We start from the raw sequence: 57,671 nt of genomic DNA on the forward strand, positions 1-57,671 counted from the left end.
AATGGCCGCCGCTCGCCCCGATCACCCATCATGTCGCCGGGCAGGAGCACTCCCAGCATCTGGCGGCGGCCGTCGGGTAGGATGCGCGGACGACAAGCCCAGCCGCCGACGATCAGGCGGGGGTGTGGGCTACCGTCCTCGCGGGGACAGATGCTGGTTCCCGCCGCATGGCTCTTGGGCGGTTCGGCCAGTGACAGAACCAGTTCCACCTCATGGGCGGCAAGGGTGGCGAAACTGCGCAGGCGATGCAGCAACAATTCGCTGGTGATCGCACGCGGGGCGGGCGCGGGCCGATGGCTGCTCAAAGCAAGACTGCCCATGATCAATTCGCATAATAGGTGTTGTAGGACCCCATGAACTGCGCCGGATCGCCATAGCCGGAACGGGCGAGCGCATGAAGATCGACCCGGCTGAGCGCCACGCCGGTCATCTTGACGCCCAGTGTCTGGAGCAGGTGGATCGCCATCTCGACCGCCGCGTCGGGGGTCTTGCGCCAGCGGACCAGTAGCACGGTCGAATCCGCCTTCTTGGCGACCAGCCGCCCGTCGACCACCGGCAGCACCGGCGAGGCGTCGAAGATCACGACATCGAACCGCGCCTTCAAATCCTCGATCAGCGCGTCGAAGCCCGCGCCGCCCAACGCCGCCGCACCGCCCAGTCCGGCGCGAACCATGGGCAGGATGGTCAGCGGCGAATCGAGATCGCGGAGCAGTGCCTCATCCAGCCGCGCCTCGCCCTCCAGCACCTGTTGCAAGCCGACCGCCGGACGCAGGCCCAGGGCATTGGCGATGCTCGGCCGGCGCATATCGGCATCGACCAGCACCACGCTGACCCCGCTCATCGCGACGATCCGCGCCAGCCCGATCGCGGCGGTGGTCTTGCCCTCATTGGGTAGCGCAGAGGTCAGCGCGATCGTCCGCACCGTTCCGGCCGCCGCCGATTGCAGGACCGAGGCGGCCAGGTTGCGATACCCCTCCGCATAGGCCGAGCCGCTATGGTCGACCAGCGCACTGATCGGGTCGCTGCCGCCGATATGGCGCACCGCCGAGTTCAGCGTCGGCAGCCCCGCCAGATAGGGAAGCTGCAACCGTCCCTCGACATCTTCCAGCGTACGGATGCCGCGATCGGTCCCCTGCCGCATGAAGACCACGCCCAGCCCGATTGCGATCGCCAGCAGCGCGCCGACGAGCATGTTGATCGGCCGGTTGGGCGAACTGGGATGCGTGGGCAACGCGGCGAGACTGGCGATGCGTGCGTCCGACCGGGTGGAGGCGGCCTGCGCGCCGATCTCGTTCAGTCGGGTCAGCAACAGTGCATAGCTTTGATGCGCGGTGTCCGAACGGAGTTGAAGCCCGCCCAGCGCGATTGAAGCGACATTGTTGTTCACCACCTGCGATCGCGCACCCGACGCGCTGCCCGCCAGCGAGGCGGTCCGCCGAGCGGCGACATCGCGCTGCGCCTCCAGATTGGAGATGGTGCGCTTGATCTCGCCTTCGATCTGCGCGTCGATATCGGCGACCTGGCGCTGTGCGGCCGCAAGCGGGGGATATTTGGGTCCGTACTTGCCGCCCAGATCGGCGGCCTGCGCGCTGACCGTCGCGCGCTGGCTGCGCAGTTGCTGGATCACCGGCGAGCCCAGCGCCTCGCCCAGATCGTCGCCCTTGGAACCGCGGGCGAGCTGCTGGCGGGCGGTCTGAAGGCGGGCGGTCGCTTCCGCCTCTCCGGCGCGGGCGAGTGCGACCTGGCCGTCGAGCGAGGATAGCTGCTGCTCGGCGATGGTGCCCCCCTGCACGCTCATCAGATTGTGCGCGACCTTGTAGCGGCCCAGATCGCCGTCCGCCTCCTCGACCTCGCGGCGCGCCTCGTCGAGCTGGCCGCGCAGCAACGCGGCGGCGGCGTCCGCGCCTTCGCGCTTCACCGCGCCCGATTGAGCGACGAATTCCTGCGCATAGCTGTTGACGATCGCGGTCGCGAGCTCGCGGTCGGGATGCTCGAAGGACAGGCTGAGCATGAAGGTCTGCGCATTGCGATGCACCTCGATGCCACTTGCCAGCCGATCGATCGCCGCATCACGCCGGGCCGAGGCCGGCAGGGGCGTGGGTGGGCGCTCCAATCCAGGAATCCGCTCGAGGATCGAGGGGTTGTGGACCAGCGCCTGGAACCGCGCTTCCTCGGCCAATCCCAGCCGGTCGACGACCAGCCCCGCGAGCGTCCGGCTCTTCAGCAATTCGACCTGCGTATCGACACTGGAATCGGCGGCCGGATCACTGAGGGCACTGGTTCGCTCCGCCCCGATCTGCGCGGGCTGGGGCGCGATGACCAGCGTGGCGGTCGCCGTATAGCGCGGGGTCTGCAGCCAGCTATAGGCCGCGACCAGCGCCAGGATGCCGCCCGCGACCGCCAGGAACAGCGTGAGATGGCGGCGATAGGCCTTGATCAGGTCCATGACCCCGTTTTGAGGCAGCGGGCCCCGTTCGACATAGGCGGGTGATGAACGAGCGCCTTCGAAAGTAGCGCTATCGTAACGAATCGGCAGGCTGGCCATCGTCGATTCTCCCGTTTCTATCGTTGAAGGGTCAGCGTCAGTGAGACGCGATGATCGTCGAAATTGGTGACGCCGGACCCGCAGGTGCAATCCCGCGCGAGATAGCGATAGCCGAGCCGCGCATTCCAATGGTTGCGCGACAGATAGGTCAGGCCCGCATCGGCATAGGGAAGCGAATCCCGCCGAGGGATGCCGCGATAGGTGTCGCGGTAATAGCCCCCCTCGACCGAGGCGATGAGGTAACGGCGAAGCTCGTGATCCGAGCGCAACGATCCGCCGCGATGCAAGAAGCCGCCGGTTCCCGGCACGCCGCTGTCCTGAATACTGCTCTCGGCGGTCGCGGTTAGCGTCCACAACCGGGTCGGGAAATAGACGAGCTTGCCCAGCGCCCCGAGACCTGAAAGCGGACGAATACCGGCCCGATCGAAGTCCTGGCGAATATAGCCGACGCGGACATCGCCGCGCATCAGATCGGTAACCTGGAAGCTCGACCCGAGATAGACGCCATAGCCCTTGGAATCGCGCGTACCACCAGGTGCGAGGCGGAAATCGACCTTGTTCAGGCTGGCGGCGCCATAAATCGAAACGGCGGGACTCAGTGCGCGCTCGACCCGCACCAGTGCCTGATAGCGGGTCCGGTCGCGGTCGCGGGTGAACAGCGTGCCGCCGTCCCGCGCAGGCGTATCGCGAAAGCGCAGGTCGATGACATCGGCGCGCAAAATGATGCGGGTGTTCGCCTGCTCGATCGTCGCACCCGCATAGCCGTTGAGCGCATTATATTCGAGCGGCTTGGCCGCCTCGATCGGCGAGTCCGGCGCGAAACGCGGATTGACGAAGCTGCCATAGCTGGCCCCCGCCGCGAGGCTGCTGAGCGCGCCGACCGCAATGCTGCCTTCCAGCCCCGCCATGCCCTCCTCGGTATTTTCACTGGCATAGGTGGCGAAGCGGCGTAGGTCGGCGCGGCCATAGGCGGTCAGGCGATAGGGGCCGCCGCTGGTGCGCACCGTCACCTCCGGCCGGACAACCAGAGCGACATCGCTGCGCCGGTCCTCATTGTTGGCGAACAGGTTGGAGGTAAACAGCCCCCCGACCGACACCGCCGGAAACACATCGAACGCACCGACCGTGACCCCTTGCGCGGTGAAGGCCGGCAATGTCCGGTCGGCGACACCCGTGTCGCGTTCGCGAGCGAAGACCGAGCGTGCATCGGTCAGCGGCGGCTCGGGCGGCACCTGGACGGTCGGTACATCCTGCAACAGCTGAGCGCCCAGCGGCGCGGTACAGGCGCCGGCGATCATCAGCGACGCCAGGCGCGACAGCCGCCGAGGCGCGCCGCACAGGATCAAAACCAGCGTTCCTTGATCCGGATGGTGTCGCCCGGCGCCACCAGCGTCGTCGCGGTGACGGGTTCCGCGACCTCCGCATCCTGGCCGGCATGTTTGATGAAGACCTGCTTGGTCTTGGCGCGATAGGTATAGCCGCCCGCCTGCGCCACAGCGCCCAGCACGGTCAATCCGTTGGCAAAGGGATATTGGCCGGGTTTGTTGACCTCGCCCAAGATGTAGAAAGGGCGGGTCGACAATACTTCGACCGCGACGCGCGGGTCCTTGATATAACCATCGGCCAGCCGTGCAACGATGCGGTCCTGCAACTGGGTGGAGGTCAGGCCGCGCACATCGACCTCGCCGATCAGCGGCATCGCGATCATCCCCGACCCGGCGATGGTGAACTCGCCACCCAGCGCCGGATCGCCGAACACCACGACCCGCACCCGGTCGCCGCCCGACAGCACATAATTATAGATGGGAAGCTGCGCCGAAGCGCCGTTCGTGGTCGTGGCGACCTCCTGCCCCGGAGCTACCGCCGGCAGTGCGGTGGCCAGGAACAGCGTCATCAGACGGGTCGCAGAATTTCGCGATACGCCACTGGGCATAGGTCCTCCCTTGGCAGTTTCCTGCTGTTTTTATTCCCGACAATCGGTCTTTCGACTGTACATTTCCGCCAGCTTACCGGGCGGCTTCCCGTCATTCTCTAGTTACAACCGATGGCCCGGCTGCAATCGTCTTCATGGTGACGAATCGTTAACCATAATGGACTGGGGAATGGTGCACTGCACTAACCTGATATACACTCTCATTAAAAGATTATGATCGTATTTGTCTTTTGATGTATTTCGATCGATCAATGCGACCCTGCCGACATGAAGTCATCAAATGATCGGCGGATAAGTCCGTCCGGTTCGTTGCCGCGCTCATTCCCAGAGCGAGGTGCCATCATGACCGTTTCCTATATATCCCCCGCGCCCCCATCCCTCTCACGCCCCGGGCTGTTGCAGACGGCGGACGTGATTCTGGCGCTTATCCTGTTGGTCCTGCTGTCCCCGCTGATGCTGGCCGTGGCGGCGCTGATCGCGCTGGAGAGCGGCGGCGGCACACCCATCTATGGCCATCGCCGTTACGGCAAAGATGGGCGGACCTTCCTATGCTACAAATTCCGCTCGATGGCGCTGGATGCCGATGCGCGGCTGGCCCGGCTGGTGGCGCATGATCCTGCCGCACGCGCCGAATGGGCGCGCGACCACAAGCTGCGTCATGATCCGCGCGTCACCCGGATCGGCCGCTTCATCCGCCGCACCAGCCTCGACGAACTGCCGCAGCTGTTCAATATCCTGCGCGGCGAAATGAGCCTGGTCGGCCCGCGCCCGATCGTGGCGGCCGAAGTGCGGCGCTATGGCCGCCATTTCGTCGATTATTGCTCGGTGCGGCCCGGGATGACCGGCATCTGGCAGATCAGCGGGCGCAACGACATCGGCTATCGGCGGCGGGTCGCGATGGACTGCCTGATGGCGCGGCGCATGTCGCCCCGACTCTATGCCGAGGTGCTGATCGGCACTGCGCGCTGCGTTGTGACCCGCCAAGGTGCCTATTGAAGTGGGCGCCTATTGAAGAAGCTGAGCGTAAACTTGCGCGAAGGCCCGCGCCACCGCCTCGGGCGTGGTGCGGGCGACTACCCGCGCCCGGCCCTTGGGCGGGCCGGGGCGCCCTATCTCCAGCAGCGCGCGCATCCGGGCCGCCAGCGCCGCCTCATCGCCCGGCGGCACCAGCCAAGCGTCATCGGCGATGATCTCGGCAATCCCGCCGCTGCGCGCGCCGATGACGGGTACCTGCGCCTGATAGGCCTCGAGCACGGTCCGCCCGAGCGGCTCGGCCCACAAGGACGGCGCGACGAGGCAGTCGATCTGGTCGAATAGCACCTTGGGACGCTGAAAGCCGATGAATTCGACCGGAAGCCCTTCGGCAAGCGCGTGATAGGGCGCCGGATCGCCCAGCGCCGCGCCGGCGATCAGCAACCGCCAGCCGTTAGGCGGCAACAGCCGTGCGGCCTTGAGCAGCGTATCGACCCCCTTTTCCGGGCTGATCCGCCCCAGATAGCCGAAGGTGATGGGACCGGTGAGCACGGGCTTGGTATAGTCCGCCTCCACCCCCTCGACCGCCGCCGTGTTCCAGATGACGCGTCGCCGGTCGGCCGGCACATGACCAAAAAAGCCATAGCGCAAATGCCGCGAAAGCACTTCCTCCCCCACCGCCGTCACCGACGCGACGAGACGCTGGTCGAGCTGCTTGGCGAAGGTCAGCACCCGGCATTTCAGATGCCGTCCCACACAAGGTCCCGTCTCCCGGTACATGGAACTGGCGGCGCACAGCAGGTCGAAGTCGCGCAACGTGTGGACGATCGGAATCCCGCGCGCGCGCGCCGCGTGCCAGACCCGGGTCGAGATATCGACCATCGAATGGGTGTGGACGACATTAGGGCGAAATCGGTCGAGCACCTCGCCAAAGCGGCGTTCGATCGCGAAATTGGCCTGTTGCTTGAACTTGGCCCATTCACGCTGGCGCTGGCTATGCGCCGCCCAGTCCTCCAGCCAGAAGTCGTTGCCGTGCGGCATGCGGAAGACGGTGACGCCGTGCCGCTCCTCTTCCACCGCTTCGCTGGGAGTCAGGCAGGCGGCGGCGACATTCCAACCCTCGGCCGCCTGCGCCTCCGCCAGCATCGACACCGATCGCTCCGCGCCGCCGACGATATGTGGCGGATAGAGGCTGGAGAGATGCAGGATGCGGGGCTTCACGCCAGCACCTCCGCATAGAGGACGTCATAGGCGTCGAGCATCCGCTGCGGCGTCACCACCGACAGCACACCGTCAAAGGCGGGGGGCGCGGGCAAGGCCGACCGCCCGTCGTGTATCGCCGCCAGCATCCGCGCGGCCAACGCCGCCGGGTCGCCCGGTGGCACCAGCCATTCCTCGCCCACCGCACCGACCAGATCGCCGATCGCGCCAAGCCGTGACCCGATCACGGGCACGCCTTGGGCAAAGGCCTCGACGACGGTCAGCCCGAACGGCTCACGCCAGATGGACGGCACGACGAGCAGGTCTATGCCGCGCAGAAACGCCTGCGGATCGGTGAAGCCCAGAAATTCGACCGGCATCCCCTCGGCCAAGGCACGGTACGCGGCATCGCCTTCTTGTGCACGGCCCGCTACCTGCAACTGCCAGCCGGTCTCGGGTAGGAGACGACAGGCGGCGAGCAGTGTCTCAATTCCCTTTTCGGGGACAAGCCGTCCGAGAAAGCCGAAGATAAAGTCCCCTGTCCGGTCGGAGCGCTGCCGCGCTGGCGGCACCTCCACCCCGTTCCAGATCACCTTCGCGCGCGTGTCCTGAAACAGGCCGAAGCGGCGATGTTCGTCGAGCACCGGCTGCGACACCGCCGCGACTGCATCGATCCGCTTGGCGAAGCGTGCCTTCCACGCACCGGTGATCCGGCAGGACGCGTGGCGCTCGACACAGGAGCGCCCGTCGCGGAACATCGACGCGCGCGAGCAGATCAAGTCGTAATCGTGCAGCGTATGGACGCTGCGCGCGCCGCTGTCGGCGATCGCCGACCAGATCATCGGCGGCAGCTCGACCATCGAATGGGTGTGGACGATGTCGGGGCGGAACTGCGCGACCGCACGCGCGACATCGGCGGCCCCGCGATAATTGACCATCTGCCCCAATTTGTTGGCGGTCCGCATCGCGCGCGGGGCGGCGAACACCTCCTCCATCCAGACTAGGTTGCGGCTGCGCTGCGGCAGGACGGTGACGCCGTGTCGCTCGCCCGCCTCTTGCGCCTTGCGCGACAGATAGGCCGCGCCCACCTGATGTCCGCGCTGCACCTGCGCCTCGGCGAGCATGGCGACGACCTTCTCCGCGCCACCGACGACGTGCGGGGGATAGACCGAGCTGACATGAAGGATGCGCATCCCGCTCAATGCCCCATGAACCGGCGTGCGGCTTGCGCCGTCAGGGTCAGATAGCGGTCGCCCTGTTCGGTGGACGGTTCGATCTCGGACCCCTCATGCCATTCGTTGAAACTGGTCACGAGCACCCAATCGGCGTCGTGGCGGATCGCGGCGTCCCACAGCGTGCGATAGGTCGCGCCGTCATAGCGCGCGACCGTCGGGCGCGGCGCCGGGCGGCCGGGGACTTTGCTGTCGTCGAAGCCGGGGATGACGGTGGCGCAGAACAGCTTGCTCCCCGCCATGCGCCGCCAGACCGGGTAGGTGCGGTCCGCCCAGGCCTTCATCTGGGGCGGCGTCATGCCCTTCAGATAGGGAGCGAGCACATAGACATGGATGCCGTCCATGAACGGCGCCCAGGCGGCGAAATCGCGCGTCTCGCGCGGGGAAACGTCACCCACCATGAACGCTCCCTCCGCCGCTTTGCGCCAGTCGCGTGCGGGCAGATCGCGCAAGGCTTGCAGATAGAGGAACAGCACCGGACGCTTGTCCACCCCCAGCCAGGCGGGATGCGCGCCATAGGTCCGGGTGAGATAGGCGATATCGCGCGCCGCGCCCGCCGCCCCGTCCTTCTGCTGTTCGAGATAGACGGTGACATGTAGGCCCGCCGCCCGTGCGGCCTCAAGGATCATCGGCAGCGCCTTGTCCTCAAACGAATTCGGTCCCCACCAGCTGACGATGAGCGCCGTGATCCCCGCCGCCTTGGCCTGGGCGACATGGGTGCGGATCACGCCCGCATCATGGCTGTCGTAGAGACCGAGCACCGGATAGTTGAGCGTCGGGCTCTGCCGGGGGGCTTCGCCATGCGGACCCTGCCAATGAAGCCAACGCCCGCTGGTCGTCGGATTGCCATACCAGGGATAATAGAAGGCCAGCACCTGACGCGGGTAACGCCGGGGGCCCGCCGAGATCGGTGCTGCCGCCAGCGCCAACCCGGCACCGACGACGCTGCGCCGCGACCAGCTCACGCGGTACGCCTCGCGGCGAAGATCGCCGCGCGGGCGCGGTCCCAGCCGACCCGGATCTGCGCGCGGTTGATCGCCAGCAGGATGATCTCGATCGTGACGAACAACAGCAGGCGGTTGATCTGCCCCGGCGCGGCGATGCTCCAGAGCGAAGCCTGCTGTGCCGAGAAATAGACCTGAAGGAAGGTCCACACCGCGAAGAACAGGCTCAACGGGAAGGCGGATTCGAAGGCGCGACGCAGATAGAGCGCGGCAAAGGCGACCAATACCCCCAGCACCACCATGACGACGGCCACGCCGACATAGCCGAACATGACGAGCGCCATCGCCTCGGTGCCCATGGTCAGCTGCACCCAGCCGCCATTCTTGCGGAAACTGTCCGCCAGCGCGGCAGGGGCGTAGCGCTGGATGAAATAATAGGTCTCGACCCCGTTGGCGAAGGCGGTGGCGGGCGGCGACTTGTCGCCCAGCGTGTCGAGGTTGCGCGCAACCAGATGCGCGTCCCAATGCGTGACCCGGCGCGCATCGCGGCTGGCGACGAACCACAATTCGCCCTGCCCGGCGATCCGCTCTCCGACCAGGGTCACGGTGCGGTCGAGCGGTAACCGTCCATAGCCCGAATAGATATAGAGGGTGGCCCCCAGCGCCGCGCACAGCAACGCCGCGACCGGCACCGCGAGCCGCAGCATCGTCCCCGCCAGCCGCCCCTGCCGCACGAGCAGCAAGGGCATGGCGAAGAAGGCGACTTCGGCCAGGATGGTGAAGAACTTGTCGCCGAACAGGAAATAGAGTGCGGTGAGGGCAAGGAAGGTCAGGATCGCCGCCGTCTTGAGCAGCGGCTGGTACCGCGGTGCGAAGGCGATGGCCCCCAGCATCGCGGCGAACAGGAACTTGTTGTCGAGCAGGATCAGGACCAAGCCGCTGCTATATTCCCGCCGATAGAGGAACCGGTCGACACCCGCGAGCAGCGGAAACCCGCTCTGCATCCCATGCAGAAAGGCAAGTGCCCCCAACGCCGTGCACAGGCCCACCACCGGCCAGCCGAGCCACGCCACGACCTGATCGAGCAGGGGCGAGCGGGCATAGGCGAGGAACCAGCGCTCGCATCGGCGAAAGACCAGCGCGAAGATGAGGAAGAAGATCGCGGTGAAGGCGACAAAGGACGCGCTCGCATCGCCCGGCACACCCTGCTGATTGACCTCGGGCATATAGGCCCCGGCCTCGATCACCAGCAGCGACACCAATGTAGCGCCGCGCGTGATGACCAGCGGGAGCAGCAGGATCAGCCCCGCCGCACTGATCCGCCCGACCAGCAACAGCAAGGCACCGAACAGGAGGAGCGAGGATAGGGAGAAGGCCGTGCTGGGCCATGCCGCCGCCAACGCCCAGTGGAGCGCAAGCGCGGCGGTCAGCGCGATGATCGCCCCCCAAGGCAATGGTCGCGGCAACCGGCGCGCCGCCGGCCCATCGCGATCGGTCGGCCCATCCGCGCCCCTGTGTATCGAGATGCCCATGTCATCGAGCTAGCCGCACCGCTCGCCCCCGGATGCGTCAAATGAGGCATGACGCAGTGCACCATCATGGTCAGGCAAAGCGACTCTCGGAGACCGCGATGCTTGCCAGGAACATGCTCTCGATGTCGGGGCTCAGCCTCTATCGCAACGCCGTCCAGTTCGGGATGAACGTCGCCATCGCCGCCTTTGTGCTGCCCGGCGATTATGGGCTGATCGTCTTCACCACGCCCTTTCTGGTGTTGATCGCGATGCTGACCGATTTGGGCATGACCAGCGCGATCACCCGTGCGCCGACCCTGTCGCGCGACGAGGCGGGGGCGGCGATGGGGGCGATGATGATCGGAGGCGCGGTCTGCGCCGTGCTGCTGGTCGCAGGCGCCTGGCCCCTGGAGCGCGCGATCGGCATGGCGGGGCTGGCCCCCGTGATGGCGGCGATGGCGGGGGTCGTGCTGTTGTCGATCGCCGCCGCCACCCCGCGCGCCTTGATGGAGCGCGAATTGCGCTATGCCGGGATCGCCCGGATCGAGGCGATCGCCATCGCCCTGGCCGCGATCGCGGGGCTCGCGGCTGCGTGGAGCGGGGCCGGGGTCTGGTCGCTCGTCCTCTACAATATCCTGGTCCAGGCGATGCGGCTCGGCGCGTTCGGCTGGACGATGCGCGGCGTGCTGCGGCCCAATGCCCGGTTCGGCCAGTTGAAAGGCTTGCTCTCCTTCGGTGGCTGGGTGCTGGCGAACAACATCCTCAACTTTCTGGCGCGCAACAGCGACAATCTGCTGATCGGCGCCTGGCTGGGTGCGGCGGCGGTCGGGGTGTACGGCCTGGCCTATCAGTTCATGCTCGCCCCATTGATGGCGATCACCTGGCCGACCAGCGGCATATTGCTGTCCACATTGCGCGGCGAAGACCCGCATGGGCCGCGCGCGCAGGCGACGGTGGAGGGCGTGCTGTCCGCCACCGCGCTGATCGTCACGCCCGCGATGATCTACCTCACCTTCGGCCTCGCCTTTCCGGTGGACAGCCTGTTGTCGGGGCATTGGGCGGCGGTGCCCGCAATCGTCGCCTGGCTGGCCCCGGCGGGCGCGCTTCAAGCGATCGCCTCCTATAATGGCGCGCTGCTGATGGTCGCGGGGCGTGTGAAGGCGCAGTTCCTGCTCAGCGTCGCCAATACGGCCGTGCTGGTCGCGACCTTTGTGCTGGCGCTACCGCATGGGCTGATGGCGTTGGTCCAGGCCTATACGGCGGCGATTTCGGTGATGAGCCTCGCCTTTCTGGCGATGACGGTCATGCTGACGGGCTTGCGCGTCGAGCGGCTCGCCCGCGCGCTGGCCCCCGCGCTGCTCGCCACCGGGGCAGGCGTCGTGGGGGTGGCCGTCACCACGGGCCTGCATCCGGCAAGCTGGACGGGGTGGATCGCCGCGACGGCCATGTACGGCGCGGGGGTGCTGGCCTGCTACGCCGCGCTGCACCTGCATGTCCGGCGCACGCTGGCGGCACTTCTCACACGCGGGGCACCGGATGCGGCGATTACAGGAAGGTAGCGGGCAGGAAGCGGCCGCCCGCAAACACCACCTGGGTCTTGGCCGCGCGCACCACGCCGACGCCGTAATCGACCCCGTCGGCCTGAAGCCGCGCATGGATCGCCCCCACCGTATCCTGTTCGCCATCGCGCTCGGCATCGTCGAGGATCAGCGCGAAGTCGCGCGGCAAATCCTCGAGCATCGCCAGCACCCCGCCCCGCGAATGGAAAGGCGTGCCGCGCGGCCCGTCGCACAGGATCACGTCGAAGCGCCGCCCGGCCCGCACCGCCGCCCAGTCATAGGTCGTCACCGCACGCTTGCCCACTTGGCGGACCGCCAGCGGCGTTACCAGCACCTCATGCATCACCTGCGCCGCGATCCGCTCGCCCCATTCGGGGTCGTTCTCCAGCGTCAGCACTTCGCCGACCAGCCCGCGCCGTTGCAGCATCGCCCATAACAGGCTGCTCTGTCCTGCCCCGATATCGAGCACGGAGGCTGGGCCGAACTCCACCCCGATGCGCAGGATCAGATAGAGCAGGCTGTAATTGGCCGCGCCGCCTGTGGGGAAGAACCGGTCTTCCTCTCCGAGCAGCTTTAACTCGCGCAGGAACAGGTCGCGATAGATCGCCTCCAGCCCCGGTTCGGGGGCGAAGGCGTCGGCCCGTCCGGTCCAATGCCGCAAACGGTGGCGCAGGCTGTGCATCATTCACTCTCCAGAATGCGCCGCGACGGCACGCGGCTGGGTTGGGGTCGCGAGTTGCGCGGTCAGGGGTCGCTCGATCCAGCGATGGACCGCGAAGGCGAGGATCAGCGCGACACCGACCATGACGGCCACGAGCTGCCATCCCTCGGCCGCCCGCATCACGGGCAGCTTCTGTGCCAGCTTCTCCGTCAGGATCAGCGCGAAGGGGTGGAAGAGATAGAGTGAATAGGACGCATCCCCCACAAGCGCGGCGGGCAACAGGATACGCGGCATCACCGGCTCGGGCCCCAGCACCGCCGCCGCCAGCAGCATCGCGATCGGCAGCCCGGCACAGACCACGCGCGGCCAGTCATTAGCGACGGTCACACCGACCGCGCCGTCAAAGATATGGAAGGGATCGGCGAGCAGCAGCGCGGCCCCGGCGGCCGCCAGCGCGAGCCGCACCATCGGTGGCAGGACGACGCCCCGCCCCAGCAGTGCCCCGACCGCCAGCCCCAGCCCGAAATCCAAGATGATCGGCCGCGTCCAGAACCACAGCCCAGACGGCCCCGGCACCACAGCGCCAATCCCCGTCGCCGCGACCAGCATCACGCCGATCGCCACCAGCGCCCGCCCGCGCGGCAGCGCCACGACGAAGGCGAACAGCGCATAGAAGAACATCTCGTAATTCAGCGTCCAGCCCAGATCGAAGACCGGAAAGAACCGCCCGTCGCCCCATGTGTTCGCCGGGACGAAGGTATAGGAAGCGAGGATCGCCCGAGCGTCGGGAAAGGGATCGCCCCCCTTCAGCGTCGCCGCCGCGAGCAGTGCGAGAAAGAGGGTCGTGACCAGCCAGTAGAGCGGCACGATCCGCACCAGCCGCCGCCGCAGGAACTCCTCGTGCGCATTCCCCTGCCCGAACAAGCGGGTGGAGGCATGGACCATGATGAAGCCCGACAGGACGAAGAACAGGTCCACCCCCGCCCCCCATGGCATCAGTGTCGAGCGCGCGAAATGGTCGCCCCGCGCGGTTACGATTCCCGCCGCCGCGCTCTGGCTGTGACCGATCACGACCATCAGCGCGGCCGCACCGCGCAAGGCCTGGACCGTCCAAAGCGTACGCGTCGACGGGGCCATGCCAACGGGGTGGACTATGGTCTCCCCTGCTTCTCCACCGCCCTTTTCGGTCATGCCGCATCCGATCACGACGCGCGCCCCGCGATCACGTCAAATGATGGAGTTGCCCTCGCTCGGCCTGTCTAGACCAGTCGCATCACCGACATTTCGGAGAGGGCAGATGAGGATTCTTCACATCGCCGAATCCGCGCAGGGCGGCGTCGGCACCTATCTGACCGAGATATTGTCCGATCAGGCACGCCGCTATGGCGGCGACCGGGTCCGCGCGCTGGTCCCAGCACAACATGCCGCACATCTGAGCGGGGTCGATCGCCGGCTGTTGATCCCGTGGCGACGGCAGCACCGCTCGGTCCGCGGCATGATGTCGCTGGCCGGCGCGATCGCGAGCGCGGTAGAGCAGGTAAGGCCGACGATCGTCCATGCCCATTCCAGCTTTGCGGGTGCGGTGCTGCGGCTGTTGTACGGATCATGGCGGCGCGCGCCGTTCCGTATCGTCTATTGCCCGCATGGCTGGGCCTTCGACCGCCGTTCCTCGGCGTGGAAGCGCCGCGTGGTCGAGGGGGTCGAGCGCATCCTGGCGCCGGCCGCCGACCGCATCGTCCTGATCTCCGACCATGAACGGCGCGAGGGCGTGCGGATCGGCATCGATCCGGCCGCGCTGACCCTGGTGCTGAACGGCATCGCCGACCTGCACAGCGAACGCCCCGCGCGATGGCAGGACGATCGGGTGCGGGTGCTGTTCGTCGGGCGGCTCGACACGCAAAAGGGGTTCGACACGCTGCTCGACGCGGTCGAGCCCATTCAGGACCATGTCGCGGTGCGCGTCATCGGCAAGGCGGTGGCCGGCCCCGCCACCACCCCGCGCAAACGCAGCCCGCAGATCGAATATCTCGGCTGGCGATCGCTGTCCGAAGTCGCGACCGAGATCGCCGCCGCCGATGTCGTCGTCGTCCCCTCGCGCTGGGAAGGCTTCGGCCTCGTCGCGCTGGAGGCGATGTGCGGCGGCTGCGCGGTCGTCGCCTCCGATGTGGGGGGCCTGCGCGAGATCGTCGCCGATGGCGAGACGGGCTATCTCGTCCCCCCCGATCATCCGGAGCGGCTGATGCGCACGCTCGCCCGGCATGACCGCGCCACCTGGCAGGCGATGGGTGCCGCCGGACGCGCGCGCTACGAGGCGCGGTTCACCGCGCAGCGGATGAATGCCGAACTCGCCGCGCTCTATGCCGAATTGTCGCCGGTCGTGCGGGAAGAGCATGTGGCCACGCCGCTGGTCGCCCATGCGTAACGGGCGCATCGTCCTGCTCTCCGATTATATCGGTGGCGAGGGGCCGGGTAGCGGCGGGGCCGGCCATGCCGCGCTCGACAGCTACCGCGCGCTCAGGGCCGCGGGCGCGGATGTCCATGTCATGGCAGGGTTCGGTGAGCCGCCCGCGATCGAGCCCGAGCGGTTCCGAGGACTGGGCGGCGCGGACCTGCGCGGCGGGGGCGCCGGCGCCATGCTGCGCGCCATCTACAACCCTGACGCCGGAGCAATGCTGTCTCGCGAAGTGGCGGGGCTTGATCCCGACACCACATTGATCGTGCTTCACCAATGGACCCGGTATCTGTCCCCGGCCGCCTTGCGAATCGCCAGCCGCTTTCCGATCATGATCTATATGCACGACTATTTCTGGGTCTGTCCCAACGGCATTTATTATGATTTCGCGGCCGGCCGCCCATGCGATCGGCGGCCGATGCGGCGCCATTGCCTGACCAGCGATTGCGACCGCCAGGGCCGCCTGCCCAAGCTCGGCCGGCTGGCCAGGCACGCGATGCGCCACATGGCGACCGCGACCCGGCCGAGCCGCCGCCTGTTCCTGCATTTGTCCGAACATGCGCAACGGACCATCATGCCGCTGCTCCCCGAACAGCGCCATGCGGTGCTCCACAATCCCCTATCGCTCTCCGATATCGAGCCACCCCCCGCTCCGCCACCGACCTATGACGTGGGCTATTTCGGACGACTGGAGCAAGACAAGGGTGTCGAACTTCTGGTCGAGGCACTGCGCGAGACGGGACGTACCGGCCTGTTCGTTGGCCAGGGTTCGCTGGAACCGCTGCTGCACGCCACGCCCGGCATCACCCACCGATCCTGGCAACCGCGCGAGACGATGGCGGCGGCGATGCGATCCTGCCGCGTCGTCGTCCTGCCCTCGCTCTGGAACGAGACCTGGGGGCTGATCATCGCCGAGGCGATGGCCGCGGGCGTAACGGTGCTGGTGTCGTCGCGCGCCGGTTCGTCCGAACTGGTCCGTCGCTTTGGCGGGGGACAGATGTTCGATCCCGGGCAGACCGGCAGCTTGGCGGCGAGCCTGCGCCAGATGCTGGGGGCGCCCCCCTCGCCCACCCGGCAACATGGCGCGCTTCGCCGCTTCCTGTCTCCCGAACGCCATGCCGCGCGCATCATGGGGCTGGCGGAGAGTCACTTCGGGCTGAGCCTGCGGAGTGACGACCGCCGTGTCAGGACGTCAGCACCTCACTCAGTATCCCGGCCAGCCTGACGCCCGCCGCCGCCCAGGTGAAATGGCCGGCACGCGCGCGACCGGCGGCGACTTTGGCGGCACGTACCTCACGATTACCCAGCACCAGGACGCCGCCGATCCATTCGCCGATATCGTCCATCCCGGCATAGACGACGGCGTCGCGGCATACTTCCGGAATGGCCCCCGCCGGGGCCGCGACGACCGGGCAGCCGCACAGCATCGCCTCGACCGGCGGCAGACCGAAACCCTCTGTCCGTGAAGGGTAGAGCAGGCAATGCGCCCCTTCGTACAGGGCACGCAGGCCGCTATCATCGACCCCGCCGACGAACACCACGCCCGGCGGCGGCCGCAGTCCTGCCGCCTCGAGCACCGCCCGCGACGGCCCGACCACGACCAGTGGCATCGCGGCCAGACGCGGATCGGCAAAGGCGGTGAAGACGGCCGCGACATTCTTGTACGCCGAGGTCGAGCCGAAGATCAGGCCATAGGAGCCGGGCGCCAGGCCATGCCTGTCCAGCACGCTTCGGTCGGCGGGCACGTCCAGAATATGGTCCGCGCCATTATGCAGCACCTGCGTCTGCGCGGGCGACGCGATGCCGAACGTCGCCAGGCTGTCGCGCGCATAATCGGACACGGTCAGGACCACCCGGCTCGACCGCGCGCCCCACGGCACGAGCAGGCGATAGCCCCACCGCAATTTGGGCGAATAGCTTTCGGGCGACAGCAGGAATTGTGCATCATGTACCATCGTCACCTTGCGCCCATGCCAGCCTGGGGCGAGATTGGCGAAGCTGGCCAGCGCCCCGCGCCGCGCCGCAACGGGCAGGATCATCTGCTCCCAGAATTGGCTAGCGCCATAACGCTGCGGCATCGGTGTGATCGCGGCGAAGCGCGGCGCCCAGTTGGCGCGTCTGGGCAGCAGCAACCGCATGTCCCATCCCGCCGGCGCGGCCCCCGCCACCGCCAGCGCGTCCAGTTCGCGCAACAGCCGATCCGCGACCCGATGAACCCCGTTGGTCTTCCCCGAATAGAATTTGCCGTTGAAGAACAGGCACGGCCGGTCGGATCGCGTACCGTTTCGGAAGAGCGCATCGCGGGGAAGGGATTGCAAAGCCATATCCCCGCCTAGCCGCCGCACTCCTCGGTCAATTCATCATTCGACATATCGCCGCACACCCGAATCGCCCGAAGATCGGTCCAGCGGTCGAAACCGGACCGGCCACAGGGGAGAGACGACGGTGCTGCGCCAGGAAGAGACGACCGCCTATGTCCCCAAACGGGGGTGGCACGCGCTTCCCGATATCTTCGCCCGTCACGCCTGGTGCGATCCCGACGCCCCGGCGGTCGAAGCACGCGGGCAGCGGCGCAGCTATGGCGAACTGGCGGCGCGTGTCGACCAGTTGGCGGCGCGGCTGGCCTATCTGGTGGCCGACGATCATCCCTTGATCGGTCTGTGCCTGTCGCGCGATGTCGATCTGCCCGCCTGGCTGCTCGCGGTGCTGAAGATCGGTGCGGCCTATCTACCGATCGATCCCGCGACCCCGCCCAACCGTCTGGCGCATATCATGGAGGATGCGCGCCCCGCCCTGATCATCGCCAATCGCTGCTATGGCGATATCATCGCCGATCTGGGGATACCGGTGATGATCGCCGAGGAGGAAGGCGATCCCGTCATGATGGTCCCGACCCCAGCGATCACCTCCTCGACGCTCGCCTATGTCATCTTCACCTCCGGTTCGACCGGCCGGCCTAAGGGCGTGGAGATCGAACATGGCGCGCTCGTCGCACTGCTGGCGACCATGGCGGCGAGCCCGGGCTTTCGCGCGAATGAGAAGATGCTGGGGATCACCCGGCTCAGCTTCGATCTGTCCGTGCCGGACCTGTTCCTGCCCTTCTATGTCGGCGGATCGCTGGCGCTGATCGATCTCGAGGAGGCTGCCGATCCCACACGGCTCGCCGCTGCGCTCGATCGGCATCGCCCCGACCTGGTGCAGGCGACACCCTCCACCTGGCGGGCACTGGTCGAACAGGGTTGGAGCGGGCTGCCAGGCTTGCGCATCCTGGCGGGCGGGGAAACGCTGACCCGTTCGCTCGCCGACCGATTGCTGCTACGCTGCGACGAGTTGTGGAATATCTATGGGCCGACCGAAACGACCGTGTGGTCGACCGCCTGCCGCGTGACCCCTAGCCATGACGCGATCCCGATCGGCTGGCCGATGAGCGGCATCACCGTGTACGTCACCGACGTCGATCTGAAACCCGTGCCGCCCGGCCAGGTGGGTGAGATCGTCATCGGCGGGCCGGGTGTCGCGCGCGGCTATCGCAATCGCCCCGACCTCACCACCGAGCGCTTCGTGCGCCTAGCCGACGGGGCGCGGGTCTATCGCACCGGCGATCTTGGCCGGTTTGACGAACGCGGCGCGCTTTATTGCCTGGGGCGGATCGACGATCAGGTGAAGGTGCGCGGCTTTCGCATCGAACTGGGCGATGTCGAGGCGGCACTGTCGCTCCACCCCGGCGTCGTCTGGAGCGCGGTGCGGCTCTGGACCGATCCTTCGGGCGAGGCGCTGCTGGTTGGCTATGTCGTACCGCGCGACAGATCGCTCGGCCCCCGCGAGATCAAGGCGTTCCTGGCCGGTCACCTGCCCGCCTATATGATCCCCGACCGGATCGTGACGCTGTCGGCCATGCCGCTGACGCCCAATGGCAAGATCGACCGCGCCGCGCTGCCCGACCCTGCTGCGGAAGGACGCCCAACCATCGCACAGCATGCGGCCGACGCAATCGATCGGCGGCTGGCGGCGATCTGGAGCGATCTGCTCAATATCGGCGCGATCGCCGCGGAGGATGATTTCTTCGACCTGGGGGGCTATTCGCTGATGACCGTGCGGCTGGCCCGCCGGATCGAGGCGGCGTTCGGCGTCCGTCTCGCACTGATCGACCTGATGCGACATTCCACGCTGTCCGACATGGCGGCGCGCATCGCGCTGGGCGAGCAGCCCGCCGATCGGACGATGACGCTGTTCAATCCCGAGGGGCGGCGGACGCCGCTCTTCTGGCTCGATACCGGGCCGCTGATGCGCAACATCCTGCGCGACCTATCCGCCGACCAGCCGGTGCTGGCGCTCAATATCGATCCGCACGACGAAGACGCGCTCGGCTCAGGCACGCTGTCGATCACGGCAGTCGCGGCGCGGCTCAAGGAGCATCTGCTGGCGGCCTATCCCATCGGCGCGCTGAATCTGGGCGGATGGTGCCGCTGGGGAATCGTCGCCTATGAATTGGCGCAACAACTGGCCGCACAAGGGCGCGAGGTTCGCCTGCTTGCCCTTCTCGACGCCGAATGTCCCCGGCAGGGCGTGGGGCAGCGGCTCCGGAGGCAGATGCGCCAAATGCTCCACCGCATCGGGACCGTCCAACACGAGAAGGCCAGTTTCAGCCAGCGGGTCGAACATGCGACCCACAGCTATGCAGCCGCTCTTTACGCCGGTGACGTGCTGTTGCTGCAGCCCACCGCCCGGCGCACGAATGCCGGCTGGAATGCCGTCGTGCGCGGCGCGTTGACGGTCGAGCTCATCCCCGGCGACCATGAGACGATGATGCGGGGCAGCGCCGCGCCCATGCTCGCCTCCGCGCTGAACACCGCGCTTGCATCCACGCAGCACCGCCCGGCCATACTCCCGGAGGTCAGGTCGCCTGTCCCCGTCCCGCTCCTACAGCCCCGTGCGATCCCGGCCGCCGGGGAACGCCGGTGCCAGTCCAGTTAAGGGGGGCCGCTACCGGCTAGATGGCGGCCGACCACCCTCCGCCCAACGCCCGGATCAATGCGACGCCCGCCATCAGCCGCCGGTTCTCGAGCGCCAGCGCCGCCTGCCGGTCGTGCAAGGCGCTCTCTTGCGCGGTCGCGACGTCGAGATAGGTGGCCGCCCCCTTGATATAACGATCGAGCGCGATCTGTTCGGTGCGGGTAGCGGAGGCGACCGCCTGGTCCTGCGCCGCTTGCGCCTCGCCCAGATGGTGCAGCGTGGCGAGCGCGTCCTCGACATCCTGGAATGCGCCCAGCGCATGGGTGCGGTAATCGGCCATCGCGCCGTTCCAGTCGGCGCGCGCGGCGGCGACCTCGGCACGACGCTTGCCGCCATCGAACAGGTTCAGGATCGCCCCCGGCCCGATCGCCCAGAACAGGTTGGGCGCTGCGACCAGTCCGGCGAGCGCGGTGCTTTGAAAGCCCCCCGCCCCGCCCAGCGTAATCTGCGGGAAGAACGCCGCCTTGGCGACGCCGATGCGCGCATTGGCTGCCGCCATCCGCCGCTCCGCCGCCGCGACATCGGGACGGCGGGCAAGCAGGGTCGAGGGCAGGCCGATAGGAATGGCGGGCAAGGTCATTACACCGTCGCGGTGCGGGATCGAGAAGGTCGAGGCGGGCTGTCCGACCAGGCTGGCGATGGCATGTTCGGTGATCGCGCGCGCAGCCTCCGTCTCGGCATATTGCGCCCGCGCCTCGCCCAGCAACGCGCCGGCGCGGCCGACATCCATGCCGGTCGCGATCCCGCCCCGGAAGCGGTTGTGGGTCAGCGCATCGGCCTTGGCAAAGGCCATGATCGTCTGGGTCAGCAACGCCAATTGCTGGTCCTGTCCGCGCAACTGCACGAAATCGGTGGCCAGTTGCCCTTGCAGTGCCAGCTTCACCGCCGCCAGATCGTCGCGGCTCGCCTCGGCCAGCGCACGGCCCGAGGCGACCGAGTTGCGCACCCGGCCCCATAGGTCCGCCTCATAGGAAATATCGCCGCCCAGCGTCGCGGCGGTATAGAAATCGGGCTGGTTGCCACCGCGCAGCGGTCGCTCGCCCGACTGACGGTTGCGGATCAAACCGGGGGTCAGTTCGACATGCGGGAACAGTCCGGACCGTGCCCCTGCCAGCGTCGCTCGGGCTAGGTCATAGCGTGCCAAGGCGGCCGCCAGCGTCGGACTGTCGGCATCGATCCGCGCTTCCAATTGATTGAGCGTCGGATCGCCGAAGCCGGTCCACCAATCGCCGCGCGGCGCGGTGGTCAGCGCCCCAGCCGGTTTCCAGATGGAGGCGCTGGCCGAGAACGCTTCCTTGAACGCGGGCGGCGTGGGCATGGCGGGCGGGTGATAGGCGGGTGCCATGGAGCAGCCACCGAGCAGCCCCAGCGCCGCCCCCGCCAGCCAGCGGCACAGGTGCTTAGCCATGGTTGCTCGCCCCCACGCGCACCAGTTCGCCCTGCGCGAGCGAGTCGGGCGGATTGTCGACGATCTGCGCGCCCGGCTTGATCCCCGACAGGATCTGCACGGTTGGCCCATTGTCCTGCCCGATATGGACCTTGTGCATCATGATGCGGCCATGTGGATCGACGGTCGCCACCTGCGCGCCGCCCGCGCCGAACAGGATCGCACTCGACGGCACCTGCGCCGCCCCCGCCTGTCCGGGCAGATCGAAGCGCGCCTCGGCATAGCCGCCGGGCTTGAGCGCACCGTCGGGATTGTCGGCATAGAGCTGGACGCGGAAGGCGCCCGACTGCGGATCGACCGCGCTCGACAGCCCCGCCACCGTCGCGGTGAACTGACGTCCGGGAAAGGCCGGCACGGTCAGGGACGCGGTCATACCCGGCTTGATCGTCGCGGACAGCGATTGCGGCACGCTGACATAAACGCGGATGCGATGGGTATCGTCGACACCAAACATCGGCGATTGCGCCGCGGCACCGGGGCCGACCAGATCGCCGACCTCGGCATTGCGCGCGGTGACCACGCCCGCAAAGGGCGCGCGGATGACGGCATAGCGCTTCATCGCCTCCAGCCGCGACAGGGCCGCGCGCGCCTCCGCCACCCCGGCCGCCTTGACCGCGAGATCGCCATTCTTCTCGTCGACTTCCTGTTTCGACACCGAGGAACTGGTGAGCAGGTCGTTCCAGCGCGCCGCCGTACTGCGCGCCAGTTTTTCATGCGCAATGGCACTGGCGAGCGCGGCGCGCGCCTGGCCGATCTGCTCGTCCAGTTCGGGCGTGTCGACGACGCCCAGTGCCTGGCCGGCACCGACATGCGCGCCGATATCCTGCGACCAGCTACGCACATAGCCGGACACGCGGGGGAAGAGCCGTGCCGCTTCCCATGCCTCCAGCGTGGCGGGCAGGTCGAGCGCATCGCTTGCCGCGCCGCCCTTAACGGGGACGAGATGCACGGTCGGGATCGCATTGGCGTTGGACCAGTTCGCCGCCGCCGCGACATCATGGGACCGGGCCAGGGCACCGAGGCCGACCACGCCGATCGCGAGCATGGCGGCGGTCAGCCCGGCGATCTTCAGGCCCTTGGGCGCGGGGGTGTCGGCCGACACAGCGGGGGTCGGGGCTGCATCATGCATGGATGGCTTCTCCGAGGGACAGGTCGTTGGAAGTGGAAGGAGCGGCCGCCTTGTCGCGGCGGTGCGCGATGGCGAAGACGACGGGAACGAAGACCAAGGTGGCGAGCGTGGCGCAGAGCAGCCCGCCGATGACCGCACGGCCGAGTGGCGCATTCTGTTCGCCGCCCTCGCCCAGACCCAGCGCCATGGGGGCCATGCCGATCATCATCGACAGCGCGGTCATCAGCACCGGGCGGAAGCGGGTGGCGCCCGCCTCCATCGCCGCCTGGATCGCGTTGCCGCACGCCGCCAGCCTTTCGCGGGCGAAGCTGACCACCAGCACGCTGTTGGCGGTGGCCACGCCCATGCACATGATGGCCCCGGTCAGCGCGGGCACGCTGAGCGGCGTATGCGTCGCGAACAGCATCCATACGATCCCGGCAAGCGCGGCGGGCAGGGCCGAGACGATCACCAGCGGATCGATCCAGCTCTGGAAGTTCACGACGATCAGCAGGTAGATCAGGATGATCGCACCCGCGAGACCCAGGATCAGGCCGGTGAAGGCGGTGTTCATCGTCTCCACCTGTCCCCGCATCGCGACGGTCGCGCCCTTGGGCAACTGGCCCTTGGTGGCGGCCAGCACCTTGTCGATGTCCGCCGCGACCGCGCCCAGATCGCGACCTTGCGTCGTCGCATAGACGTCGAACACCGGCTGCACCGCATAATGCGAGACGAGCGCGGGGCTGGGTTCGCGGTGGAGCGTGCCCAGCGCCTGAAGCGTCTGGACATTGCCCCCCGCGCTGCCCGTGATCGGCAGATTGTCGATCTGCTCGACGGTGCTGGCGCGATATTGCGGGGTCTGGACGACGATCGGATAGGAGACGCCGTTCTTCGGATTCAACCAGAAGGTCGGGGCGACCTGCGAACTGCCGGCCAGATTGACGGTCAGGCTGCGCGTCACGTCATTCTCGGTGATGCCGAGGCGGCTGGCCTGGGCGCGGTCCACATCGACCGCATATTCGGGATAGTTGGACGCCTGTTGCAGGCGCACATCGGCCAGCCCGGGAATGCGCGACAGCCTGTCGACCAGCATCCGCGCATAGGCCTCGCCGCCCTTGGTATCGGGCCCGGCGACCTGCACGTCGATCGGCGCGGGCGAGCCGAAGTTCAGGATCTGGCTGACGATATCGGCGGGCAGGAAGGCGAAGGACGAGCCGGGGAAGTCACGCGGCAGTTGCTCGCGCAACGCCTTCACATAGCCGGCGGTGGGCGCATGGCCTTCCTTCAGCGTGACGAGGATGTCGCCGTCCTGCGGACCGACGCCGCCGGTGTTGGAATAGGCGCGGTTGATGCCGCTGACCGGCAGGCCGATATTGTCGACGATGGTGTCGAGCTGGTCGGCGGGCACCACGGCGCGGATACGGTTTTCGATATGGTCGAACAGCGCCGCCGTCTCCTCGATGCGGGTGCCGACCGGCGCGCGGACATGGATGCTGATCTGTCCGGCATCGACCGCAGGGAAGAAATTCCGCCCCAGCATCGGCACCAGTGCGAACGAGATCAGCACCACGACCATGAAGCCGATGACGAACGGCCGCCGCCGGGCCAGCGCAAAGGCGAGGAGGCCGGTATAATAGCCGCGCACTGCCTCGAACCGCTGCTCGAAGCCATGCTGGAAACGGCGGAACGGGTTGCGGCTCTGTGGGCGGCCCGCCTGCGCGTCATGGGCCACCATCACCTCGGCGGTGTGCGGCCCGGCATGATCGCGCAGCAGGTAATTGCCCATGGTCGGCACCAGCGTGCGCGACAGGATGAACGAGGCGATCATCGCGAAGACCACCGCCATCGCCATCGGCGCGAACAGGAAGCCCGCGACGCCCGGCAGGAAGAACATCGGCAGGAAGGCGATGCAGATGCACAGCAACGAGACGAAGGCCGGGCCGACGATCTGCTTGGCGCCGTCCAGGATCGCCTCGCGCACCGGCTTGCCCTGTTCCAGATGCCAGTTGATATTCTCGATGGTGACGGTCGCATCGTCGACCAGGATGCCGACCGCCAGGGCCAGGCCGCCCAGCGTCATGATATTGAGCGTCTGCCCCGCCACCGACAACCCGGCGATCGCCGCCAGGATGGCGAGCGGGATCGACGCGGCGATGATGACGGTCGAGCGCCACGAACCCAGGAACAGCAGGATCATCAGGCTGGTGAGCGCGGCGGCGATCACGCCTTCGCGCATCACCCCCGACACCGCCGCCTTCACGAAGACCGACTGGTCGGACAGCAGCGTGACGTTCAGCCCCGGCGGCAGGGTCGCCTCCAGCTTGGGCATCAGCGCCTTGACCGAGTCGACGATGGCGATGGTCGAGGCCGAACCGCTCTTCAGCACGGTCATCAGCACCGATCGCGCGCCATCGACCCGCACCTCGTTGCGCTGCGGCGGCGAACCGTCGCGGACATGCGCCACGTCGTGCATCAGCACGGTCGCTCCGTCGACCGTCTTGATCGGCAGGTCGTTCAGATCGTCGATGACGCTCGGGCTGTTGTTGAGCCGGAGGTTATATTCATACTGGCCGATCTTGGCCGTGCCCGACGGGATGATCTGGTTCTGCTGCGCCAGCGCATTGGCGACATCGGTCGCGGACAGGCGATGCGCCTGAAGGGCGGCGGGATCGAGGTCGATCTGGACCTGTCGCTCCTTGCCGCCATAGGGCGACGGGATGGCCGAACCCTGCACCGACGCCAGCGCCGGGCGGATCATGTTCTGCCCCAGGTCGTAGATCTTCTGCTCGGACAGCCCCTTGCCGGAGAGCGCGAGTTGCAGGATCGGCACGGTCGAGGCGTTGTAGTTCAGGATCAGCGGCGGGGTGATGCCCGGCGGCATCTGCTTCAGCACGGTCTGCGAGGCGGCGGTCACCTGCGCGGTGGCGGTGCGGATGTCGACGCCGGGGCGGAAGAAGATCTTCACGATGCCGACGCCCGACAGCGACTGGCTTTCGATATGGTCGATATCGCCGACCGTCGCCGACAGCGAACGTTCGTAATAATAGATGACGCGGCCCGACATGTCGCGTGGCGGCAGACCGCGATAGGTCCACACCGCCGCGATCACCGGGATGCGGATGTCGGGGAAAATGTCGGTCGGCGTCTCGACCGCCGCGATGCCGCCGCCCAGCACGATCAGGATCGCGAGAACGACGAAGGTATAAGGTTTGCTGAGGGCGAGCTTGACGAGCTGAAGCATGGGCGTCCCGGTGACCGTCAGGAAAAGGCGGTGCCGGCGATGGCGCAGGGATCAAGGGGGTGGGGAACCCGCGTCGCATCGCCGACCCGGGCCTCATCGCGCCATTCGGGTCGGCAGGCGAATTAAATGAATTTCACCGCCAGCGCCTCAGGCCACCGCCGGCCCGACCTCGATCCGCACGCAAAGCCCCGGGTCGGCATCGGACAGGCGCAGGCGAAAACCGTGGAGGTGCAGGATCGCCGCCACGACGCTCAAGCCCAAACCGCTGCCCGGCACACCGGCGGCGTGTGTGCCCCGATGGAAACGATGGAGCACCGCGTCGCGCTCTTCGGACGGGATGCCGGGGCCGTCGTCGCGGACCTCGATCGCGCGGGCCGCCTCATCGTCGAACAGCGCGATATGCACTTGCCCACCGGGCCGCCCGAACTTGATCGCATTGTCGACCAGATTGCTCAGCGCCTCGAACAACAGCTTGTCGTCGCCCTCGACCGACAGGGGCCTGGCGGCGACCGACAGGGGCCTGGCGGCGACCGACAGGGTGATGGCGCGGTCTTCGGCCAGAGGCTCGTACAGCTCGGCCACCTGCGCGACGAGAGCGCCCAGATCGACGCGGCGGAACCCGGCCCGCCGCCGCCCCGCCTCCAATTCCGATATCCGGAGCAGCGCGGCGAAACGCTCGAGCACCAGGTCCAGGTCGGCGGTCGCCTGCGCGATCCCGGCGACGACGCCCGCCGGATCGTCGGGCCGGTGGCCGACCGCATTCAACGTGGCGCGGACGCGGGTCAGCGGTGTGCGCAAATCGTGCGCGATGGCGTCGGTCACGCCCTTCACCTGCGCAACGACGCGGCCGACCTCCTCGACGGTGACGTTCACGGTCGCGGCGAACTGATCGAGTTCGTCATGCCGCCCCGCGATCGGCATCCGCACCGAAAAATCCCCCGCCGCAATCTCCCGGCTGGCCCGCTGGAGCGCCCGGACGCGGTGCAGCGGCGCCCGGCTGAATCCGATCGCCGCAGTCCCGATGCAGATCAGGGTCATCAACCCGCTGACCACCAGCGTCTCCAGAACCGTGTTCCGCAGATCGCGCAGCAGGCTGATGTCACGCCCGACCAGCAGCGTCTCCTTCTCACGGGTGCGCAGGGCGACCAGGCGAAAGGGCCCGCGTGATCCGCTCTCGACATCGACCGGATGGCCGGGGATTAGCGGACGCAAAGGGCGGACATTGCCGACGATCAGGGTGCCGTCCGCCGCGATCAGCGCCAGATAGTTGAAGCCGGACCGATCACGCTTCAACTCGGCGCGGATGCGGTCGGGCAGTTCGTCGGCCGGGACCTGCAGCAATTGCCCGGCGGCGGCGTGGAGGATGCGGTCGCTGCGGACGGTCAGATCGCGCGCGGTCGCGATATAGACCACGCCCAGCATGGCGATCACGGCGGTGACGAACACCGCGCCCAGCATGGCCGACAGGCGGAAGGTGCTGATCCGGACGACGTCACGCCAGCGGAACGGCTCAGCCGCCATCGAACAGATATCCCTCGCCCTTCACCGTCTGGATGGGCGAGGAACGATCCGGCCGGTCGATCTTCTTGCGCAGCCGCGCGATATGCACGCTGATCAGATTGGCGCCGGGATCGAAATAATAGCCCCAGACCCGTTCGAAGATGATCCGCCGGGTCATCACCTCGCCCTGGTTGCGCATCAGGAATTCGAGCAGGCGGAATTCCATATGCAGCAGCCGCACCGGCTCGCCATCGACCTTCACGGTCCGGCGGACGAGGTCGCACTCGATGCCTCCGCCGCGCAGCACCACGGCCTCGGCCTGCTCGCGGCGGCGCAGCAGCACCTCGACCCGCATCGCCATTTCGGCAAAGTCGAAGGGCTTGGTCAGATAATCGTCGCCCCCTGCGCGCAGCCCCGCAATCCGCTCATCGACATCGCTCAACGCGCTCAGCATCAGCACGGGAATGGTGATATGCCGTTCGCGCAGCCGGGCCACGAGCGACAGGCCGTCCAGCCCCGGCAACATCCGGTCTAGCGTGATCGCATCGAACGCCTCGCGGGTCGCGAGCTCCAGGCCGGCATCGCCATCGCTAGCATGTGTCACCTCATGCCCATGCTGCTTCAGCTCGGCGATGATCGCCGCAGCGGTCGCGCCGTCGTCTTCGATGACCAGGATAGCCGCCATGCCATCGGCATAGCCGCCCGCCCCCATTGCGGCCAAGCCTCGTCGGCTTGCGTGAAATTCATTTAAGTCGGTCCGACCGGCCGATTGGGTGAAAGAGGCGATGTTCCGTTCGAGCCGCCGGAAAGGCTTCTCATGCTCCACACCCGCTTATGGATCATCATCCTCTCGACCGCCCTCCTCGCCACCCCCGCTGTCGCCGCCGGGGACCAGGCCGATACAGGGGACGACTGCTTCGCCGTCGCCGCGCCGATGGCCGACGCGACGCCCTGCTTTGTGCCCGGGCGTCACAAGAAACATCATAAACCCCGACCCAAGCACGCAAGCCATGCCGCCGGGGAACGGGTTTTGCAAACCGGGGACTCGACCAAGAGAACGACGCAAGGATCATAGCGCGCTCGTCGGTGGCACGACGCTTCGCATTCATGTCGCGCCTTCGACGGACTGCGGACTGGCTTATACGGCCCATGGCCCTATGCTTGGATCATTGCGATTGGCTAAACCGTGCCAAACTGGGTTCGGCGGTCAAAAATCCATGGCGAATCGCCTGTCAACTACCCCCCTTACGGCAGCCATGAGCGGTCGCAGGCTCACCTCGCCGACGTCATAGCCACCTAGGATTTGGCCCGGCAGCTTGGAATGCCCGATCTGGCCCCCGGAAATCATGCCATCGGCAACTTAGCGTGTCAGATGGAGATGAGCGATGCAGCGAGGCCGTCTGACCGGCGATCACGTCGATGAGCTGCTCGATGCCGTTCCTGCCGGTCGGCGCCGTGATGTCGAATTCGGCGCAGTGCACCCGCATCGATGCAATGCACCTGAAATGCGCCCTTCGGAAGATCGAGGCCTATCGCGGTGACGTTTCGATCGCGGCTCTGCTGCGACCGTCCGCAGGATACCCTGCGGAGGGTTGGAGATTAGCCCACGTCATCGGCGGCTTTCCCATTGGACCGAGAAAAGAAAGGACGGGACGCCTCTTAAAACCCTTGATCGGTGACAATCGGAACCCCGCCTCGGTTGTAACATGGCATATCAACTCATCCGAGCAACTGTCCGCGCAAGACCGGTCGCCATGCTTCTCGCCAGCTTCTCTTGAAGCGGCACGTAATCCTGCATGTCGGTTGGAGCGGAAAACTGACTGGACCACAACACGCGATCGGAACCATCCTCGGCCAGCGTCACAACCACGGTCGTTCGTTGCGACGTCTGCCGGACACTGACACTCGCATGGAGATCGGCTTTTTCACCATTGGCGGCCACGGAATAGTGGGCAGGAAGCCTGTGGCTCACCTCGGCCACGAAGCTCTCGCGGAGTCCCGCGTTGAAGTGTGGGAAAAGCACATATTCGCATAGCCCCCTCACGGGCTCGATCACGATCCTGTGCCTGGCCGGGAACATCGCGCCGTGCGCCCATACCGCGCCGCCGATCACAAACGGCACCAACAATGCGCTGACCCTTGCGGATCGACCGACCCTCCAGGCCCTTTTCGCGGGTTCGGCAAATCGATCGTCCGCAACGACCCTGCCAATGAAGCGATAGCCGGACCGCGGTCGGGTATGGATGAATCGCGGCGTCTCGGCGTCGTCACCAAGCAGCGTCCGGATGCGGCGGATGCAGGTGTTAAGGGCGGCGTCACCTCCCGTACCGCCACGCGGCCAGAACCGATCAAGCAACTCGCGCCTGCTGACCGTTCGCTCCCGGTTCACGATCAGGAAGGCCAGAACGTCGACGGTTTGCGGCGAAGCATCAAGCGGCACACCATCGCGGCATATCCGCAAAGCGGCAGGGTCGAGATCAAAGTCAGCGAAGCGGATCATGTCTGGCTACCCAAAAGGCCCAAAAACAGTGTTGGTCGCATGATGTCAGTCGAGGTCAGAGAATGTCATGCGGCCTGAGCGCCGGGGGAGGATAACCGATCCGAACACCGTCTGCATCCTTCCGAAAGGCCTATCCTTGCGACAGACATTCCATCTTCCGGATACCGACCGGCGACGTGTTCTTGCCCTTGGCCTGTCCGGCCTGATGACATCGATAGGGTGGGCGACGACCGTCCATGCGACCGAGCCTTCTGCGGCGATCGACGACCTGCTCGACCGCTCCGCAGATGCTTATGGCACGGTGGGCCACTCCGTCGCCGTTCTACGACGCGGCAGGCTCGTCTATTCGCGTCATGCCGGGCTGTCCGATCGCGAGACGGGCGCTCCTATCACCGACGCCTCCGTCTATCCGCTCTTTTCGATCTCCAAGCTGTTCGTGATCGTGGAGTTGCTCAAGGCGCGTCAGGCCGGACTGATCAACCTTGATGCATCACTAGCCACGATACGCGCTGGTCTTCCATCAGCATGGGCCGGGATCACCTTGTTACAGGCCTTGGCCCATGTTTCGGGCCTACCCGACTATATTCCCGATCATGTCGAGCCGACCGACGAGCAGGCCTTCGCCAGCATCGCGACGCTTCCGCTCCGTTTCGCACCAGGCTCGCGTAACGAGTATAATCAGACAAACTTCCTGTTCGCCAAAAAAGCGCTAGAACAGGCGACGCGAACGCCGCTGACGAACTTGACGGGGCGTCAGTTCGCTCGCGCCGGAATGACGCGGACCAGCTACCATGTGGAGGGGCAACCCCGGTTGCCGGACCTGGTGTCGAGCTACCGCCCGGCTCCCAAGCGCGATCGACCGCCGCTGCCCTATGTCTCTCCCTCGTGGCCGGCCTATACCTTCGGCTCGCGGGGCGTCTTCACGACGCTGCCCGATCTGGTCCGATGGTCACAGGCGCTGCTTTATGGTGCGCTCGTGCCGCTCGCGGCGCTTCGGGAATCATGGTCGCCCTTTGCCATGCCGTCCCGGAATGCGGCGTGGCACACCCATGGGTGGGAATATTATCGGCACGACGACGTGACGATCGTCGGCCATGGCGGCGAAGCGCGGCTCGTCTGGCGGCATTTCTTCCGTCAGGCCGACCCGGACGACAGCGCGACGGTGATCTATCTCGACAATGGCGGCCGTACGACGTTCGACCGCCATCGGCTTGCCACGCTGGTCGCCGATCGCGTCATGCCGGGGGTCGCCCGCAAGGACGAAGAGCAGGAGGAGGCACTTTACCGGGGCATGGCGTCAGGCCGGTGGGAGCAGGCCAGCGCGACCGTCGCGGCGGCGATATCCACGGACCGGCTGGAAGCGATCGTCAACCGTGTCGGCTACGACGCCATGAACATCCTCGATGCCGAAGCCGCCCTGCCGGTGTTCCGATGGAACGCCGAGCGCTTTCCCCGCTCTGCCAATGCCCATGACAGTTTGGGCGAAGCCTATCGGGCCGCTGGCCAATGCGACCGGGCCAAGGAGAGCTATGCCCGCGCATTGGCGCTCGATCCGGCAAACGATCGCCTCAAGGCGACGATCGACGAACTGAACCAGGCGGCGTGCTGCCGATAATGGGCGGCCGCTTCGTCCGGCGATGACCTTGCGCCCGTTTGCTACTCCCGCGCTGCTGTTGCTGGCCACTTGGCCTCGGCTTTGCGCTGGCTTCCATATGGCGTTGCCCGATCTTCAAACGCGACGCGCCCGGAATACAGCTCAGATCAGGGGGCGCCTTATTCCACGACAATCAACATCGGCGGCATCACATCCCGCCATCGAAAGTTTTGAAGCTACGCCAGCCAATTGATAGCGAAGCAAGTGGCCAAGCCAACGATGACATTCATAGGCAGGCCGATCCGGACAAAATCGGAGAAACGGTAATCGGCCGCAGCGTAGACCATCGTGTTGGTCTGATACCCGACAGGCGTCGCGAAGCTCGCGGAGGCCGCGAACATCACCGCGATGATAAGCGCGCGCGGGTCTTGGCTGGTGGATTGGGCCAAACCGATGGCCACCGGGGTCATGATGACGGCTACCGCACTGTTGGTCACCGTTTCCGTCAAAGCCGAGGTCAGGAAATACAGGATCAGAAGCACCCCAAGTGGTGACAACGTGGCCAACCATGGCGATATCGCGCCGACGATCAGGTCGATGGTCCCCATATTCTCCAAGGCACCGCCGATGCCCAGCATGGCGAAGATCAACACCAGGACGCTGCCATCGATCGATCGCCAGGCTTCTTCCGCATCCACGCACCGCGTGATCAGAACCATGCCGACTCCGACGATGGCGAGCGACGTGGCCGACGCCACCCCCAAGGCGGCCAGCGCAATCACGCCAGCCAGTACCCCGATCGCGATCGGGGCACGCGCGCGGCGGAAGCGGCGAATATGGCTGGTGTCTTCAGCAATCAGGTTCGTGTTGGCGCGCAATTCGGCAAGGGCCGTGCCATCTGCCGCCACCAGTAAATTGTCCGCCGCGCGCAAACGCACGCTTGCCAGATCGGGGCCTGGAAGGTGTCGCGCCCGGCCAATCCCCAGAATGCGTGCCGGAAGATTCGACAGGAAAGGAATGTCGCGTAGCTCGCGACCCAGCGCCGGATGCGCGGGGCCGATCGTCAAGCCAATGAGCTTTACATCGTCCGACCGTGCGCTGTCGGACAGGCGAATGGGGCGCCCCACATTTTGAAGGCCAACCAGATACTCCTCGCTGCGCGCCAGATCATCGAGTTCGTCAGCGGTTGCGCTGACGACCAAGCGATCGGCCGTTTGAAGAATCATATCCGCCGGGGGGTTACGCTCAATCCGCGACCCGCGGCGGACCGCGATCAGCCTGATCGCATCGCGGCGCAGGAATGCGATATCTGCCACGCATATATTCTTCGCTGATACGTCAGGCATCAGCGCGATCTCGGTGAGATAGGACAGCTGGTGCCGATCGGCTATGGTATTGTCGGGCCGAGACGGCAGCAGACGGGGACCAAGAACCAGCATGGCCACCGCCCCCGCCGCCATCGTCACCAGACCGATGGCCGTGATATCGAAGATGCCGAAACCCGGCTGCCCGTTCGCGCGTGCCACGCCGTCGACCAGCAGGTTTGTCGAGGTGCCGACCAATGTCAGCGTACCGCCCAAAATCGAAAGATAGGACAGTGGGATCAGCAGGCGGGTCGCCGGTATGCCGACCGTCCGCGCCAGTCTGCGTACGAGCGGGATCAAGACCATGACGACCGGCGTGTTATTGATGAACGCGGGTGCGATAGCCGCGCCGGTCAGCATTTCGGCGACCGTGCGCCGTGGCGCATTTCCCGCCCGCCGAACGATCAGACTGGCGAGCGCCTCTATCGTACCGGTCCGCACCAGCGCGCCTGACAGGATGAAGAAGGCCGCGATCGTAATCGGCGCCGGATTCGCGAACGCGGCGGTGACGAGCGGTGGCGTGAGCCAGCCCAGCGCCATCATGATCGCCGCACCGGCGACCGCGATCGTGACGGGGGGAAAGCGTTCGAGCGCGAACGCAACGAACAAACCAGTTATGAATATCAGCCCCAGCGCCGCACGATGGGCCTCGATGCCGGCGAGGATTTCGCTCATGCCGGCCCGTCTGTATCCTGGCCGAGGGCTGGTACGACCTCCAGAATGACGTCCCCCGCTTCCAGGCGGTTTGCCGCCGCTTCCCAAAAACCGATCATTGAGCCCTTACGATAAATGCGATGGCCAAGGCCGGTGGTGATAGCCCGCAGCGGCACACCGATTTCGTCCGCCGCGACGCGCCGTTCACGCAGCGCGACCCGGCCATCCGTTGCCGCCAGATCCGCCATATAGTCGGCCAAATGTGTGCCGTGCGTGGACCCGGCGAGAAGCAGGCCGGCGAAGCTCGCCGGATTGATGACGGTATTGGCCCCCGCCTGCCGCGCGATCGCTTCATTGTCGAGCGAGCGGATGATGACGCTGATCGGCAGCGTCGGCGCGATGCGGCGGGCGGTCAGGACGATCAGGATGGAGGTATCGTCGCGCCCAGCGGCCACGATCAACGCCCTGGCCGTACCCACACGCACCGCCCGCAAGGCGGCATCGCGCGTGGCGTTGCCCTCCATGACGGCGACGTCCAGCGCTTCGGCGTTACGGAGTGCAGCAGGGCTTTCATCGATCACGACGATCATGTCGGGATGCGCGCCGCGGCGGATCAATTCGCTGGCGGCTTCCGATCCGCTATTGCCGAAGCCCGCGATGACGACATGGTCGCGCAGCTGCCGCTGGATCACCGACATGCGCCATCGCTCCCACACGCGCTTGAGAAGAAAGTCATAGGCGGTTCCCAGGAAAATGAGCCACACGAACAGCCGGATCGGGGTGACGACGAAGGTGTCGAACAGCCGCGACTGCTGAGTGACGGGCACGATGTCGCCATAGCCGACGGTCGTGACCGTGATCATCGTGAAGTAGAGGATGTCGGTGAAGGTGACCGGCTCGCCCGATGACTGGCGCAGGCCATCGCGGTCGAACCAGTGGACGGCCAGCGCGATACCGATCAGGCCCAGCGCCAGCAAGGCCCGCCAGGACAGGGCCAGCCAGATCGGCGTCCGGCTACGGCGGTACAGGTGATAATCGGGTTTCCGGCCAGCGATGTCCACGGCGCGGCGTCAGTCGCTGGCCGTCGAGGCGGGCGTCTTGCGCTTGGGCGCCTCGAACGTGGCCCAATCGCCGTCCCCGCCGGGGCGGGGCGGCGGACCGGCGATGCCGTCATCCTCATGGGCTTTGCCGAGGCGCGCGCGGTGGAGATGGACCTTGGCGATCATATTGGCCGAGATCGGCGCGGTGATGAACAAGAACAGCGAGATCAGCAGCTCATGCGCGGTCCAGATGCCGAGCCGCGTCTGAAAATAGACGACGGAGGCGAGGAGCAGCGCCCCCAGCCCCAGGGTCGTCGCCTTGGTCGGTCCGTGAAGCCGCTCCATGGTCGATGGCAGGCGCACCAGCCCCCAGCTGCCGATGAGCGCGAAGCCGCCCCCGAGGATCAGCAGGACGGTGATGGCGATGTCGGCGATGACGCTCATTCGACGATGTCCCCGCGCAGGATGAACTTGCAATAGGCGATGGTGCTCACGAACCCGACCATCGCCAGCAGCAGCGCGGCCTCGAAATAGGTGTCGTTGCCGCCGATCATGCCGATCAGGATGATCAGCGCGATGGCGTTGATGACCATGGTGTCGAGCGCGACGATGCGGTCGCCCAGCGTCGGCCCGCGCAACAACCGCCATACGTTCAGCGCCAGGGCGAGCGCGATGCAGCCCGACGCGATGTGAAGGGCGACCTCGATCATGCGAAAATCCGTTGCAGGCGGGCTTCGTAGCGCGACTTGATGCGGGCGATCTCCGCCGCCTCGTCCGCGACGTCGAGCGCGTGGACGAGGAGAAAACGGCCATCCGCCGAGACGTCGGACGAGACGGTGCCCGGCGTCAGGCTGATCGTGCCCGCCAGCATGGTGATCGCTTCCGGGGTCGTCAGCGCGATCGGCACGACCAGCCAGCGCGCGCGCAGGTCGCGGTTGCGCCGGAACAGGATCAGCCTGGCGACCTCGAAATTGGCGACGACGATGTCGACCAGCACGATCGCCAGATATCCTAGAAATGCGCGGCGGAAGCGCATGCGCGGGCGATCGGGCCAGAAGGGCTGGGTGAATTTGGGCAGGATCAGAGCGAAGATGCCGCCCAGCACGATGCCGCCGACCGTGATGTGGTTCGCCATCAACAGCCAGACGATCAGCAGCATCGCCGACAGCGCCGGATGGGGCAGGACGCGCTTCATCGCCCGCCCCCCAGGATCGCGCTGACATAGCGGCCGGGGTCCATGACCTGCGCGGCGGTGGCGCGGGTCTGCTCCGTGACCCAACCGGCGCCGATGGTCAGCAGGGCGAGCATCGCCAGGAGCATGATCGGCGCGACGAACTCGGCGCGCGACCGGGCCGTGCCGGTGATCGCGACGGTCTCCGGAGGCGCGGCCTTCCAGAACAGCGAGGAGCCGCTGCGCGAAAAGCCGACCACGCCGATCAGTGTGGTGACGAGGATCGTCGCCCAGATCGCCTGCCACCCCGGCAGCGCGAAGCTGGCGTCCAGGATCAGCAGCTTGCCGACGAAGCCCGCCAGCGGCGGCAACCCGACAGCGGCGATCGCGGCGGTGAGATAGAGCAGCCCGGCGACATCCTGCCCGGCGAAGCGCGGGCTGGGTACGATGCTGTCGGCATAGGGGCCGCGACGCCGCATCGTCACATCGGCGACCAGGAACAGCGCCGCGCCCGCCAAGGTCGCCTGCACCATGTAATAGAGCGCGGCCGCCAGCGTCGCCTCGCGCCATAGCGACACCGCCATCAGCAGCGTGCCGGTGGACGCCAGCACCGCAAAGGCCGCCTGTTCGCGCATCCCGCGCGTGGTCAGCACGCCGACAAAGCCGATCACCGCCCCCAGGATCGCGGCGGGCAGCAAATAGGGTGCCGGTACCCAGGCCGCGGCCCCCGCCTGCGCACCGAAGATCAGCGGCACGGTGCGGATCATCGCATAGACGCCGACCTTGGTCATGATCGCGAACAAGGCGGCGACGACGGGCATGGTGGCGCCGTAGGTGCGCGGCAGCCAGAGATGGATCGGCACCACCGCCGCCTTCAGCGCGAACACCGCCATCAGCAGCAGCCCGGCGATGCGCAGCAGCCCTTGATCCTCCCGCGCCAGCGCCGCGACCCTGACGGCCAGGTCCGCCATGTTGAGCGTACCCGTCAGCCCATAGAGCAGCCCGAGCGACATCAGGAACAGCGCCGATCCGACGATATTGACCACGACATAGGCCACGCCCGCCTTCAGTCGCAGCGCGCCCTGCCCGTGCAGCATCAGGCCGTAGGAGGCGATCAGCAGCACCTCAAAGAACACGAACAGGTTGAACAGGTCGCCGGTCAGGAACGCGCCGTTCAGGCCCATGAGCTGGAAATGGAACAGCGGATGGAAATGCCAGCCGCGCTTGTCCGCCCCGGTGATGACGGCGTGGAGCAGCACGGTGACGGCCAGCACCGCCGCCAGCACCAGCATCGTCGCCGCCAGCCGGTCGAGCATCAGGACGATGCCGAACGGCGCGCGCCACGCGCCCAGCGCATAGCTGCGGATCGCATCGTCCTGCGCACGGACGAACAGCGCGACGGCCGCCGCCAGCATCGCGATGCCGCCACCCAGCGACAGCCCCAGCGCCACGGGGCGATGGCGTCGCATCAGCAACATCGTCACGGGCGCGATCACCGCGGGTATGATGATCGGCGCGATGACGAGGTGGTCGGGAAGCGTCATGCCGCGTCCTCCTCGTCCGGCGCAACGCGGCCATCGACCTGATCCGATCCGGTTTCGAGGAAGCTGCGCAAGCTCAGGATCACGGTCATCGCGGTCATGCCGAAGGTGATGACGATCGCGGTCAGCACCAGCGCCTGGGGTAGCGGATCGGCATGCAGCGCCACGCCCTTGGCGTAAAGCGGCGGGCGATCGACCACCAACCGGCCGATCGCGAACAGGAACAGATTGACCGCATAGGACAAGAGGGTGAGCCCCAGCACAACCTGAAAGGTCCGTCCGCGCAGGGCCAGATAGATGCCGCCGGCAACCAGCATGGCGATAGCGGAGGCGACCAGGAATTCCAGGCTCATGCCCTGCCCTCCCCTTCATATTTGGCGGCGCGCTGCGCGATATGGGCGAGCTGCGCCAGCGCCATCAGTACCGCGCCGACGACGACGCAGGCGACGCCCAGATCGAACAGCATCGCGGTGGCCAGCTCGAACTCGCCGATCAGCGGCAGATGGACATGGCCATAGCTGCTCGTCAGGAAGGGCGCACCGAACAGCAAGGCGCCAAGCCCCGTAGCGACTGCGATCAGCACGCCGAACCCGATCAGCTGATGCTCGCCGAACTTGCGCCGCGCATCCGTCCAGTCGAAGCCGGAGGCGAGATATTGCAGCAGGATGGCAATGGAGAAGACCAAGGCGGCGATGAACCCGCCACCCGGCTGGTTGTGCCCGCGCAGGAAGATGTACATCCCGACCAGCAGCGCGAGCGGTAGCAACAGGCGCGTCGCCATGACGAACATCATGGGATGACGCTCGGGCGAGAAGCGGTCCTGCGACCGCCATGCGCGCAGCCGCTGGCCGGCCACACCGGTCGCAGCAGGTTCGAGCAGCGCGTAGATCGCAAGCCCCGCGATGCCCAGCACGGTGATCTCACCCAATGTATCGAAGGCGCGGAAATCGACCAGGATGACGTTGACGACATTGGTGCCGCCCCCGCCCGAATAGCTGTTCTCCCAGTGGAAGCGCGAAATGCCCTCGCGCACCGGCCGCGTCATGATCGCCCAGGCGAGCCAGCCGGTGCCGAGCCCGCCCAGCGCCGCGATCGCGGCGTCGCGCACCCGCCTCGGCACGGTCGACAGGCGCGGCGGCTGGCCGGGTAGCAGGTGCAGCGCCAGCAGCATCAGCAGGATCGTCACCACCTCGACCGCGATCTGGGTCAGCGCGAGATCGGGCGCGGACAAATGGATGAAGGCCAGCGCCATGACGAGGCCGATGACGCTGATGAAGATCAGCGCGAGATAGCGGTGACGATCGACCGCCAGCACCGCCAGCGTCGCGACGATCAGCGCGGCCCAGGCGATGACCGCGACCGGCGATGCGGGCGTGGTGGCGGCCGAACCGGCGATGATCCCGAACCGCAAGGCCGCATCCAGGCCCAGCGCCAGTGCGACAACGAACAGCATAACCAGATAACGCTGCAACGACGCGACATGCAGCCATTCGGACGCGGTGCGCAGGCCATGGACGATCGCCGTCATGCTCCGGTCGAAAAGGGCCTTTGCGTCGGGCAGCGGCAGCCGGGCGACCATCCGCTCCGCCGTGGCATGGCGCCACAGCAGCAGCAGCGCAACGGCCACCGCGCCCAGGCTCATCATCAACGCCGGATTGATCCCATGCCACAGCGAGAGATGCAGGTCCGGCGTCGCGCCTCCCGTCACCGCCGCACTGGCCGCCGCGACCAGCGACCCTGCGAGCGTCATGGGCCACAGCCCGAGCGCGAGCGCGATCGCCGCCAGAATGGCGGGCGGCCCGAGCAGGATGGCGCCGGGATCATGCGGCGCGGCGACCTCGCCGGTGCGACGCTTGCCGAAATGCAGCGCCACGGCATAGCGTAGCGAATAGGCCGCTGACAGCATCGCCGCGATCGTCGCCAGCACCGGCACCAGCAAGGCCTGTGCGGCAAAGCTGGTATGCGCGCTTTGCTCCAGCATCATCTCCTTGGAGATGAACCCGCCCAGCGGCGGCAGCCCCGCCATGGCGGCCGCGGCCAGCACACCGAGCGTTGCGGTCAACGGCATGATCGCCGCCAGCCCGCCCAGCCGCCGGATGTCGCGTGTGCCCGTCTCGTGATCGACGATCCCGGCATGCATGAACAGCGCTGCCTTGAACGCGGCATGGTTGAGGATGTGGAAGATCGCCGCCGTCGCCGCCGCCCCCGTCCCGAAGCCGAGCAGCATGACCATCAACCCCAATTGGCTGATCGTCGAATAGGCGAGGATCGCCTTCAGGTCGTGCCGGAACAGCGCGACGCCGGCACCGAACAACATGGTCAGCAACCCGACCGGCGCGACGATGCCGAACCACAGGTTGGTTCCCGCCAGGACCGGCCAGAGCCGCGCGAGCAGGAACACCCCCGCCTTCACCATCGTCGCCGAATGGAGATAGGCGCTGACCGGCGTCGGCGCGGCCATGGCATGCGGCAGCCAGAAGTGAAACGGGAACTGCGCCGACTTGGTGAACGCGCCTGCCAGGATCAGGAGCAGGATCGCCGGGTACAGGGGGGAGAGCTGAACCAACTCGGCCCGAGCCAGGATCGTTGCGAGGTCATAGCTGCCTGCCGCCTTGCCCAGCAGGACCATGCCCGCGATCAGCGCCAGGCCGCCGCCGCCGGTGATGGTCAAGGCCATCCGCGCCCCCTGCCGCGCCTCCGCCTGGTCGCGCCAGAAGCCGATAAGCAGGAAGGAGGCGAGGCTGGTCATCTCCCAGAACACCAGCATCAACAATATGTTACTGGATAAGGCGATGCCCACCATCGCCCCCTGGAAGAGCATCAGGAAGGACAGGAACCGCGCGGTCGGCTCGCTCTTCGCCAGATAACCCTGCGCATAGATGACGACGAGTAATCCGATCCCCAGGATCAGCCCGGCAAACAGCAACGCCAGCGGGTCGAGCCACAGGCTGAAGTCCAGGCCGAGCGTGGGCAACCACGCAATCCTGATCGTCGCCGTTCGTCCCGATAGCACGGTGCTCGCCTGCGATAACAAAATGGCCAACCCGCCGGCGCTGGCACCCGCTGCGATCAGCATATGGACGCCACGCGACGCCCGCCGCATCGTCATGATTAAGACGACCGCGATGAACGGCAAAAATATCAGGGCCAGCAGAAGCACCCGCATTTCCCCCTTACGCGACTAGCCGGATTGCAGTCCGATGGCAGCACACTCGACATTTGTCGGTGAGCGCCACGCTTGCCCAACACATGGCAGAAGTGCGTGGTTCAATCTGACCGGGTGACACCGTGACCGGGAGGCAAATGGCAGTGGACACAAAGATCTGCAGGGGCAAGGCAATGCTCCAGGCAACAGGATTCCCCGTTGGCGGCCCGACCAACGTTAGAACCTGTCCGCATCAGCATTTTGCGAACACCCAGAGCCGGTATTGCACGATGCCCAACGGATCGACAACCCTGCCTACACGGCTCATCGATCGGACATACCCTGCTTCGGATCAGCCCTGGAGGCAGCAAGACGCCAGCGTTTCGACTGGATCAGAACGTCATCGTCGATTTATGCGAACCCGAACCCGGTCTGGTCACCCATTGTCCCGAGCGCTGGCCGCTCGACATGTTATGGAACTCGGCCGGGACCGATCATGACATCGCACGCGCCTAGTGCTGCACGGCAGCGCTGAATGGAATCGTGAGACAGCTCGAATTGAACGCTCCAGCGTGCAGCCCAGGCCGACACGCGCCCGCATGCCATCCGCATTTGGAAAGCAGATAGATCTCAGAATCACGCAACGCACGCTTCGCCAGTGTTCACGTCTGGCCGCAGAGAACCAAATTGAAAGTGGGCATGAATATGGGCACGAGATCTTCGATTTAGATTTTATCCTGTAAAATCAACGAAATCTGGCGGAGCGGGAGGGATTCGAACCCTCGATACGGTTTTGCCGTATACTCACTTTCCAGGCGAGCGCCTTCGACCACTCGGCCACCGCTCCGCATGAGTCCATGCCTGGAACACGCGCCCCTAATGCGCTTCTCGGCCTCGCGCAAGCGATTGCGTGGGGCGGTCGGCTGGGGCACTCTCATGCCCCATGACGATCGCGCTTCTGCTCGCCGCGCTTCTGGCGCAGGCTTCGCCCGCCCCCGCTCCTGCCGTGCAAGCTGGCGATCCGCTGCCCGGCGACTGGATCGCGGTGCCCGATGACGAAGTGCTGATCTTCACCCTGTCGAACGGGAAGTCGGTGACGATGCGGCTCGCGGCGGCACAGGCGCCGGTGCATGTCGCTAATATCCGCGCGCTGGCGCGGGCGCATTGGTGGGATGCGGGGACCAGCGTCTATCGCGTGCAGGAAAATTATGTCGCGCAATGGGGCGATGCGACCGAGAAGAAGCCGCTGCCGCCCGGCATCGTCGCCAATCCGCCGGCGGAATATGTCCGCGCCGGCAACAGCGCCGTCGCGCGGTTGAGCAAGCCCGATCCCTATGCCGCCTGGGCGGGCTATAGCCGCGACGGCTGGCCGCTGGCGGGTGACGCGCAGTCCGAGTGGGTGCCGCATTGCTATGGCATGGTCGGCGTCGCACGCGACCTGGCGCCCAGCACGGGGACGGGTGCGGAACTCTATACGATCATCGGCCAGTCGCCGCGCGCGCTGGACCGCAATATCGCGGTGGTGGGCCGGGTGATCGACGGAATGGAAACGCTGTCCACCCTGCCGCGCGGGACGGGCGATCTCGGCTTCTACAAGGAGGAGGGGCAGCGGCTCCCCATCGTGTCGGCGCGGCTGGCGAGCGAAATACCCGCCGCCCAGCGCCCGCATTATCAGTATCGCGAGACAGTGTCGCCGCGCTTCGCCGCCTGGATCAAGGGGCGGGAGAATCGGCGGAACGACTTCTTCACCGTGCCGGCGGGGGGTGTGGATATTTGCGCGGCGCTTCCGCCGGTTCGGAAGGCCCCCTGAGCTAAGGTCTGGGCGTGGCCTTCGACTTCGCTCAGGCTGAACGGAGCGAGGGAATAACCATTCTACTTGGCAACCGCCGTTCAGCCTGAGCGCAGTCGAAGGCCATGGGAAAACGGGGGCCGCCGGTCCAGCGGCCCCGCTCCCATCACGCCGCCGCTTTCTTCCCTGGCTCGATCCGGTTGGCGACGAGGTGGTCGACCACCGCCGGATCGGCCAGCGTCGAAGTATCACCCAGCGCATCGACCTGATTCTCGGCGATCTTGCGCAGAATGCGGCGCATGATCTTGCCCGAGCGGGTCTTGGGAAGTGCCGGCGCGAATTGCAACGCGTCGGGGGTGGCGATCGGCCCGATCTCGCGACGGACCCATTGGACCAGTTCGGCGCGCAACGCCTCGTCATCCTCGACACCCGCATTCAACGTGACGAAGGCGTAGATGCCCTGGCCTTTCACATCGTGCGGCATCCCCACCACGGCGGCCTCGGCGACCTTGGCATGGGCGACCAGCGCGGACTCGACCTCGGCGGTGCCCATGCGATGACCCGACACGTTGATGACGTCGTCGACCCGGCCTGTGATCCAGTAGTAGCCATCCTCGTCGCGGCGGCATCCGTCGCCGGTGAAATACTTGCCGGGATAGGTGGTGAAATAGGTCTGGAAGAAGCGCTCATGATCGCCCCATACCGTGCGCATCTGCCCGGGCCAGCTATCGGCGATGACGAGATTGCCTTCGACCGCGCCGTCCAGCACCTTGCCCTCGGCATCGACGATCTGCGGCAACACGCCGGGTAGCGGCTTGGTGGCCGAGCCGGCCTTGAGCGGTACCGCACCGGGAATTGGCGCGATCATATGGCCGCCCGTCTCGGTCTGCCACCAGGTGTCGACGATCGGGCAGCGTTCCTCGCCCACCACGCGGTAGAACCATTCCCACGCTTCCGGATTGATCGGCTCGCCCACCGAACCCAGCACGCGAAGCGAGGAGCGGTCGGTCTTGGTCACCCAGTCATCGCCCTCGCGCATCAGAGCGCGCAGCGCGGTCGGCGCGGCATAGAAGGTCGCGACCTTATATTTGTCGACGATCTGCCAGAAGCGGCTGTGATCGGGATAGTTGGGCACACCCTCATACATCAGGGTCGTCGCGCCATTGGCGAGCGCGCCATAGACGACATAGCTGTGCCCGGTAACCCAGCCGACATCGGCCGCGCACCAGAAGACCTCGCCCTCCCGGTAATCGAACACATGCTGGTGGGTATAGGACGCCCAGAGCAGATAGCCGCCACTGGTGTGGAGCACGCCCTTGGGCTTGCCGGTCGACCCGCTGGTGTAGAGGATGAACAGCGGGTCCTCCGCCCCCATCGGCTCAGGCGGGCAGTCGGCGGCGGCGGCGGCGACCAGATCGCCATACCATTGGTCGCGCCCCTCCTTCATGGTGACGTCGGTGCCGCTATGGCGGACGACGACGACATGATCGACCGCAACGCCGTCATGCTCCAGCGCCGCGTCGACATTGGCCTTGAGCGGCACCGCCTTGCCCCCGCGGCAACCGCCATCCGCCGTGATGACGATACGCGAATCGCAATCGATGATGCGGTTGGCCAGGCTCTCGGGGGAGAAGCCGCCGAAGACGATTGAATGGATCGCGCCGATCCGCGCACAGGCCAGCATCGCGAACGCCGCTTCCGGGATCATCGGCAGATAGATGGTCACCTGGTCGCCCTTGGCGACGCCCAGCCCCTTCAGCGCATTGGCCAGGCGCGAGACCTGCTCGTGCAGTTCGCGATAGGTGATACGGCGATCGGTGCCCGGCGCATCGCCCTCCCACAGGATCGCGACCTGATCGGCACGGGTCGCCAGGTGCCGGTCGATGCAATTGGCCGCGACGTTCAACTGGCCATCGGCGAACCAGTGGATGCGAAAATCCGCCTCGTCGAAACTCGTGTCCTTGACCGTGGTGAAGGGCACGATCCAGTCGAGCCGCTGCGCCTGTTCGCGCCAATAGCCATCGGGATCGCGCTTCGCGGCGTCATAGGCGCGGGCATAGCCCTCGGCATCCATCGACGCGCTATCGGCCCAGTCCGGAACGGGGTGAACATGTGCGGTCATGCGTGACTCTCCTATTCTTTGTCGGGACCTGTACCAGTCCAACATGGCAGAGGCTTAACGGCTCCGTGACAAAGTGCGACACGGGGGCAGGCCGGATGGGGCGACCCAAAACGTCATGGCCATGGCGACCGATCATCATAATGACGGGGTGCTATCGCCAAGACGAGGCCAGCGTCCATACGATATTTCCACCCATTCAGAGCAAGATACCGGCCAGTCCCTCTATTCCTCCCGCCAAAGCAACGCTACATCGTCACCGGCGCCGGGTTTCGAGGGGAGACGAACCGAGCATGATCGCGACTGCCCACTATCCTGCCGACATCCCCGCCGGCTTTGCCGCTGTTCTGGCGCGCAGCGGCGAGATGGGGCGGTTGATCGCGGGATTCGACTGGTCCGCGACCCCGCTCGGCCCGATCGCGTCCTGGCCGCAAAGCCGGATGACCGCGATCGGCATCGCCTTGTCCTCCTCCATCCCGATGGCGACGATCTGGGGGCCGGAAGGCATTCTGATCTACAATGCCGGCTATGGCGAATTTTCGGGCACCCGGCATCCGGCCATTCTGGGCCAGCGGTTGCTCGACGCCTGGCCGGAAGCGCGCGCGTTCAACGAACAGGTGCTGTTGTCCGCGCTGAATGGCCACAGCCTCGCCTATCGCGACCAGGCAATGATGCTGGAGCATCGGGGGGCCCGCGAACAGCATTGGCTGGACCTGGACTATACGCCGATCGCGGACGAACAGGGGCGGCCGGCAGGTGTGCTGGCGACGGTGATCGACAGCAGCGCGCGGATGCGCGACCGGCAGGAGCGCGAGATCGCCCTGGCCGCCGCGCGCGAGAGCGAGGCGCGGTTCCGCAACGTCGCCGACCATGCACCGATCATCATGTGGGTGACCCGCGCCGATGGCCGCTGCGTCTATATCAACCGCGCCTGGACCACCCAGACCGGGCTCGACATCGAGCAGGCGCTGGATTTCCACTGGTTCAAGGCGGTCCATGCCGACGACCGCGCCATGGCCGAGAATGCCTTCCGCGCCGCAACCCGCGACCAGATGGCGTTCAACCTGGAGTTTCGCTTGCGCCACCGCGACGGCGGCTATCACTGGGCGACCGTCACCGCCATTCCCCGGATCGACGACGGCGCCTATCTGGGCATGGTCGGGTCGGTGTTCGATATTGACGAACGCCGCCGGGCGGAGGCGACGCTCCGCGACGTCAACGCCGTGCTGGAACGCCGCGTCGCCGAGGCGCTGGCCGAGCGCAAGCTGTTCGCCGACATCATCGATTCGACCGGGACGATGGTGCAGGTGCTGGGCTTCGACCATTGCTATCTGGCGATCAACCGCGCTGCGGCGGACGATTTCGAGCGGATCTTCGGCCTGCGCCCGCATATCGGCCAGCACAAGGGCGATGCGATGGGGACGCGGCCCGAAATCCTGTCGGTGATGCGCGATTATTGGACCCGCGCACTGGCGGGCGAGGATTTCTCCGTCATCCAGGCACTGACCGATCAGGCGGGCGAGCGGCGGCATTATGAACTGCGCTTCAGCCCGCTGATCGCCGCCGACGGCACGCCGATCGGCGCCTATCAGTTCGCCACCGACGTCTCCGAACGGCTGGCCGCGCAGGAAAAGCTGGCCGACATGGAGGCCCAGCTCCGCCAGAGCCAGAAGATGGAGGCGGTGGGCCAACTGACCGGCGGCATCGCGCATGACTTCAACAATCTGCTTCAGGTCGTGGTCGGCAATCTGGAGATGCTCGACCGGTTGCTGCCGACCGAGGAGCATCCCCGCGCGCGGCGGGCCGCGACCAACGCCATGACCGGCGCCAAGCGCGCCGCGACGCTGACCCAGCGGCTGCTCGCCTTTTCGCGCCGCCAGCCGCTGGCGCCGCAATCGGTCGATGTGGCGCGGCTGGTCGACGGGCTGTCCGATCTGCTGACCCGGACGCTGGGCGAACAGGTGACGCTGGATATCCACGCCGTCCCCGGCCTGTGGTTGGCCGAGGCCGATCCCAACCAGTTGGAAAGCGCGATCCTGAACCTGGCGGTCAATGCGCGCGATGCGATGCCGCATGGCGGCACCCTGTCGATCACCATGCGCAACGCCCGGCTGGATGGCCATGCGACGATGGTCGCCGGGCCGGTGCCCCATCCCACCAATCCGGGCGATTATGTCGCGATCGATGTCAGCGACACCGGTATCGGCATGGATCGCGCGACGCTGGGCCGCGTGTTCGAGCCCTTCTTCACCACCAAGGAGGTCGGCAAGGGCACCGGCCTGGGCCTGTCGATGGTCTACGGCTTCGCCAAACAGTCGGGCGGCCAGGTGCAGATCGAATCGAAGCCCGGCCAGGGCACCTGCGTCTCGCTGCTCCTGCCGCGTTTCGAGGGCGCGGTGGAGACGGTCGTCGAGCCCCCCGCCGACCCCGGCGGCGCGGTCCATGGATCGGAGACGATTCAGGTGGTCGAGGACGATGCCGATGTCCGCGCCTATTCGACCGAGGCGCTGCGCGAACTGGGCTATGACGTGCTGGAGGCCGATGACGGCGCTTCGGCGCTCGCGCTGCTGGAAGCGCCGGAGGCGTCGCGCATCGCGCTGCTGTTTTCCGACGTGGTGCTGCCCGGCGGGATGACCGGCGCCGACCTCGCCTCCGCCGCGCGCGCGCTGCATCCCGACCTCAAGGTGCTGTTCACCACCGGCTATGCGCGCGACGTGATCGTCCATGGCGGGCGGCTGGATGCGGGCGTCGCGCTGATCACCAAGCCGTTCGACTTTGCCGACCTGGCCGCGCGCATTCGGGCTATACTGGACAGTTGAGGACTTCGACGGGCACGAAGGTGATCGCCGGTTCGTCCACCAGCGCCTCGGGGCCCCGGATGCCGCCGCCCGCCCGCTTGACGGCATAGGACCGCGCATCGGCCTGTTGGATCAGCGCCTCCAGGCTGACGTCGGGCAATTGCCCGACCGCATAGCCCAGGCTCAGCCCGACCGAGACGGGTTCCGCCTGCCCCACGTCGCAGGGGCGGGTCAGTTGGTCATGGATGCGCCTGGCCAGGCACCAGGCGGCGGCTTCGTCGCCCAGTTGCACCATGACGAATTCGTCCCCACCGATGCGGGCGGCGATCGTGTCGTCACGGATGCTGGACTGGATGCGGGCGGCCAGCAGCGCCAGCAACCGGTCGCCCGCCAGATGACCGAACCGGTCATTGACCCCCTTGAACCCGTCAAGGTCGAAGGCATGGACGACGACCGGCTGACGAACGCCCGAGGCCAGCGCCTCGAACGCCTCGCGCAGCGCGAGCCGGTTCAGAAGGCCGGTCAGCGGATCGCGCCGGGCCAGTTGCTCCAGTTCCAGCCGCAGCATCACCGCGCGCCGGGCCGTGTCATAGACGAAGGCGACGCTTTGCAGCCCGGCGGCGGCAAAGACCATCAGGATGAGGGCGATGAAGAGATGGTGTTCCCCCGACAGCATCTGCGCCAGCATATTGGGGACGATCAGGCATAGAATGGCGATGCCCGCAATATGCGGCCGGACGGATGCCCGCGCGATCAGCCCCCCGCTATAGCCAAAGGTGATGGCGATCGGCAGCAGATGAAGCACGGGATAGGGCAGTGCATAGACCGCGACCGAGAACAGACCGATCGACAGGCAGACGGCGACCGTCGTGACGAAGTGCACGAACTCGTGCCACCGTACCCGATCCAGCGCCGCGCCTCGATAAGCCGCGCGATGGTGACGGTGATGCAGGATGGTGACGATCTTCACGAAAGTCGTCGCCGTACAAAGGAGGCTTGCGGCAGTCGTCAAAGGATCGGGTCTGATCGACCAGACATAGGTGCCGGCCGCGGCCATCGTCGCGCATAGGATCGCCATCGGTACCACATTGTCGGCAAGGGCGTCGACAAGTTCCCGGTAAACGGGTTCCGGTTCCTCCTGTCGCAACACGGCTCCTCAACATCCCCCGCCGATCATTACCTATGTTTAGAGCGACCCAGTCAACAACTCTTTAAACGAGGCCCTGAGCTTCGAGTATTATCGCCGGATCGGACCCTTTAACCGATATGCGCGGCGACAAAATGCGCGTGTCGCAGCCACTTATCCGGCCCTTTTCCCCCGCCGCACCCGAGTCGACGGGTTGCGCGTTTCGTGCGCCGGGATGAAAGGGCAGGAATGGCGACGCGGTTTCGGCAATTTTGGAGCGAGGAGGAATGGTCCTTTGCTCCCCATGAGCGGCCGACCATCCCCGGCTCTCCCGGCAATTTCGACCATCCGCTGCGCCGCCGCTTCGCCTATGGCCTGATCGCGGTGCTGATCGGACTGACCGGTGGCCTGGGCAATGCCCTCGTGCAGGTGAACACCGTGCAGTTGCAAGGCGCGCTGGGGCTCGATCCGACCGAGATCGCATGGCTGCCGATCGCCTATGTGATGACCAACGCGTCGATCAACCTGCTGCTGATCAAGTTTCGCCAGCAATTCGGCCTGCGCCCCTTCGCGCTGCTGTTCGTCGGGCTCTATACGATCCTGGCCTTTGCGCATCTGTTCGTGCGCGATTTCGGTACGGCGATCGCGGTGCGTGCGGCTAGCGGCATGGCGGCGGCAGCCTTGTCGTCGCTCGGCCTCTATTACATGATGCAGGCGCTCCCCGCGAAATGGCGGCTGAAGGCGATCGTGCTGGGCATCGGCGTGCCGCAATGCGCGACACCGCTCGCCCGGCTCTTCTCCCCCGAACTGCTCGCCATGTCGCAGTGGCGTACGCTCTACATGTTCGAGTTCGGGCTGGCGGCGATCAGCCTGGCGGCGATCATCGCGCTGCGCCTGCCGCCGACCCAGCGATTGAAGGCGTTCGAGCCGCTCGATTTCCTGACCTTCGCGCTCTATGCGCCCGCGATCGGGCTATTTTGCGCGGTGCTGGGCCAGGGGCGGCTAGTGTGGTGGACGCAGGCCGCCTGGATCGGCTGGGCGCTGGTCATCGCCATCCCGCTGCTCGCCGCCGCGCTGTGGATCGAGCATCACCGCGCCAATCCGCTGCTCAACACGCGCTGGCTGGGATCGCTCGACATTGTCCGCTTCACCATCGTCACGCTGATGGCGCGGATCGTTCTGTCCGAACAGAATTTCGGCGCGGTCGGGCTGCTGACCACGTTGGGGCAGAATAACGATCAGTTCAGGACGCTGTTCACCATCGTCTTCATCGCCTCGGTCGCAGGCGTCGTCGCCAGTGCGGTGACGCTGGACGTGACGCGGCTGACCCACCCGATCATGTTCGCGATCGGGCTGGTCGCCATCGCCGCCTTTGCCGACAGCTTCTCGACGAACCTGACCCGTGCGCCGCAGCTTTATGCGACCCAGGCGCTGATCGCCTTTTCCACCACCTTCTTCCTCGGCCCGTCGCTGCTGTTCGGCATGACCCGCGCGCTGCAACAGGGGGCGGGGCATGTGATCAGCTTCATCGCGCTGTTCGGGATGCTCAATTCGGTCGGCAGCCTGGGCGGCACCGCGCTGCTCGGCACCTATCAGGTGATCCGCGAAAAGGCGCATAGCGCCGCCATCGTCCAGAATATCGACCCCACAGACCCACAGGTGACGCAGCGTATCCAGGCGGGCGGCGCGCGCGTGTCGGGAGTCGTGTCCGACCCCACGCTGGCCCGCGCCGAGGGCAGCGCGCTCCTGTCGCAGGCCGCCACGCGCGAGGCCAATATCCGCGCCTATAATGATGTCTTCCGCCTGGTCGCGGCCCTGGCGGCGGCCGTCACTATGTTCCTCGCGCTGCTGACCTGGCGGCGTACCCGGCGCGCCCGCGCCGCTGCCAAGGCCTGAGCCATGACCGACACCCGCTCGCCCGTCTCGCCCATCCCCATGACCGAACAAGCCGCCGCCGAAGTGGGCGCGCCGCCGACCAGCGCCGCGCCGGTTCCTCCGCCCGCCCCGCCACCCGCCGCCTCGGGCTGGCGCCCGCCCTCGGGAGGGTGGCGATCGCGCGCGCTGATCCTGTTGCTCGTGCTCGGCGGCGTCGCGGCGGTGCTGGCGGCATGGCGGCTGCCGCCCTTTTCGAGCGAGATCCAGTCGACCGACAATGCCTATGTCCGCGGCCGCACCACGGTGATCGCACCGCAGGTCAGCGGCTATGTCACCGCCGTCCTCGTCCGCGATTTCGAGACGGTGCGTGCGGGCCAGCCGCTGGTGCGCATCGATGACCGCATCTATCGCCAGCGCGTCGAGCAGGCGACCGCGCAGGTCGCGGCGCAGGAAGCGACACTGGCCAATAGCCGCCAGGCACAAGCCTCGCGCGCCGCCAGCCTGTCGGCGCAGGACGCCGCCGTCGCCAATGCCGAGGCGCAGTTGATGCGCGCCCAGGCCGACATGGCGCGCGTCAACGACCTCGTCACCGATGGATCGGTGTCGCTGCGCGAACGCGATCAGACTCTGGCCGCGCTGCGCCAGGCCCAGGCCGCCCTGCGCCAAGCCAAGGCCGCGCGTGAGATCGCGCAGCAGGATGTCCGCACCGTCGTCGTCGGACGCGGCGGACAGCAGGCGGGCGTATCGGGGGAGGAGGCCGCGCGGCGGCTGGCGCAGATCGATCTCGCCAACACCGTCGTCCGTGCGCCCGAAAATGGCCGCCTGTCCGAGGTCGGCGTGCGGCTGGGCCAATATGTCACCGCCGGCTCGCAACTGATGTTCCTGGTGCCGCCCGAAACCTGGGTCATCGCCAATTTCAAGGAAGCGCAGACCGCGCGCATGGCGGTGGGACAGCCGGCGAGCTTCACCGTCGACGGCCTCGCCAATGCGCGGCTGAAGGGCCATGTCGAGCGGATCTCGCCCGCCGCAGGGTCCGAATTCGCCGTGCTGAAATCCGATAACGCCACCGGCAATTTCACCAAGGTGCCGCAGCGCATCGCGGTGCGCATTCGCGTCGATCCGGGCCAGCCGCTTGCCGCCCGGCTGCGCCCCGGCATGTCGGTGCAGGCCAGCGTCGACACCGCCGGCGGGCCGACAGTGCGATGAGGCGCGTCGCCCTCCCCCTCGCCGCCGCACTGCTGCTCGCGGGCTGTATCGGTGCGCGGCCGCAGCGCCCGGCCGACAGCGCGGTCGTCGCGCCGCCTGCCTGGCGTACGACGCTGGGCCCCGGCAGCCCGATCGCGGCGCAATGGTGGCAGGCGTTCGGCGACCCGCAACTGACCGCGCTTGTGACGACGGCGCTCGCCAACAATCCCGATCTGGGCAGCGCCGCCGCGCGGGTGGAGGAGGCCCGTGCGCAGGAACGGCTGGCCCGCGCGCAACTGTCGCCCAATATCACCGCCGGCGTACCGCTGTCCGAGGCACGGACCGTCACCGCCTTCGGCACCGGTCTCGACGCGCTAGGCGCGCAGCCGGTGGTCCAGGCGAGCTATGATTTCGACCTGTTCGGCCGGCTGCGCAGCGCCCGCGCCGCCGCCCGCGCGCAGTTGCTGGCGACCGAGGCGGCGCGTGATACCGTCCGGCTGGCACTCGCGAGCGGGGTGGCGAGCGGCTATGTCACGCTCCGCGCGCTCGACCATCGGCTGCATATCGCCGAGGAAACGCTGGCGGCGCGGGCGGATGCCTTGCGCATCGCACGGCGGCGGGCCGAGACGGGCTATACCTCCAATCTCGAACTGCGGCAGGCGCAGGGGGAATATCGCTCCACCGAGCAACTGGTCGCCGCCGCGCAATTGGCAGTGACGCGGCAGGAGAATGCGCTGAGCGTCCTCATCGGCGGTACGCCGGGCCCGATCGCGCGGGGTCTGCCGATCGACCGGCTGATCCGCCCCGCCATTCCAGATGGCCTGCCCGCCGACCTGCTCCGCCGCCGGCCCGACCTGTTCCAGGCCGAACAGGCGCTGGTCGCTGCCGACCGCTCGCTCGACAGTGCGCGTGCGGCGATGCTGCCCAGCCTGGGACTGACCGGATCGGCGGGTATCGTCCTGTCGAGCGCGCTCAAGAACCCGCTGACCATATTCTCGATCGGCGGCAGCGTGCTCGCCCCGATCTTCGACGCCGGCCGCCTGCGCGCCCAGGCCGATGCCAGCGCGGCGCGGCGCGACCAGGCGGCCTATGCCTATCGCAAGGCGGCGTTGACCGCGTTCCGCGAGGTGGACGACAGCTTGGCCTCGGTCCGCCGCTCGGGCGAACAGGCGGTGGCGCTTGCCGGACAGCGTACCGCCCAGGCTTCGGCGCTGCGCATCGCCTCCAACCGCTACCGTGCAGGCTATTCCTCCTATCTGGAGCAGCTCGATGCGCAGCGCGGCCTGCTCAACGCCGAACTCGCGCTCGCCGAGGCGCAGGCCAATCAACTGACCGCCTATATCACCCTCTATCAGGCGATGGGCGGCGGCTGGTCGGACGAGGCTATCCGCGCCACCGCGCGCTGAGCCATGGCCACCCCAAAGGGAACGTGGGCCGTCCTGACGCGCTTGTGTCGGCAAACGTTTCCAACATGGGAGAATCGATATGGGCGTGAAAGCGATCTACAAGACCAAGGCGACGGCCACCGGCGGCCGCGATGGCGCGACACGGTCGGAGGATGGCTCGGTCGACGTCAAGCTAGTCGTCCCGAAGGAAATGGGCGGCCCCGGCGGCGAAGGCGCCAATCCGGAAAAGCTGTTCGCGGCCGGTTATTCGGCCTGTTTCCTGGGCGCGATGAAGGCCGTGTCGGGCAAGGAAGGCGTACGCGTGCCGCCGGATGCGACCGTCACCGCCGAAATCGGCTTCGGCCCGCGTGACGAGGGTGGCTATGGCATCACCGCCGATCTGACCGTCAACCTGCCCGGCGTCGACCGCGCCGATGCCGAGCGGCTGATGCGCGCCGCGCATGAGGTCTGCCCCTATTCCAATGCGACTCGCGGCAATGTCGATGTCGGCCTGACCGTCGCCTGAGCCGATCCGCACGCATGTGATACCCCAAGGCCCTTCGCCCGACCGGCGGAGGGCCTTGCCATTCCCAGGCAATATCCACGCATAAAGGAGCATCCATGACCCGCCCCGCCGGCACCGAATCCTTCGCGCTCAACCAGACGATGCTGCGCATCCGCGATCCCAAGCCGTCGCTCGCCTTTTATCAGGACGTGCTCGGCATGACGCTTCTTCAGAAGTTGGATTTCGAGGAGATGCGGTTTTCGCTCTACTTCCTCGCCTATCTGGCCGAGGGCGAATCGATTCCCGACGATCCCGCCGAGCGCGCCCATTTCATCTTCGACCGCGAGACCACGCTGGAACTGACCCACAATTGGGGCACCGAGTCGGACCCCGATTTCAAGGGCTATCATGACGGCAATGCCGATCCGCGCGGCTTTGGCCATATCGGCATCAGCGTCGCCGATGTCGGCGAGGCCTGTGCCCGGTTCGAGTCGCTGGGCGTATCCTTCAAGAAGCGGCCGCAGGACGGCAAGATGAAGGACATCGCCTTCATCACCGATCCTGACGGCTATTGGATCGAAATCCTGTCCGCAGCCGGCATGAAGGACAGCCTGCCGCCACGCTGATCGCACGCATCCTCCATCGGCATCGGCCGAAATTCTGCTCCGAAACCGGATGTTTACGGATTGGGGCCATACCGGACAGATCGGAGAGGAGGAGAGGGATTCGCAACCCTCTTTCCGACCTGGCAGCGAGGCTCCCACTCGCGGTCGATGGAGGATGCCATCATGATTACCTGGTTCGCCAAGACGGCACCAGTCCGCCTGAAATTTGACGTATTGACGGTCGCCTATGGAGGCTTGGCCGCCGCCGGCCTGGTCGCGACCATTATGGCCAATGGCGGGGTCGCGCCAACGCCCCCGCTCATCCTGTCGGCAGCCGTATTATTGGCCACGCTGGTGATTTCGCGGGTCAGTCGTTCACTGATTTGCAACCCCTATGTGGGCAGCGTAGAGGCCATGGAACAACTGGCCGCCGGCAATGTCGACAGGGATATCCCCTATACCGACTATCGCGACTGTATCGGTCGGATGGCGAAGGCCGTCTCCGTGTTCCGCGACAATGCCGTCGAGGTGCAGAAAGCCGCCCAGGCACAGCAGATCGTCGTGACCGCGCTGGGCAAGGGCCTGGGCGAGCTGGCCGATGGCAATCTCGACCAGTCGATCGATATCGCTTTCCCCGCCGAATATGAAAAGCTGCGCGCCGACTATAATCGCGCGGTGGACGCTTTGGCCGGCGCCATGGGCGCCGTCGTCCAATCGACCCACGGCATCAATACGGGTGCCAGCGACATCCGCCAGGCCTCGGACGACCTGTCGCAGCGCACCGAGCAACAGGCCGCGAGCCTGGAGGAAACCGCCGCGGCGATGGACGAGATCACCTCGACCGTCCGCCAGACCGCCGAGGGCGCCAACCGCGCCAACCGCGCGGTCGCCGATGCGCGGGTCGAGGCCGAACATTCGGGCGAGGTCGTGCGCCGCGCCGTCGATGCCATGGCCGGTATCGAGCGCGCTTCCAGCGAGATTTCCGAGATCATCAGCGTGATCGACGGCATCGCCTTCCAGACCAATCTGCTTGCGCTCAATGCGGGTGTCGAGGCGGCGCGTGCCGGCGATGCGGGCAAGGGTTTCGCCGTCGTCGCCTCCGAAGTGCGCGCGCTGGCCCAGCGCTCGGCGGACGCCGCCAAGGACGTCAAGTCGCGCATCCTTGCCAGTTCCGAACAGGTCGAATCGGGCGTCGGCCTGGTCAGCGAGACCGGCAAGGCGCTGGAGCGGATCATCGGCCGGATCACCGAGATCAGCACGCTGGTCGAGGATATCGCCAGCTCCGCCGAAAAGCAGGCCATCGGGCTGCAGGAGGTCAACACCGCCGTGTCCGCGATGGACGGCGTGACCCAGCAGAACGCCGCGATGGTCGAACAGGCGACCGCCGCCGCCCGCTCGCTGGCTGTCGAGGCCGATGGGCTGGCCCGCGAGATCGCCCGGTTCCGCATCGGCCAGACCAGCGCCGACCGCTTCGTCGCCCCGCGCCCCGCAGCGCAACCCGTCCACCAGTTGCAGCAGCGCGTCGCTGCCGCTGGCCGCCGCATCGCCCAGGCGTCGCGCCCCGCCCCCCAGTCGGCCGGCAACGCCGCATTGGCGGCGAGCGACGACGACTGGACCGAGTTCTGATCCCCGCCCCGCCCCCTGACCGGGGGCGGGGGTTCACCTTCCGCCGCTTCGCTTTGTCGACTGGAGTTTCGCCGTGACCGCTCTGTCCCTCGCCCCTGTGCTCGACACCACCGCCGCCGCGCCGCTGCGCCAGGCGCTGCTCGACCTGATCGCATCGGGCGATGCCATCGCGCTGGATGGCGGCCAGGTGACCCAGGCGGGCCAGGCCTGTCTCCAGGTTCTGGCCAGTGCCCAGGCGATGGCGGCGTCGATCCGCACCGATTTCGAGTTGCAGAATCCGTCCGAAGCCCTGGCTTCCATGATCACGCTGGCGGGCCTCGACCGCCTCGTCACCCCCGCCGCCTGAAAGGCCCGACCCGATGAATCTCGACGAGATCCAGCAGATTTTCTTCCAGGAATGCGAAGAAGGCCTCGGCGCGCTCGAATCCGCCTTCGCCGATCTGAAGCGCGGGCGGCATGATGACGAGACGATCAACACCGTCTTCCGCTCGGTCCATTCGATCAAGGGCGGCGCCGGGGCCTTCGGCCATGACCGGCTGCAGCATTTCTCGCACCATTACGAGACGGTGCTCGACCTGATCCGCAACGGCACGCTGCCGCTCGGTGAACCGCTGATCGACCTGATCGTCGCGGCGTTCGACACGTTGACCGACCATGTCGCGGCCGCCCGCGGCGAAGGCGCGACGCCCGCCGACCAGGGAATGCTCGACCGTCTGGCCGCCGCCGCCGAGGGCCGGGTCGAAAGCGCCGCCGAGACCGTGGGTGAGGTCGAGGCCCCCGTCGATACGCCCGCGCCCGCCGCGACCGATGATTTCGACGCGCTGTTCGCGATGCTCGAGGAACCCGCCGCCCCGGCGGCCGAGGCCGCACCGGCCGAATGGATCGTCACCGTCTATCCGGGCCCGCGCGCCTTCGATCATGGTGCCGAGCCGATGCTGGCGCTGCGCGAGTTGTCGCGCATGGGCGGTCGCACGCTGTCGGCCGATCTGTCCGACCTGCCGCTGCTCGACGGGCTGGATGCCGAGCGCGCCTATATGGGCTTCACCCTGGCGCTGCCCGGCACGACCGATGAGGACGATATCCGCGCGGTCTTCGACTTTGCCGATCCGCAATGCCGCCTGACCGTGACGCGCGCGACCGAGGATGTGTTCGCGGCGGTCGCCGCCCCGGAACCCGAAGCGGCGGCCCCTGCGCCCGCCGACGAGCCGGAAGCGGCGCCCGCACCGGTCGTGGCTGCGCCCGTGCCGCTGGCCGCCGTGCCCGCCGCACCGGCCCCGGCCGAGCCGTCCGCCCCCTCGCTCGCCGAAGTCGCCAACAGCCCGCGCGTCGCCGCCGCCGCCGCCCAGACGATCCGTGTCGATCTCGACAAGCTGGACCGCCTGGTCAATCTGGTCGGCGAGTTGGTCATCACCCAGGCGATGCTGGCGCAGCGCCTGTCCGAGAACGAGATGGGCTCGATCCCCGAGTTGTCCGACCTCGACCACCTGACGCGCGAGCTTCAAGATTCGACGATGGCGATCCGCGCCCAGCCGATGAAGACCGTCTTCAGCCGCGTGCCCCGCATCATCCGCGAACTGGAGGTCGAAACCGGCAAGCGCGTCCGCCTGGAAGTCGAGGGCGAGATGACCGAGGTCGACAAGACCGTGGTCGAGCGCATCGGCGAGCCGCTGACCCACCTGATCCGCAACGCCGTCGACCATGGTCTGGAGACCCCGGCCGATCGCAAGGCGGTGGGCAAGGATGGCGAGGGCGTGGTCACCCTGTCGGCCGCGCACCAGTCGGGCCGCATCGTGATCACGGTCGCCGATGACGGGCGCGGCATCGACCGCGCGCGCGTCAAGGCCAAGGCGATCGAACGCGGCATCATCGCCCCCGACGCGCAGCTATCGGAGGAAGAGATCGACAATCTGATCTTCGCCCCCGGCTTCTCGACCGCCGCCGTCGTCTCCAACATCTCGGGTCGCGGCGTCGGCATGGACGTGGTGCGCAAGAACATTCAGGCGCTGGGCGGCCGCATCGGCATCCAGTCCGAACTGGGCAAGGGGTCGAGCTTCTCGCTCAGCCTGCCGCTGACGCTGGCCGTGCTCGACGGCATGATCGTGACGGTCGGCGACCAGACCTTCGTCATCCCGCTGACCCACATCGTCGAGAGCCTGCGTCCCGGCATCGACGAGGTGCATTTCGTCGGCGGCCAGTCGCCGCTGCTCGACGTGCGCGGCACCTATGTTCCCGTTCACCGCGTTGGCGAGCAGCTCGGCGTCGGTGGCGCCACGCGCCAGCCCGAGGATGCGGTGCTGATCGTGGTCGAAAGCGACCAGGGCCAGGCGGTGC

At 66.9% G+C, this 57,671-nt stretch carries 42 protein-coding genes, 1 tRNA gene and 1 pseudogene (2 of these 44 cut by a window edge); 16 read left to right on the forward strand and 28 right to left on the reverse strand.

Annotation, left to right across the window (positions count from 1 at the left end):
* The 4 genes from SP6_RS12045 to SP6_RS12060 all read right to left on the reverse strand — a co-directional run.
* Nucleotides 1-320: the beginning of a Crp/Fnr family transcriptional regulator gene (locus SP6_RS12045; RefSeq protein WP_007404812.1), read on the reverse strand. Its footprint begins 454 nt before the window's first position; 320 of the gene's 774 nt are visible here — the first part of the coding sequence; the start codon lies at nucleotides 318-320; the stop codon falls past the left edge of the window.
* A 2-nt stretch (nucleotides 321-322) separates the two neighbouring features.
* A complete protein-coding gene (locus SP6_RS12050) occupies nucleotides 323-2,446 on the reverse strand; it encodes a GumC family protein (RefSeq protein ID WP_053003292.1) in 2,124 nt (707 codons plus the stop codon).
* Between the two features lie 116 nt (nucleotides 2,447-2,562).
* Complete coding sequence (locus SP6_RS12055; protein ID WP_007404838.1) at nucleotides 2,563-3,891, reverse strand: outer membrane beta-barrel protein; 1,329 nt, start codon at nucleotides 3,889-3,891, stop codon at nucleotides 2,563-2,565.
* Nucleotides 3,888-4,439 carry a polysaccharide biosynthesis/export family protein gene (locus SP6_RS12060; protein ID WP_007404742.1) on the reverse strand — a complete coding sequence of 184 codons (552 nt, stop codon included), beginning with the start codon at nucleotides 4,437-4,439 and terminating at the stop codon, nucleotides 3,888-3,890. The genes SP6_RS12055 and SP6_RS12060 overlap by 4 nt, the downstream gene beginning before the upstream one ends.
* Before the next feature lie 381 nt (nucleotides 4,440-4,820).
* On the opposite strand from SP6_RS12060, the gene SP6_RS12065 reads away from it, so the two are divergent.
* Nucleotides 4,821-5,474: a sugar transferase gene (locus SP6_RS12065; RefSeq protein WP_007404770.1), complete on the forward strand. Its 654-nt coding sequence runs from the start codon at nucleotides 4,821-4,823 to the stop codon at nucleotides 5,472-5,474.
* A 9-nt stretch (nucleotides 5,475-5,483) separates the two neighbouring features.
* On the opposite strand, the gene SP6_RS12070 is transcribed toward SP6_RS12065, so the two are convergent.
* From SP6_RS12070 to SP6_RS21270, 4 genes are read right to left on the reverse strand one after another with little or no spacing between them, the layout of a single operon-like run.
* On the reverse strand, nucleotides 5,484-6,671 hold the full coding sequence (locus tag SP6_RS12070; RefSeq protein ID WP_007404797.1) for a glycosyltransferase family 4 protein: 1,188 nt from the start codon (nucleotides 6,669-6,671) through the stop codon (nucleotides 5,484-5,486).
* Nucleotides 6,668-7,843 carry a glycosyltransferase family 4 protein gene (locus tag SP6_RS12075; protein ID WP_007404862.1) on the reverse strand — a complete coding sequence of 392 codons (1,176 nt, stop codon included), beginning with the start codon at nucleotides 7,841-7,843 and terminating at the stop codon, nucleotides 6,668-6,670. The genes SP6_RS12070 and SP6_RS12075 overlap by 4 nt, the downstream gene beginning before the upstream one ends.
* Nucleotides 7,844-7,848: 5 nt before the next feature.
* Nucleotides 7,849-8,847 carry an endo-1,3-alpha-glucanase family glycosylhydrolase gene (locus SP6_RS21265; protein WP_050794168.1) on the reverse strand — a complete coding sequence of 333 codons (999 nt, stop codon included), beginning with the start codon at nucleotides 8,845-8,847 and terminating at the stop codon, nucleotides 7,849-7,851.
* The gene (locus SP6_RS21270) at nucleotides 8,844-10,358 is read right to left on the reverse strand and encodes a DUF6418 domain-containing protein (RefSeq protein ID WP_007404823.1); all 1,515 of its coding nucleotides are present in this window, start codon (nucleotides 10,356-10,358) and stop codon (nucleotides 8,844-8,846) included. Before SP6_RS21270 ends, SP6_RS21265 begins: the two co-directional genes overlap by 4 nt.
* A 113-nt stretch (nucleotides 10,359-10,471) precedes the next feature.
* Here SP6_RS21270 and SP6_RS12090 point away from each other — a divergent pair, with 113 nt between their 5' ends.
* A complete protein-coding gene (locus SP6_RS12090) occupies nucleotides 10,472-11,896 on the forward strand; it encodes an oligosaccharide flippase family protein (protein ID WP_050794167.1) in 1,425 nt (474 codons plus the stop codon).
* Here the strand turns inward: SP6_RS12090 and SP6_RS12095 are convergent.
* Entirely contained in the window at nucleotides 11,883-12,581 is a 699-nt protein-coding gene (locus SP6_RS12095; RefSeq protein WP_007404871.1) for a hypothetical protein, read from the reverse strand. The two genes, SP6_RS12090 and SP6_RS12095, sit on opposite strands and share 14 nt — an antisense overlap.
* Nucleotides 12,582-13,748, reverse strand: a complete 1,167-nt coding sequence (locus SP6_RS12100) for an acyltransferase family protein (protein WP_007404805.1) — start codon at nucleotides 13,746-13,748, stop codon at nucleotides 12,582-12,584.
* Between the two features lie 106 nt (nucleotides 13,749-13,854).
* Here SP6_RS12100 and SP6_RS20970 point away from each other — a divergent pair, with 106 nt between their 5' ends.
* Together SP6_RS20970 and SP6_RS12110 are read left to right on the forward strand one after the other, a co-directional pair.
* Nucleotides 13,855-14,979 carry a glycosyltransferase gene (locus SP6_RS20970; protein WP_007404785.1) on the forward strand — a complete coding sequence of 375 codons (1,125 nt, stop codon included), beginning with the start codon at nucleotides 13,855-13,857 and terminating at the stop codon, nucleotides 14,977-14,979.
* The gene (locus tag SP6_RS12110; RefSeq protein WP_007404867.1) at nucleotides 14,972-16,234 is read left to right on the forward strand and encodes a glycosyltransferase; all 1,263 of its coding nucleotides are present in this window, start codon (nucleotides 14,972-14,974) and stop codon (nucleotides 16,232-16,234) included. The genes SP6_RS20970 and SP6_RS12110 overlap by 8 nt, the downstream gene beginning before the upstream one ends.
* Here SP6_RS12110 and SP6_RS12115 read toward each other — a convergent pair.
* Nucleotides 16,194-17,333 (reverse strand): glycosyltransferase family 4 protein, encoded by a 1,140-nt coding sequence (locus tag SP6_RS12115; protein ID WP_007404781.1) that lies wholly within the window; start codon nucleotides 17,331-17,333, stop codon nucleotides 16,194-16,196. The two genes, SP6_RS12110 and SP6_RS12115, sit on opposite strands and share 41 nt — an antisense overlap.
* A 121-nt stretch (nucleotides 17,334-17,454) precedes the next feature.
* Here SP6_RS12115 and SP6_RS12120 point away from each other — a divergent pair, with 121 nt between their 5' ends.
* Nucleotides 17,455-19,983 carry an amino acid adenylation domain-containing protein gene (locus SP6_RS12120; protein ID WP_007404774.1) on the forward strand — a complete coding sequence of 843 codons (2,529 nt, stop codon included), beginning with the start codon at nucleotides 17,455-17,457 and terminating at the stop codon, nucleotides 19,981-19,983.
* A 16-nt stretch (nucleotides 19,984-19,999) separates the two neighbouring features.
* Here SP6_RS12120 and SP6_RS12125 read toward each other — a convergent pair whose 3' ends face one another.
* The 6 genes from SP6_RS12125 to SP6_RS12155 all read right to left on the reverse strand — a co-directional run bounded on the left by SP6_RS12125 (nucleotide 20,000) and on the right by SP6_RS12155 (nucleotide 29,818).
* Complete coding sequence (locus tag SP6_RS12125; protein ID WP_007404855.1) at nucleotides 20,000-21,430, reverse strand: efflux transporter outer membrane subunit; 1,431 nt, start codon at nucleotides 21,428-21,430, stop codon at nucleotides 20,000-20,002.
* A complete protein-coding gene (locus SP6_RS12130; RefSeq protein ID WP_007404813.1) occupies nucleotides 21,423-22,598 on the reverse strand; it encodes an efflux RND transporter periplasmic adaptor subunit in 1,176 nt (391 codons plus the stop codon). The genes SP6_RS12125 and SP6_RS12130 overlap by 8 nt, the downstream gene beginning before the upstream one ends.
* Nucleotides 22,591-25,818, reverse strand: a complete 3,228-nt coding sequence (locus tag SP6_RS12135; protein ID WP_007404766.1) for an efflux RND transporter permease subunit — start codon at nucleotides 25,816-25,818, stop codon at nucleotides 22,591-22,593. The genes SP6_RS12130 and SP6_RS12135 overlap by 8 nt, the downstream gene beginning before the upstream one ends.
* A gap of 147 nt (nucleotides 25,819-25,965) precedes the next feature.
* Nucleotides 25,966-27,339, reverse strand: coding sequence for a sensor histidine kinase (locus SP6_RS12140; RefSeq protein WP_007404844.1), 1,374 nt, complete (start codon nucleotides 27,337-27,339; stop codon nucleotides 25,966-25,968).
* Entirely contained in the window at nucleotides 27,329-28,003 is a 675-nt protein-coding gene (locus SP6_RS12145) for a response regulator transcription factor (RefSeq protein WP_037568430.1), read from the reverse strand. The genes SP6_RS12140 and SP6_RS12145 overlap by 11 nt, the downstream gene beginning before the upstream one ends.
* A 1,029-nt stretch (nucleotides 28,004-29,032) precedes the next feature.
* Entirely contained in the window at nucleotides 29,033-29,818 is a 786-nt protein-coding gene (locus tag SP6_RS12155; protein WP_007404715.1) for a winged helix-turn-helix domain-containing protein, read from the reverse strand.
* A 205-nt stretch (nucleotides 29,819-30,023) separates the two neighbouring features.
* On the opposite strand from SP6_RS12155, the gene SP6_RS12160 reads away from it, so the two are divergent.
* Complete coding sequence (locus tag SP6_RS12160; protein ID WP_037568357.1) at nucleotides 30,024-31,433, forward strand: serine hydrolase; 1,410 nt, start codon at nucleotides 30,024-30,026, stop codon at nucleotides 31,431-31,433.
* Nucleotides 31,434-31,648: 215 nt separating this feature from the next.
* On the opposite strand, the gene SP6_RS12165 is transcribed toward SP6_RS12160, so the two are convergent.
* From SP6_RS12165 to SP6_RS12205, 9 genes are all read right to left on the reverse strand, one after another.
* Nucleotides 31,649-33,451 carry an SLC13 family permease gene (locus SP6_RS12165; RefSeq protein ID WP_007404826.1) on the reverse strand — a complete coding sequence of 601 codons (1,803 nt, stop codon included), beginning with the start codon at nucleotides 33,449-33,451 and terminating at the stop codon, nucleotides 31,649-31,651.
* Nucleotides 33,448-34,491 (reverse strand): potassium channel family protein, encoded by a 1,044-nt coding sequence (locus SP6_RS12170; RefSeq protein ID WP_007404820.1) that lies wholly within the window; start codon nucleotides 34,489-34,491, stop codon nucleotides 33,448-33,450. The genes SP6_RS12165 and SP6_RS12170 overlap by 4 nt, the downstream gene beginning before the upstream one ends.
* A gap of 9 nt (nucleotides 34,492-34,500) precedes the next feature.
* Nucleotides 34,501-34,914: a Na+/H+ antiporter subunit G gene (locus SP6_RS12175; protein ID WP_007404776.1), complete on the reverse strand. Its 414-nt coding sequence runs from the start codon at nucleotides 34,912-34,914 to the stop codon at nucleotides 34,501-34,503.
* Nucleotides 34,911-35,180, reverse strand: coding sequence for a K+/H+ antiporter subunit F (locus tag SP6_RS12180; protein WP_007404851.1), 270 nt, complete (start codon nucleotides 35,178-35,180; stop codon nucleotides 34,911-34,913). The genes SP6_RS12175 and SP6_RS12180 overlap by 4 nt, the downstream gene beginning before the upstream one ends.
* Nucleotides 35,177-35,665: a Na+/H+ antiporter subunit E gene (locus tag SP6_RS12185; protein WP_007404790.1), complete on the reverse strand. Its 489-nt coding sequence runs from the start codon at nucleotides 35,663-35,665 to the stop codon at nucleotides 35,177-35,179. The genes SP6_RS12180 and SP6_RS12185 overlap by 4 nt, the downstream gene beginning before the upstream one ends.
* A complete protein-coding gene (locus SP6_RS12190) occupies nucleotides 35,662-37,185 on the reverse strand; it encodes a monovalent cation/H+ antiporter subunit D (protein WP_007404750.1) in 1,524 nt (507 codons plus the stop codon). Before SP6_RS12190 ends, SP6_RS12185 begins: the two co-directional genes overlap by 4 nt.
* Entirely contained in the window at nucleotides 37,182-37,535 is a 354-nt protein-coding gene (locus SP6_RS12195; RefSeq protein WP_007404720.1) for a Na+/H+ antiporter subunit C, read from the reverse strand. Before SP6_RS12195 ends, SP6_RS12190 begins: the two co-directional genes overlap by 4 nt.
* Nucleotides 37,532-40,348 carry a monovalent cation/H+ antiporter subunit A gene (locus SP6_RS12200; protein ID WP_007404751.1) on the reverse strand — a complete coding sequence of 939 codons (2,817 nt, stop codon included), beginning with the start codon at nucleotides 40,346-40,348 and terminating at the stop codon, nucleotides 37,532-37,534. Before SP6_RS12200 ends, SP6_RS12195 begins: the two co-directional genes overlap by 4 nt.
* A 735-nt stretch (nucleotides 40,349-41,083) precedes the next feature.
* Nucleotides 41,084-41,174 (reverse strand) — tRNA-Ser (locus SP6_RS12205).
* A gap of 96 nt (nucleotides 41,175-41,270) precedes the next feature.
* On the opposite strand from SP6_RS12205, the gene SP6_RS12210 reads away from it, so the two are divergent.
* Complete coding sequence (locus tag SP6_RS12210; protein ID WP_007404849.1) at nucleotides 41,271-42,137, forward strand: peptidylprolyl isomerase; 867 nt, start codon at nucleotides 41,271-41,273, stop codon at nucleotides 42,135-42,137.
* A 145-nt stretch (nucleotides 42,138-42,282) separates the two neighbouring features.
* Here the strand turns inward: SP6_RS12210 and acs are convergent, their stop codons facing one another.
* Nucleotides 42,283-44,238, reverse strand: a complete 1,956-nt coding sequence (acs, locus tag SP6_RS12215; protein ID WP_007404787.1) for an acetate--CoA ligase — start codon at nucleotides 44,236-44,238, stop codon at nucleotides 42,283-42,285.
* A 290-nt stretch (nucleotides 44,239-44,528) separates the two neighbouring features.
* On the opposite strand from acs, the gene SP6_RS12220 reads away from it, so the two are divergent.
* Nucleotides 44,529-47,054 carry a PAS domain-containing hybrid sensor histidine kinase/response regulator family protein gene (locus tag SP6_RS12220; RefSeq protein ID WP_053003293.1) on the forward strand — a complete coding sequence of 842 codons (2,526 nt, stop codon included), beginning with the start codon at nucleotides 44,529-44,531 and terminating at the stop codon, nucleotides 47,052-47,054.
* Here SP6_RS12220 and SP6_RS12225 read toward each other — a convergent pair.
* A complete protein-coding gene (locus SP6_RS12225) occupies nucleotides 47,038-48,111 on the reverse strand; it encodes a GGDEF domain-containing protein (RefSeq protein WP_007404729.1) in 1,074 nt (357 codons plus the stop codon). The two genes, SP6_RS12220 and SP6_RS12225, sit on opposite strands and share 17 nt — an antisense overlap.
* Nucleotides 48,112-48,408: 297 nt before the next feature.
* Here SP6_RS12225 and SP6_RS12230 point away from each other — a divergent pair, with 297 nt between their 5' ends.
* From SP6_RS12230 to SP6_RS12265, 8 genes and pseudogenes are all read left to right on the forward strand, one after another.
* Nucleotides 48,409-50,055 (forward strand): MFS transporter, encoded by a 1,647-nt coding sequence (locus SP6_RS12230; protein WP_007404728.1) that lies wholly within the window; start codon nucleotides 48,409-48,411, stop codon nucleotides 50,053-50,055.
* A gap of 3 nt (nucleotides 50,056-50,058) precedes the next feature.
* Nucleotides 50,059-51,240: an HlyD family secretion protein gene (locus tag SP6_RS12235; protein WP_042469105.1), complete on the forward strand. Its 1,182-nt coding sequence runs from the start codon at nucleotides 50,059-50,061 to the stop codon at nucleotides 51,238-51,240.
* Entirely contained in the window at nucleotides 51,237-52,625 is a 1,389-nt protein-coding gene (locus tag SP6_RS12240; RefSeq protein WP_007404839.1) for an efflux transporter outer membrane subunit, read from the forward strand. The genes SP6_RS12235 and SP6_RS12240 overlap by 4 nt, the downstream gene beginning before the upstream one ends.
* Nucleotides 52,626-52,704: 79 nt before the next feature.
* Entirely contained in the window at nucleotides 52,705-53,130 is a 426-nt protein-coding gene (locus tag SP6_RS12245; RefSeq protein ID WP_007404796.1) for an organic hydroperoxide resistance protein, read from the forward strand.
* A 95-nt stretch (nucleotides 53,131-53,225) separates the two neighbouring features.
* A complete protein-coding gene (gloA, locus tag SP6_RS12250) occupies nucleotides 53,226-53,735 on the forward strand; it encodes a lactoylglutathione lyase (protein WP_007404772.1) in 510 nt (169 codons plus the stop codon).
* Between the two features lie 162 nt (nucleotides 53,736-53,897).
* On the forward strand, nucleotides 53,898-55,340 hold the full coding sequence (locus SP6_RS12255) for a methyl-accepting chemotaxis protein (protein WP_037568420.1): 1,443 nt from the start codon (nucleotides 53,898-53,900) through the stop codon (nucleotides 55,338-55,340).
* A gap of 67 nt (nucleotides 55,341-55,407) precedes the next feature.
* A pseudogene (locus SP6_RS12260) lies at nucleotides 55,408-55,686 on the forward strand (STAS domain-containing protein); the annotation flags it as partial.
* 13 nt (nucleotides 55,687-55,699) lie between these two features.
* Nucleotides 55,700-57,671, forward strand: partial view of a chemotaxis protein CheA gene (locus SP6_RS12265; protein ID WP_007404773.1) — the 5' portion only. The gene runs 203 nt beyond the window's last position; 1,972 of the gene's 2,175 nt are visible here — the first part of the coding sequence; it begins with the start codon at nucleotides 55,700-55,702; its stop codon lies beyond the right edge, outside the window.

The organism is Sphingomonas paucimobilis NBRC 13935 (assembly GCF_000739895.2).
GTDB lineage: Bacteria > Pseudomonadota > Alphaproteobacteria > Sphingomonadales > Sphingomonadaceae > Sphingomonas > Sphingomonas paucimobilis.

Bases quoted from the DNA above. Each gene is read 5' to 3' on its own strand.
- SP6_RS12050 (WP_053003292.1), bottom strand. From the start codon at position 2,446: ATGGACCTGATCAAGGCCTATCGCCGCCATCTCACGCTGTTCCTGGCG.
- SP6_RS12060 (WP_007404742.1), bottom strand. From the start codon at position 4,439: ATGACGCTGTTCCTGGCCACCGCACTGCCGGCGGTAGCTCCGGGGCAG.
- SP6_RS12065 (WP_007404770.1), top strand. From the start codon at position 4,821: ATGACCGTTTCCTATATATCCCCCGCGCCCCCATCCCTCTCACGCCCC.
- SP6_RS12075 (WP_007404862.1), bottom strand. From the start codon at position 7,843: ATGCGCATCCTTCATGTCAGCTCGGTCTATCCCCCGCACGTCGTCGGT.
- SP6_RS21270 (WP_007404823.1), bottom strand. From the start codon at position 10,358: ATGGGCATCTCGATACACAGGGGCGCGGATGGGCCGACCGATCGCGAT.
- SP6_RS12090 (WP_050794167.1), top strand. From the start codon at position 10,472: ATGCTCTCGATGTCGGGGCTCAGCCTCTATCGCAACGCCGTCCAGTTC.
- SP6_RS12095 (WP_007404871.1), bottom strand. From the start codon at position 12,581: ATGATGCACAGCCTGCGCCACCGTTTGCGGCATTGGACCGGACGGGCC.
- SP6_RS12100 (WP_007404805.1), bottom strand. From the start codon at position 13,748: ATGACCGAAAAGGGCGGTGGAGAAGCAGGGGAGACCATAGTCCACCCC.
- SP6_RS20970 (WP_007404785.1), top strand. From the start codon at position 13,855: ATGAGGATTCTTCACATCGCCGAATCCGCGCAGGGCGGCGTCGGCACC.
- SP6_RS12110 (WP_007404867.1), top strand. From the start codon at position 14,972: ATGCGTAACGGGCGCATCGTCCTGCTCTCCGATTATATCGGTGGCGAG.
- SP6_RS12115 (WP_007404781.1), bottom strand. From the start codon at position 17,333: ATGGCTTTGCAATCCCTTCCCCGCGATGCGCTCTTCCGAAACGGTACG.
- SP6_RS12125 (WP_007404855.1), bottom strand. From the start codon at position 21,430: ATGGCTAAGCACCTGTGCCGCTGGCTGGCGGGGGCGGCGCTGGGGCTG.
- SP6_RS12130 (WP_007404813.1), bottom strand. From the start codon at position 22,598: ATGCATGATGCAGCCCCGACCCCCGCTGTGTCGGCCGACACCCCCGCG.
- SP6_RS12135 (WP_007404766.1), bottom strand. From the start codon at position 25,818: ATGCTTCAGCTCGTCAAGCTCGCCCTCAGCAAACCTTATACCTTCGTC.
- SP6_RS12140 (WP_007404844.1), bottom strand. From the start codon at position 27,339: ATGGCGGCTGAGCCGTTCCGCTGGCGTGACGTCGTCCGGATCAGCACC.
- SP6_RS12145 (WP_037568430.1), bottom strand. From the start codon at position 28,003: ATGGCGGCTATCCTGGTCATCGAAGACGACGGCGCGACCGCTGCGGCG.
- SP6_RS12155 (WP_007404715.1), bottom strand. From the start codon at position 29,818: ATGATCCGCTTCGCTGACTTTGATCTCGACCCTGCCGCTTTGCGGATA.
- SP6_RS12160 (WP_037568357.1), top strand. From the start codon at position 30,024: ATGACATCGATAGGGTGGGCGACGACCGTCCATGCGACCGAGCCTTCT.
- SP6_RS12165 (WP_007404826.1), bottom strand. From the start codon at position 33,451: ATGAGCGAAATCCTCGCCGGCATCGAGGCCCATCGTGCGGCGCTGGGG.
- SP6_RS12175 (WP_007404776.1), bottom strand. From the start codon at position 34,914: ATGAGCGTCATCGCCGACATCGCCATCACCGTCCTGCTGATCCTCGGG.
- SP6_RS12180 (WP_007404851.1), bottom strand. From the start codon at position 35,180: ATGATCGAGGTCGCCCTTCACATCGCGTCGGGCTGCATCGCGCTCGCC.
- SP6_RS12185 (WP_007404790.1), bottom strand. From the start codon at position 35,665: ATGAAGCGCGTCCTGCCCCATCCGGCGCTGTCGGCGATGCTGCTGATC.
- SP6_RS12190 (WP_007404750.1), bottom strand. From the start codon at position 37,185: ATGACGCTTCCCGACCACCTCGTCATCGCGCCGATCATCATACCCGCG.
- SP6_RS12195 (WP_007404720.1), bottom strand. From the start codon at position 37,535: ATGAGCCTGGAATTCCTGGTCGCCTCCGCTATCGCCATGCTGGTTGCC.
- SP6_RS12200 (WP_007404751.1), bottom strand. From the start codon at position 40,348: ATGCGGGTGCTTCTGCTGGCCCTGATATTTTTGCCGTTCATCGCGGTC.
- SP6_RS12210 (WP_007404849.1), top strand. From the start codon at position 41,271: ATGACGATCGCGCTTCTGCTCGCCGCGCTTCTGGCGCAGGCTTCGCCC.
- acs (WP_007404787.1), bottom strand. From the start codon at position 44,238: ATGACCGCACATGTTCACCCCGTTCCGGACTGGGCCGATAGCGCGTCG.
- SP6_RS12220 (WP_053003293.1), top strand. From the start codon at position 44,529: ATGATCGCGACTGCCCACTATCCTGCCGACATCCCCGCCGGCTTTGCC.
- SP6_RS12225 (WP_007404729.1), bottom strand. From the start codon at position 48,111: ATGGCGATCCTATGCGCGACGATGGCCGCGGCCGGCACCTATGTCTGG.
- SP6_RS12230 (WP_007404728.1), top strand. From the start codon at position 48,409: ATGGCGACGCGGTTTCGGCAATTTTGGAGCGAGGAGGAATGGTCCTTT.
- SP6_RS12235 (WP_042469105.1), top strand. From the start codon at position 50,059: ATGACCGACACCCGCTCGCCCGTCTCGCCCATCCCCATGACCGAACAA.
- SP6_RS12240 (WP_007404839.1), top strand. From the start codon at position 51,237: ATGAGGCGCGTCGCCCTCCCCCTCGCCGCCGCACTGCTGCTCGCGGGC.
- SP6_RS12245 (WP_007404796.1), top strand. From the start codon at position 52,705: ATGGGCGTGAAAGCGATCTACAAGACCAAGGCGACGGCCACCGGCGGC.
- gloA (WP_007404772.1), top strand. From the start codon at position 53,226: ATGACCCGCCCCGCCGGCACCGAATCCTTCGCGCTCAACCAGACGATG.
- SP6_RS12255 (WP_037568420.1), top strand. From the start codon at position 53,898: ATGATTACCTGGTTCGCCAAGACGGCACCAGTCCGCCTGAAATTTGAC.